At 48.2% G+C, this 47,776-nt stretch carries 41 protein-coding genes and 1 pseudogene; 16 read left to right on the top strand and 26 right to left on the bottom strand.

Annotation, left to right across the window (positions count from 1 at the left end; all coding sequences use genetic code 11):
• Positions 1-278: IS66 family insertion sequence element accessory protein TnpA (gene tnpA / locus AAKU64_RS16645; RefSeq protein ID WP_354362484.1), on the bottom strand; the 278-nt coding region annotated here is incomplete at its 3' end.
• A gap of 714 nt (positions 279-992) precedes the next feature.
• Between tnpA and AAKU64_RS16650 the strand changes: the two genes are divergently transcribed.
• A complete protein-coding gene (locus AAKU64_RS16650) occupies positions 993-1,274 on the top strand; it encodes a hypothetical protein (RefSeq protein ID WP_354362485.1) in 282 nt (93 codons plus the stop codon).
• A gap of 386 nt (positions 1,275-1,660) precedes the next feature.
• Here AAKU64_RS16650 and AAKU64_RS22630 read toward each other — a convergent pair.
• The 9 genes and pseudogenes from AAKU64_RS22630 to rpmH form a co-directional block, all read right to left on the bottom strand.
• Positions 1,661-1,771 (bottom strand): annotated as a pseudogene (locus AAKU64_RS22630) (transposase); the annotation flags it as partial.
• A 263-nt stretch (positions 1,772-2,034) separates the two neighbouring features.
• Positions 2,035-2,961 (bottom strand): LysR family transcriptional regulator, encoded by a 927-nt coding sequence (locus AAKU64_RS16660; protein ID WP_354362486.1) that lies wholly within the window; start codon positions 2,959-2,961, stop codon positions 2,035-2,037.
• A gap of 27 nt (positions 2,962-2,988) precedes the next feature.
• A complete protein-coding gene (locus tag AAKU64_RS16665) occupies positions 2,989-3,759 on the bottom strand; it encodes a class II glutamine amidotransferase (RefSeq protein WP_354362487.1) in 771 nt (256 codons plus the stop codon).
• 92 nt (positions 3,760-3,851) lie between these two features.
• Positions 3,852-6,257, bottom strand: a complete 2,406-nt coding sequence (locus AAKU64_RS16670; RefSeq protein ID WP_503012710.1) for a penicillin acylase family protein — start codon at positions 6,255-6,257, stop codon at positions 3,852-3,854.
• Positions 6,258-6,694: 437 nt separating this feature from the next.
• On the bottom strand, positions 6,695-8,197 hold the full coding sequence (locus AAKU64_RS16675; RefSeq protein WP_354362489.1) for a tRNA modification GTPase: 1,503 nt from the start codon (positions 8,195-8,197) through the stop codon (positions 6,695-6,697).
• Positions 8,198-8,574: 377 nt separating this feature from the next.
• Positions 8,575-10,260, bottom strand: coding sequence for a membrane protein insertase YidC (yidC, locus tag AAKU64_RS16680; protein WP_354362490.1), 1,686 nt, complete (start codon positions 10,258-10,260; stop codon positions 8,575-8,577).
• A gap of 7 nt (positions 10,261-10,267) precedes the next feature.
• Positions 10,268-10,621, bottom strand: coding sequence for a membrane protein insertion efficiency factor YidD (gene yidD / locus AAKU64_RS16685; protein WP_354362491.1), 354 nt, complete (start codon positions 10,619-10,621; stop codon positions 10,268-10,270).
• A 10-nt stretch (positions 10,622-10,631) separates the two neighbouring features.
• Positions 10,632-11,033: a ribonuclease P protein component gene (locus AAKU64_RS16690; RefSeq protein ID WP_354362492.1), complete on the bottom strand. Its 402-nt coding sequence runs from the start codon at positions 11,031-11,033 to the stop codon at positions 10,632-10,634.
• Positions 11,034-11,105: 72 nt separating this feature from the next.
• Positions 11,106-11,240, bottom strand: coding sequence for a 50S ribosomal protein L34 (gene rpmH, locus AAKU64_RS16695; RefSeq protein ID WP_061535510.1), 135 nt, complete (start codon positions 11,238-11,240; stop codon positions 11,106-11,108).
• A gap of 624 nt (positions 11,241-11,864) precedes the next feature.
• Here rpmH and dnaA point away from each other — a divergent pair.
• The 6 genes from dnaA to AAKU64_RS16725 all read left to right on the top strand — a co-directional run bounded on the left by dnaA (position 11,865) and on the right by AAKU64_RS16725 (position 19,883).
• The gene (dnaA, locus tag AAKU64_RS16700) at positions 11,865-13,259 is read left to right on the top strand and encodes a chromosomal replication initiator protein DnaA (protein ID WP_354362493.1); all 1,395 of its coding nucleotides are present in this window, start codon (positions 11,865-11,867) and stop codon (positions 13,257-13,259) included.
• Between the two features lie 317 nt (positions 13,260-13,576).
• Positions 13,577-14,683, top strand: a complete 1,107-nt coding sequence (dnaN, locus tag AAKU64_RS16705; protein ID WP_354333741.1) for a DNA polymerase III subunit beta — start codon at positions 13,577-13,579, stop codon at positions 14,681-14,683.
• 318 nt (positions 14,684-15,001) lie between these two features.
• Entirely contained in the window at positions 15,002-17,497 is a 2,496-nt protein-coding gene (gene gyrB / locus AAKU64_RS16710) for a DNA topoisomerase (ATP-hydrolyzing) subunit B (RefSeq protein WP_354333742.1), read from the top strand.
• A gap of 381 nt (positions 17,498-17,878) precedes the next feature.
• Complete coding sequence (locus tag AAKU64_RS16715; RefSeq protein ID WP_354334569.1) at positions 17,879-18,580, top strand: DUF3334 family protein; 702 nt, start codon at positions 17,879-17,881, stop codon at positions 18,578-18,580.
• Positions 18,581-18,790: 210 nt separating this feature from the next.
• A complete protein-coding gene (locus AAKU64_RS16720; RefSeq protein WP_354362494.1) occupies positions 18,791-19,720 on the top strand; it encodes an AlbA family DNA-binding domain-containing protein in 930 nt (309 codons plus the stop codon).
• 4 nt (positions 19,721-19,724) lie between these two features.
• Positions 19,725-19,883: a hypothetical protein gene (locus AAKU64_RS16725; protein ID WP_354334573.1), complete on the top strand. Its 159-nt coding sequence runs from the start codon at positions 19,725-19,727 to the stop codon at positions 19,881-19,883.
• Positions 19,884-20,327: 444 nt separating this feature from the next.
• Here AAKU64_RS16725 and AAKU64_RS16730 read toward each other — a convergent pair whose 3' ends face one another.
• Positions 20,328-20,816, bottom strand: a complete 489-nt coding sequence (locus tag AAKU64_RS16730) for an HNH endonuclease (protein ID WP_354362495.1) — start codon at positions 20,814-20,816, stop codon at positions 20,328-20,330.
• Between the two features lie 51 nt (positions 20,817-20,867).
• Positions 20,868-21,119, bottom strand: coding sequence for a hypothetical protein (locus AAKU64_RS16735; protein WP_354362496.1), 252 nt, complete (start codon positions 21,117-21,119; stop codon positions 20,868-20,870).
• A 551-nt stretch (positions 21,120-21,670) separates the two neighbouring features.
• Between AAKU64_RS16735 and AAKU64_RS16740 the strand changes: the two genes are divergently transcribed.
• Both AAKU64_RS16740 and AAKU64_RS16745 read left to right on the top strand, forming a co-directional pair.
• Positions 21,671-22,795 (top strand): HAF repeat-containing protein, encoded by a 1,125-nt coding sequence (locus tag AAKU64_RS16740; protein ID WP_354334577.1) that lies wholly within the window; start codon positions 21,671-21,673, stop codon positions 22,793-22,795.
• Positions 22,796-22,945: 150 nt separating this feature from the next.
• The gene (locus AAKU64_RS16745) at positions 22,946-23,746 is read left to right on the top strand and encodes a tRNA-uridine aminocarboxypropyltransferase (RefSeq protein ID WP_354334579.1); all 801 of its coding nucleotides are present in this window, start codon (positions 22,946-22,948) and stop codon (positions 23,744-23,746) included.
• 222 nt (positions 23,747-23,968) lie between these two features.
• On the opposite strand, the gene AAKU64_RS16750 is transcribed toward AAKU64_RS16745, so the two are convergent.
• The 6 genes from AAKU64_RS16750 to AAKU64_RS16775 form a co-directional block, all read right to left on the bottom strand.
• On the bottom strand, positions 23,969-24,217 hold the full coding sequence (locus AAKU64_RS16750; protein ID WP_322120587.1) for a DUF3297 family protein: 249 nt from the start codon (positions 24,215-24,217) through the stop codon (positions 23,969-23,971).
• Between the two features lie 107 nt (positions 24,218-24,324).
• Positions 24,325-28,098, bottom strand: a complete 3,774-nt coding sequence (locus AAKU64_RS16755; RefSeq protein ID WP_354362497.1) for a hypothetical protein — start codon at positions 28,096-28,098, stop codon at positions 24,325-24,327.
• A 325-nt stretch (positions 28,099-28,423) separates the two neighbouring features.
• Positions 28,424-29,497, bottom strand: coding sequence for a bifunctional nicotinamide-nucleotide adenylyltransferase/Nudix hydroxylase (locus AAKU64_RS16760; RefSeq protein WP_354362498.1), 1,074 nt, complete (start codon positions 29,495-29,497; stop codon positions 28,424-28,426).
• 14 nt (positions 29,498-29,511) lie between these two features.
• Positions 29,512-31,215 (bottom strand): NAD+ synthase, encoded by a 1,704-nt coding sequence (locus AAKU64_RS16765; protein WP_354334584.1) that lies wholly within the window; start codon positions 31,213-31,215, stop codon positions 29,512-29,514.
• A gap of 18 nt (positions 31,216-31,233) precedes the next feature.
• Positions 31,234-32,424 (bottom strand): nicotinate phosphoribosyltransferase, encoded by a 1,191-nt coding sequence (gene pncB, locus AAKU64_RS16770; protein WP_354362499.1) that lies wholly within the window; start codon positions 32,422-32,424, stop codon positions 31,234-31,236.
• A gap of 41 nt (positions 32,425-32,465) precedes the next feature.
• Complete coding sequence (locus tag AAKU64_RS16775) at positions 32,466-33,335, bottom strand: cysteine hydrolase family protein (protein ID WP_354334588.1); 870 nt, start codon at positions 33,333-33,335, stop codon at positions 32,466-32,468.
• A gap of 200 nt (positions 33,336-33,535) precedes the next feature.
• Between AAKU64_RS16775 and AAKU64_RS16780 the strand changes: the two genes are divergently transcribed.
• Positions 33,536-34,201: an NUDIX hydrolase gene (locus AAKU64_RS16780; RefSeq protein ID WP_354334590.1), complete on the top strand. Its 666-nt coding sequence runs from the start codon at positions 33,536-33,538 to the stop codon at positions 34,199-34,201.
• Positions 34,202-34,605: 404 nt separating this feature from the next.
• Here the strand turns inward: AAKU64_RS16780 and AAKU64_RS16785 are convergent, their stop codons facing one another.
• From AAKU64_RS16785 to AAKU64_RS16800, 4 genes are all read right to left on the bottom strand, one after another.
• Positions 34,606-34,956 (bottom strand): BON domain-containing protein, encoded by a 351-nt coding sequence (locus tag AAKU64_RS16785; RefSeq protein ID WP_354334592.1) that lies wholly within the window; start codon positions 34,954-34,956, stop codon positions 34,606-34,608.
• Between the two features lie 229 nt (positions 34,957-35,185).
• Entirely contained in the window at positions 35,186-36,577 is a 1,392-nt protein-coding gene (locus AAKU64_RS16790; RefSeq protein WP_354334593.1) for a sigma 54-interacting transcriptional regulator, read from the bottom strand.
• Between the two features lie 64 nt (positions 36,578-36,641).
• A complete protein-coding gene (locus tag AAKU64_RS16795) occupies positions 36,642-37,280 on the bottom strand; it encodes a hypothetical protein (protein WP_354334595.1) in 639 nt (212 codons plus the stop codon).
• On the bottom strand, positions 37,270-38,757 hold the full coding sequence (locus AAKU64_RS16800) for a sensor histidine kinase (RefSeq protein ID WP_354362500.1): 1,488 nt from the start codon (positions 38,755-38,757) through the stop codon (positions 37,270-37,272). The genes AAKU64_RS16795 and AAKU64_RS16800 overlap by 11 nt, the downstream gene beginning before the upstream one ends.
• Before the next feature lie 184 nt (positions 38,758-38,941).
• On the opposite strand from AAKU64_RS16800, the gene AAKU64_RS16805 reads away from it, so the two are divergent.
• Positions 38,942-39,652: a hypothetical protein gene (locus tag AAKU64_RS16805; RefSeq protein WP_354334599.1), complete on the top strand. Its 711-nt coding sequence runs from the start codon at positions 38,942-38,944 to the stop codon at positions 39,650-39,652.
• 38 nt (positions 39,653-39,690) lie between these two features.
• Here AAKU64_RS16805 and AAKU64_RS16810 read toward each other — a convergent pair whose 3' ends face one another.
• From AAKU64_RS16810 to AAKU64_RS16820, 3 genes are all read right to left on the bottom strand, one after another.
• The gene (locus AAKU64_RS16810; protein WP_354334601.1) at positions 39,691-40,572 is read right to left on the bottom strand and encodes a transporter substrate-binding domain-containing protein; all 882 of its coding nucleotides are present in this window, start codon (positions 40,570-40,572) and stop codon (positions 39,691-39,693) included.
• A 337-nt stretch (positions 40,573-40,909) separates the two neighbouring features.
• Entirely contained in the window at positions 40,910-42,070 is a 1,161-nt protein-coding gene (locus AAKU64_RS16815) for a porin (RefSeq protein ID WP_354362501.1), read from the bottom strand.
• Between the two features lie 287 nt (positions 42,071-42,357).
• Positions 42,358-42,609, bottom strand: coding sequence for a hypothetical protein (locus tag AAKU64_RS16820; protein WP_322120603.1), 252 nt, complete (start codon positions 42,607-42,609; stop codon positions 42,358-42,360).
• Positions 42,610-42,957: 348 nt separating this feature from the next.
• On the opposite strand from AAKU64_RS16820, the gene AAKU64_RS16825 reads away from it, so the two are divergent.
• From AAKU64_RS16825 to AAKU64_RS16845, 5 genes are all read left to right on the top strand, one after another.
• Positions 42,958-43,350: an MAPEG family protein gene (locus AAKU64_RS16825; RefSeq protein WP_354334605.1), complete on the top strand. Its 393-nt coding sequence runs from the start codon at positions 42,958-42,960 to the stop codon at positions 43,348-43,350.
• An 82-nt stretch (positions 43,351-43,432) separates the two neighbouring features.
• Positions 43,433-43,921: a low molecular weight protein-tyrosine-phosphatase gene (locus AAKU64_RS16830; protein ID WP_354334613.1), complete on the top strand. Its 489-nt coding sequence runs from the start codon at positions 43,433-43,435 to the stop codon at positions 43,919-43,921.
• A 186-nt stretch (positions 43,922-44,107) separates the two neighbouring features.
• Entirely contained in the window at positions 44,108-44,902 is a 795-nt protein-coding gene (locus tag AAKU64_RS16835; RefSeq protein WP_354334607.1) for a UCP032817 domain-containing protein, read from the top strand.
• Positions 44,903-45,359: 457 nt separating this feature from the next.
• Positions 45,360-45,782, top strand: coding sequence for a hypothetical protein (locus tag AAKU64_RS16840; protein ID WP_354334608.1), 423 nt, complete (start codon positions 45,360-45,362; stop codon positions 45,780-45,782).
• A complete protein-coding gene (locus AAKU64_RS16845) occupies positions 45,775-46,905 on the top strand; it encodes a radical SAM protein (protein ID WP_354362502.1) in 1,131 nt (376 codons plus the stop codon). The genes AAKU64_RS16840 and AAKU64_RS16845 overlap by 8 nt, the downstream gene beginning before the upstream one ends.
• Positions 46,906-46,980: 75 nt before the next feature.
• On the opposite strand, the gene AAKU64_RS16850 is transcribed toward AAKU64_RS16845, so the two are convergent.
• The gene (locus AAKU64_RS16850; RefSeq protein ID WP_354334612.1) at positions 46,981-47,577 is read right to left on the bottom strand and encodes a GNAT family N-acetyltransferase; all 597 of its coding nucleotides are present in this window, start codon (positions 47,575-47,577) and stop codon (positions 46,981-46,983) included.
• Positions 47,578-47,776: the final 199 nt, after the last annotated feature.

Raw genomic sequence — 47,776 nt, forward strand, 5'->3', positions numbered from 1 at the left:
TTAGCAGGTAGCGAGAGTTGCCACCCAGAGTCATGGCGTAACACGATGGGCGGCAAATTTGAAGCGGCTGGTGGGCTAGGTTGAACAACAATCGGTAAAGTCGTCAGCGGTGCGCACGCCGAAGCGGGTACCTGGCCACGTGAAATCCAACCATGAAATGTGGAGTGATTTAATTGATGCTCACGGCAATACGCCGCTTGCGATAGCACTGAGCCTCGCCAGGCGGTGACATGTTGCAACCATTGCGCACGACTGAGGGTGGATTTGATTCTTGACATGCTTGCTCTCCAAAGTGATCAGGTTTGAAGAGTGCATGAAATTAAGGGGTATTCATAGATGGAGGCGTTGGACGGTTACGCTTAACTGCCAAAAATTCGTTTCTCAAAATTCAATTGACCTGTTCGGTTGAGGTATTCTGCTAGCGTTCATGGACCTAGGCCATTAAGCATAATAATAACTATGACGGTAATCTCATTGTTGATACGTTGAGGGGGACTATGTTGTAAACCACGACCGGAATGATTGATCAGTTGACGATCAGTTATGTAATATTTTAAAGTCATCTTCAACGCCTGTGCGGCGCTATCGGTACAATTCGGATGCAGATGATCCCATAGCATTGTACGAACAGGCGTCAGTGACCAGACTCAAGCATTCCGCTGCGTAATTCGTTCAATATAAGTGATGTCGACCAATTACAACTGTTCGGCTCTTCTCGGTTTTGATGCGTTTTTAATCAGCTTCGGGGCTTTGAACATCCAGAGTAGCGACCGGGTCGTCTTGCGCTGACTCTTCTTCGGTTGCGTCAACTTACGCGCCATTCGCAGACCCTCAAACAGGTGATTTCACCCGGTAATCCCCCCGGTCCTTGAGGAAGTAGAGAAGCTGAAGCTTGTGTGTGCCGATTTTCGGTTGCTTAATACGTACTTACGTCGCCATGCTTCGAAGAATCGCATGACACTCAGCTAGCTCATCTGAGTATGAATACGTTTATGGCACGCCTGATTACTGATCCCGAAAAACTGATAGGCCTATGTGCTCATGCATTGTTTTTTCTGGAGGATTTCAGTAGCTCGGGCGATAGCTTTTTTGCCGTCGTCACCCCGAATTCCTTGACCATCGCATCAGTGATTGTCCCAAAACATTCCAGTGTTGCTGGCCGTACTCGTCAACCAAATCAACACAGTACCATGACCGTGGATGCCATACTCCTTTTGCGCTTACTTGTAGATCAGTGTGTCTTTTTCTCCGGCTCCGACAACTTCCAGTTTTAAGGCTCGTCTACAATCACGCTGGCTAAGCTTAATTACCTCTGGCATATCATTCTCTCTAAATAAGGCTCTTTAGTGACAGCCTATTTTATGGAGAAGCAGGCCAAATAAAAAGCCTCTAAGTATTCGGTTTTTTTGCATTCCAAAAACTAATTTGTGTAAATTAAATTGCCTCCAATAGAGCTGGAGGTTTATTGCTGCAGCGCCTCAAAGGTACTGGACGTAACCCATGATCCTCTAAAGCGGCTACAGTCTTAATTTCGTTTAATCTTAGCGATCATCCACTTACTCTTGATTGCGGATGTAAGTTAGAACTATTTCTTCATACAACTCGGCAGTAGAAGAAGAGTAACCTCGCCGATGAAGTTTCGCTTTCTGCCACCGAGTTGTTATGCCATCGATATCGCATTATTACCTTTTATATAGCTAACCACATTTGATACCGCATATTTTGGTGGAAGATTCAGACAAATATGAACATGCTCTATCATCGAATGCTCTTCTACGACTTTATATTAGGCTTATGGAATATCTCCAAGATGCTTGCGTAACACCCCTTAATTCAATTTCTTGCGGCGCTCCGGTATGAAAATTTAAAATCCCACCTCGGGTCACTCAAACTTCGGACATTTTTCTTTTTCAAGCTTCTTCTTCCGATAGCGATCGACGTATAGATCAAACTTTCATGAGTCCCACGGGTAAAATCTAGGGGTTAACTTATAAATTACAATTGAGAAAAGATACGGTTTGCTATGTGTAATGTTTATGTCATAACTTCCCGCGAAGCATCCGACACCATCTTACGCAACCATTGCACCTCTGCTGCCGCATGTGAGCGCTCATGCCACAGCATGAAGAAACGCATTTTTGGCATCTCTACCGGCATAGGCAAAATCGTAATCGGCCATTGCCCGACAAAGTGCATGGCGAAGCTACGGCTGGTGGTAAAAATCAGATCCGTACGCGATAGTACATCCGGCACCATGCCAAAGTAAGGGATCGTCATTTGTATATGTCGCTTTAAACCTTGCTCAGCAAGAGCGCTATCAATGATGCTGCGATGTCCCATCATATAAGGAGTGGGCGCGAGGTGCGGCATCTCTAAATAATATTTAAGCGATAGACCTTTTTTGACTATCGGATGCTGGTTATTAACCATGCAGACTAAGTCATCTTCAAATAAATGCGCTAAATGTAAGTGCGGTGGTTGGTCCGGCCAATTACCAATGACGCAATCCAGCTCACCGTTTTCTAGCGCCGACGCATAATCAAATCCTACATTTAATGAATGAACGACCAGACCCGCATTGGGTGCTTGTTCGCGTATTTTCTCCATGATCATCGGGATCAGCAAAACGCTTAAATAATCCGGTGCACCGAGGTGGAATACTCGCTGGCTTTGTGCAGCAACAAAACTAGGCGCGGGATGCGTGATGCTATCCAGCACGCTGAGCCCCTGCTTTGCCAGCAGCAATAATTCTTCGCCGCGTTCGGTCGCTGTCATTCCGTTTTTGCCGCGTACTAATATTGCGTCGCCGGTAATGTCACGCAAGCGCTTTAGCATATTGCTAATTGCTGGTTGCGATTGTCCCAACTTCATGGCGGTGCGGGTAACGCTGCGCTCGGTCAGCAATGTATGCAAGACGCGCAATAAGTTGGTATCGAGGTGGTCGCTAGGCCGATTGCTCATGGTCGTAAAAATAAAAAAGACAAATCATCATGGGGCATGCACATCGCCATCCACAAATACCATCAGCTCACCCGCCGCAAACTGGGTCCAGTTCTCATTCTTGGTCAATGGTTCTGTGACGATGACGGCAACGCGATCTTGAGGCGTGGTCACTTCAGAAAAATCGACAGCCACTTCTTCATCCGACAAACTGGCGGTGGCAAAAGGATATTTTCTGACGATGTAATGTAATTTAGTAGAGCAATGTGCGAATAGTGCCTCGCCATTCGACAGCATCATATTGAAGGTACCGTATTGCGCAATCTCATTGGTAATCTGGCGCATGAACCGGGTGATCTCGGTCATCGATGGCAAAGCCTCGCCAAAACGACGGCGCATTTCTTGTAGTAGATAACAAAATGCCCGTTCGCTGTCTGTTGTACCGACAGGATGGTATGCCCCATCTAAGACCGGATAAAAATTTTTTAGATCGCCATTGTGCGCAAACACCCAATAGCGGCCCCAACATTCACGCACAAAGGGATGACAATTTTCTAGCGTGACTTGTCCTTGGGTCGCTTTACGGATGTGGGCGATGACGTTTTTAGATTTGATCGGATAACGCTTGATCAGCTCGGCAATCGGGGAAGCAACGGCGGCTTGGTGATCGACAAAATGGCGTACACCATTGCCTTCAAAAAATGCGATGCCCCAGCCATCTTTATGTTCGTCCGTACGGCCGCCGCGTGTAGCAAACCCCGTAAAGCTAAATACGATATCGGTCGGGGTATTGCAATTCATTCCTAGTAATTGACACATAGTCAGACGCAATGCTGCTTTACATAAAATCCAAGCTTAGCATCATTGCGCGACAGTGACCAAGTGACTTCGGGGATTTGTCCTAAGCCAGACTACCATTCACTGATATAACTACTACGATAGCCGCTATCGTTATGGATCTCACTCTCTGTGAATGGTAATTTCAGCCAGTTCTTTGATGCATAACGTTCTGTGTAATTTCTGGAGCGTATCGATGCCGGGTCATCAGATAACGAAAAGGTCAAAAAGCTATGCGCCTCGACGTTACCATTTGGGAAGCTGACAACCTGCATATAGCTATTCCCGTTAGGGTTTCCGTCCATGCTATAGCCTCCTTGATCCAGACGATTGTCCGAACAAGCAACTGTGAAATAACCAACGTTATCGCAGCCTCCAAATAAGCCTATCTTGTGTTGATTGCGTGTAACAAATAAAGTCTCGCCCCGAGTCGCGCTCATCGCAAATCCACTGGCCTGTATGCGTAAAATAGCAGCGCCAAAAGCTTGCTGTAAGTTGGATGCGGCAACAGGACTGATATCACGTGGAGTGTGAATAGGATCAGCGGGATTAAACTGCACTTTGTACAGTTGTGCTTCCGACAGCAATGAAACACGTCGCCAAAATTCGTCCCAGATATGCGGGCCGCGTACTCCGGGGTTACCAGTGTTGTCCCAACTACTTAAAGCAGTACAAGCAGCGCTGACATTGACTAGTTTTGCCGGAAAACTCTCGCCGGTCTCAGGATCACTGCTGATGGTAAGAGTCGTTGATCCACAAATCATCGGTAATACTTGTGCCTTAAACAGTTCAGCTGTCAGTACCCGGCTATTAAGTACCATTTGTTCAACGACTTCTGTACCAGCTTTATTTCCCACATAACCGTCAGTTCCATCCAAGCGACCTTGTGCCATGGTGTGCCCCAAGCGTGTACGCATGCTCAATGACTCTGTTCCGGTTGTGCCAAGAATAGCCGGAAATCCCGTCAATAGCGCCTTGGGATTGGTACTCCAATAACTGTCGTTCATGTTTGCGACATAATCATTACGTAACAGACTGGGCAATTTGGAGGGGCCGAGTGCGCCGCGCTGTACTGAGTCGACGTCAGTTTTCCAGTCGCAAGCACTTTTAGCGCCGTCAAAAAACGGGACTCGCGGCAAATAAGCTGCCATCATCTGACCTATAGCCGTCGTGCAACTGGCCGTTTGTGCCGCCGTTACATTGGGAACAGCACCCATGTCGGCATACCAGGCCTTACTCGAATTACGCGCAATTGCCGTCGTGTTGACCCAAGGTGTTGCAACTTCCTCTTTTTGAATACGGATAAATTCTTCCATCGATTTGGCTTGATTCCAACGCAGCCAGTTTCGGAAGCTACGGAAATTACTCGCATTGATATCACGGATGGCAAACGCTGTTGTAGTGTTCCAGGCTAATGCAGGATTGAGCAAGCCTAGGTTCATCATCGGACCGTACTCAGAACGGTATAAAGTCCGTTTCACTACGGCTAAACGACCATCTGCTGATTTAACGGTCACGGCTATCGCGGATGGTGTCATGCGCACTTTTTTACCATCACGCATATAACTCGTGCTGTCGTTATTTGCCAAGCTTAGTTCATAGATTCCAAAACGACGTGCGGTCGATACCGTATGTGACCACGCGACATTGTCGTTAAATCCAATCAGGATCACAGGCACGCCCAGAGATGAAGCGCCGCTGACATTAATTTGTCCAGGTATCGTCAATTGAGCTTGATAGAACCGATCAACACCGCGCCAGTACCAATGAGGATTTCCAAATAGTAATGGACTACCTGAGTTGGTTGATGCACTGCCGTAGGCGATCATATTACTGCCGACACCTTTTTTACCACCAACCTGAAGTTCTGGCGCGCGCGTTTGTGCAGACTGATAAGTCAAGGTGCTCAGAGTTTTGCTGGTGGCGTCAGGCGGTAGCGCGCTGGCGATACTGTTCACGAAATTACTATATCCACCTGCCAAATTGGCGGCATACATCCGGCGATACACATCGCTACTGCGAATAGGCAGTACCCAATCAGCATTGCGGCATGCGCTATGAGCAGTGTTACTACTGAGCTTCAAATGACGTAAATAACGGTTGTACCCTGCAGCAAACCCTTGAATCATGTCACGTAAATCTTGGGGTTGTGCCGCAACCATCGCGTTGAGCACATCATTGGTAATCAGATGCTTATGGAAAAAATCGCTATCGATATTGCGCGCCGTTTCTAACGTGGTTCCCGCAACCGGTAAGGCATTCGGCCCAAGATATTGAGATCGCTCACCGCGATACGTCAGAAAACCATCCGCCATCGTGCATAAATTGTCTTCGGCTTGCGCGTAACCGTAGCCGTAGCCAAGATCAGCCCAATTAGCCGCTTTGATATGAGGTACACCCATGCTGGTACGACGGATTTCCGCATGATAATTTTTGGTAAAAAGCGTATCGTCAGTATCACTGATCAGGGTTTGTGCCATCAGTGGCGTGGCAAGTGCCAGCAAACTGAGCGTTGTAAGAAGTTGATAAGGCTTTGTAGTCAGCTTCATCCGGCGTGTCGTCATCTTAACTCCTTGGTGATATTGCAAAGAAATGGACACGATGGCCAGCAGTAAGCCAATGTCCCAATTTGTTAGAATTATTGAAACATATTATTGCTAACTAATGTACTTTTTGCAATTACTATCGCCTTGAAATTAAACAAACAAAGTCTAAAAAAGATTGTCCATTGTTTATCAGCCTTCCCAAAGCATTTTGCTCTGAAAGGCTTATAAACAATGGACGGTTAAATTCAGAGACTTCAGATATGAAGTTATGAAGAAAATTTCCGTGCGAAGGAACTAAGACGATTTCAGTGATCGAACCCGCTGCGAGGAGATTTGGATCAGATCATAGCTGACGTCACAGCTAACTTCACTCACTTGCCGATGCAAAAACGGGAAAATATCACGCCCAACAAATCATCAGAAGTAAATTCGCCAGTAATACTATTCAGCCGGTCTTGGGTTAAGCGCAGCTCTTCCGCAAATAAGTCCAGCGACTGGTCATTTTGTGCAGCGTAGGCGGCAGCAAATTCTAAATGCTCGTTAGCTTGCTTTAGCGCGATCAGGTGACGTTCGCGCGCGAGATACAAGGACTCGCCAGTTTGTTGCCAACCAGCGATGCGGAGTAATTCTTTGCGCAGTAAATCAATGCCGATATGATCTTGCGCAGACAAATATACGTGAGTAGCATCCGCCATCTGATCGACGCTAGGATGATGGCCGGACAGATCAATTTTATTCCAGATGCGGATCACAGGCACTTGATCCGGGAAACGCGCCACGATCGCGTCGTCAGCGCGGGTCGGGCCACGGCCAGCATCGAGTAAATGCAAAATGACATCGGCTTTGCTGACTTCAGCCCAGGTACGTTCGATGCCGATACGCTCCACCGCATCAATGCTGCTGCGCGGCGCGTCCTTATTGTGCTCATTATGCTCGTACTTGTGTTCATCATCGTATTGATCATCCTCATGACGAATACCGGCGGTATCGATGATATTAAGCGGGATACCTTCGATATGGATAGTCTCCGTCACTTTGTCGCGGGTAGTGCCAGCGATGGGCGTGACGATAGCGACATCGTCTCCCGCCAGCGCATTGAGCAGGGACGATTTACCGACATTCGGTTGTCCGGCTAATACAATATTCAAACCCTCACGCAATAAAGCGCCTTGTGCCGCCTGTTGAAATACCGCCTGCAAGGCCGTTTGGATGGCGCTGAGCTGACCACGGGCATCCGATTTTTCTAAAAAATCGATTTCCTCTTCAGGAAAATCCAGCGTCGCTTCTACCAGCATGCGCAGGTGCACGACTTTTTCTACCAGCACATGAATCACTTTAGAAAAAACACCGGACAACGATTGTGATGCTGATTTGGCAGCGGCTTCGGTCGATGCCTCAATCAAATCCGACACGGCCTCGGCCTGTGCCAAATCCAGTTTATCGTTGAGGAAAGCACGCTGAGTAAATTCACCCGGTTGCGCTAAGCGCAAGCCGGCATCTTTGCCCGCCTCCAGACAACGCGTCAGTAGCATTTGCATCACCACTGGCCCGCCGTGGCCTTGTAGCTCCAAGACATCTTCACCGGTATAAGAATGCGGACCTTTAAAGTAGAGCACGATGCCCTGATCAATCACGCTACCATCCGCTTGCGTAAATGGCAGGTACGTCGCGTGGCGTGGCTTGAGTTGTGTCGCTTTTACACCTTCCGCTTTTAAGCCGTCAGCCCATACGCCGCCAAATAAGGCGTCGATCACTGGCTTTAAGTCTTTACCAGAAATACGAACTACACCAATACCACCGCGCCCCGGTGCCGTGGCAATCGCAGTAATGGGCGTGTTGTCGTAACTACTTTGATGATGGCGATGTTGGTTCATGGTGTAATTCTAACTCTGCAAAAAAATACAGGAAAATGGCTTGTGGTTTGGTCTAAATACTACAGGAGTCCATAGAAAAAAAGCCCATGATTAAGATGGGCTTTTTTAACATAGACTTTTGGCTTAAACCCAGATTTTCCATTGGACCGCTACCACTTCGCAAAAAACGCAGACGGCGTGCGGTCTTCAGAGGGATAGCACCACCGAGATTTGAGTGGGAACGCTACAGCGACAATTGCACCTTTGGCGAACTGCCTGGCGTTGTTGCTCCTCCTAGCAAGATGCAGCTTGCGTCGTCGTCGCGTCTAGCCAGTCAGTTCGCCAAAGGCACACTTGTCGCTGTTCCAATGGAAAATCTGGGTTAAACCTTCAAAACCTTAAGACTTGTGCTCTGGAGGGATCAACTTATTATTAATCACCCATTGCTGCGCGATCGACAAGACGTTATTCACAACCCAGTACAAGACCAGACCCGCCGGGAAGAAGAAGAACATCACTGAGAAAGCCAGTGGCATAAACATCATCATCTTGGCTTGCATAGGATCAGCCGGTTTTGGATTGAGCTTAGCCGTTACAAACATGGAGATCGCATACAACACGGGCAAAATGTACCAAGGATCTGGTGCGGTCAAATCGGTAATCCAGCCCACCCACGGAGCGCCGCGCATTTCTACGCTGGCTTGCAACACCCAGTACAGCGACAAGAAGACTGGCATCTGGATCAGAATTGGCAAGCAGCCGCCGAGAGGATTGATTTTCTCGGTTTTATACAACTCCATCATGGCTTGATTCATTTTTTGCGGCTCGTCTTTATGACGCTCACGCACGGCTTGCATTTTTGGTGTGAGTACTTTCATCTTCGCCATACTGCGATAACCAGCAGCCGACAACGGGAACAATACCAGCTTGATGGAGATCGTGAAAACTACAATTGTCCAGCCCCAATTGCCCAGCAACTTATGGATTAATTCCATAAGCCAAAACATCGGTTTTGCAATAATCGCAAAGTACCAATAATCTTTTACCAGATCCAGCCCCGGTGAAATTTTTTCTAACTTGTCAGACTCTTGCGGACCAGAGTACAGACGCGCATCCATGCTGACCGTCGCGCCTGGTGCAATGCTGCCCATTGGCAAAATAGTCGCTACCGCATACAGATTGTCTTTGACTTTTTCGGTCACGATAGTGCGTGGTGCTTTGTCTTGCGGGATAAAAGCTGACACGAAAAAATGTTGGAGCACGGCGACCCAACCATTGTCTGCTTTGGTCGCGTGATTTGGCTTAGCGTCTGGATTGGCGCTATCTTTTTCAATTTTCTGGAAATCCAGTTTCTGAAAATGATCCGACTCAGTGTAGACAGCAGGAGCATAAAACTCTCTGGAGGCGCTGAACATGCCGCCGTTTTCTGGCTTGGTACCATCATGCAATAACTGCAAATACAAAGATGGTGTGATCGCTACCGGAGAATTATTCGTCACGTCATGTTTGACGTCGATGACGTAGTCACCTTTTTTGAAGGTATAAGTCTTAGTCAACTTAACGCCGTTCAATTCAGATTCCAGTACCAGCTGCACTTTGTCGCCCGCATCCATCGTGCGCACGCCTGGCTTAGCAGTAAAGCTGGATTTATGGTTTGGGAAAGCACCACCCATCAGACCAGTTTGAGCCAGATAAGTACGTTTAGCACTTTCATTAAACAGCACAACGTTCTTGGTGTGGTCGTCTACATCTTTGTACTTGAGTAATTCCAAGCGACTGATCTCGCCACCCAAGGTGTCGATATCGGCTTTGATTACATCAGTAGTAATCGTGATGTGCTCATTTTTCACGACAGCAGGATCAGTGCCAGTGGCAACACCATTAGCGCTGACGTTGCTATTGGCAGTGGTACTGGCAGCAGATGAACCTGATGCAGAAGCGCTGGCGTTTTTGCTCTGCTGCGCCTGACTGGATGGCGTAAAGGAGAACATTGATGGTTTGCCGTTATGACGCATCCAGTTGTCCCAAAGGATCAACAGCGACATCGAGAAAACAACCCACAGGACGGTACGTTTGATATCCATTTGTGTTTTAGCAGGTAGATTTAGAAGAAGAATCAGGACGTTTTTTTAAAGCCATCATATTGTGATGCTTAGTTGCATGAGTAGCATACGCAGCTTGACGCTTTTTAGAACGTCCGTCGGATGTGGGGACGAAACTGTTTTTTTCAGATTTTTGTGGAACTGGATCCACGCCACCCGGATGCCATGGGTGACACTTACATACGCGTTTGCCCGCAAGCAAACAACCTTTTGCAGCGCCATGCTCGCGGATTGCCTCTGCCGCGTAATCTGAGCAGGACGGATAAAAACGGCAATTTTGTCCCAGCATAGGGCTGATAGCGAGTTTGTAAAAACGCAGCAGCAGGAGCAATAAAGGTTTCATGGCAGAGATTTCACAGCGCTTCTGCACCGTCGGTAACCAGCAAACGCACTGGCGCAAACAGACGCAAGATCTCCAGCCGCAACTCACGCTTCAGTTGCGCGGTGGTAGCTGGACCTGCTTTGGTATTTACGGGCTTGGACAAGCGCACGATACAATCCACATTGGTCAGGGACGAACAACGAAAAATTTCCCGCGTAACACGCTTGATCGTATTGCGTGTCGCCGCACGCGGCGCAAAACGCTTGGCTGCAACCACGCCCAAGCGCGCGTTTGGCAGCTCGGTCGGTCTTGCATACAAAACAAAATGTGCTGTTCTTTGTACCGGCCGCAAACGAAAAACGGATGAAAATTCATCCGTTTTAACGATGCGCCGAACGCGTGCAAAATCACCACTTGCGGTTGCTGATGTCATTGCATTAACCATATTAGTAGTTGTGCAACTCATGCCACCAGCCAATACAAGCACTGATCATAGCTGGACAGATCAAGCTGCCAAGCGCTTGCGACCTTTAGCGCGACGTGCGTTCAATACAGCGCGGCCGCCACGGGTTGCCATGCGTGCGCGGAAGCCGTGAGTGCGCTTGCGGCGAACGACGGAAGGTTGGTAAGTACGTTTCATGTTGGTCTCGCTATTTGAGCAAATAAAAAATCGGAATCACGGGTAATGTACGAGTAATGCTTTTATGCGAATTAAAACCAGAATTAAAATTGCTTACTCGCCATTACTTCCCCAAAACCGCTGCTCATGGTGTGTTGCATTTATAACAAACTATCAATGCAATCAACAAAAAGAGGGTAGGGAACCCTGAATTAGACACTACTTTCTGCTTACGTGTCAATCACTTAGCACATTTTTTCATCTTGTCATAGCGCAGTCGAAGTAAACAAATCGGGCTTACGCAAAATTGTCTCAGCAAGGCTTAGCGACGCAGATAGTACTTTAGTACAGCTAGGAGCTACAACGCAGCTTGGGCGGTTTTGCGTAAGTCCTAACAAATTTCCGCATTAGCCTGTGGATAACTCGGGATAGCAAGAGTAAAATAGCGGATTAGTGTGGCATGACCGATTTGCCTTAATGGCAAGATGTTTAATTTGTTTTGCGTAAGTAGTATTCATGCAGAATCATTTGCAGGGTTTAGCAAGCAGCAACCAAACTCATTGCTAAGTTAATGACTAAGCAGCGACTCCGCAGCAATTTGACATTCGACAACACGCCGCACATCAGCATCATTAAAGTGACTACATGGAAAATTTCTGGCAAGCCTGCTCGTCCCAATTAGAGCAGGAACTTACGCCGCAGCAGTATAGCGCCTGGATCAAACCGCTGACCCCGATCGATTATGAAGACGGCCGGTTGCGGATTGGTGCGCCCAATCGTTTTAAACTGGATTGGGTTAAAACCCAATTCGCCAGCCGGATTACTGAACTGGCAGTGCAATTTTGGGATGAAAATATTGATGTCCAATTTATTCTGGACCCACGGATCAATAAAAAACCGGCTCCCGCTGCAAACACCAATACAAATCAAAGTAGCGATCCGCGCGAGTCGTCCACTAGCAACAACGACATGCCACCGCAAATGCATGATCCGGTGCCAGAATCCACGCCGCGCCGCGACCAAAGCCGCATCAATGTTGATCTGACCTTTGATAGTTTTGTGACGGGTAAAGCCAATCAGTTAGCCCGCGCAGCAGCTATCCAGGTAGCAAATAATCCTGGCGTATCGTACAACCCGCTGTTCTTATATGGCGGCGTAGGTTTAGGTAAAACCCATCTGATCCACGCGATTGGTAATCAGATTCTAGTGGACAACCCTAAAGCACGCATCCGCTACATCCACGCTGAGCAATATGTACGCGATGTCGTTACTGCTTACCAGCGCAAAGGGTTTGACGAATTTAAGCATTACTATCATTCGCTGGATTTATTGCTGATCGATGATATTCAATTCTTTGGTGGCAAAAGCCGCACGCAAGAAGAATTCTTCTACGCGTTTGAAGCGCTGATCGCCGCCAAGAAGCAAATCATCATCACCAGCGATACCTACCCAAAAGAAATCACGGGTATGGACGATCGTCTGATTTCACGTTTTGATTCTGGTCTGACGGTAGCAATTGAGCCGCCAGAGCTAGAAATGCGCGTAGCGATTTTGCTCAAAAAAGCGCATTCCGAAGGCGTACATTTCTCGGACGACGTCGCCTTCTTCGTCGCCAAGCATCTGCGTTCTAACGTACGCGAACTAGAAGGCGCTTTGCGAAAAATTCTGGCGTACTCGCGCTTCCACGGCAAAGAGATCACGATTGATGTCGTCAAAGAAGCATTAAAAGATTTGCTATCGGTACAGAACCGCCAGATTTCGGTAGAAAACATCCAGAAGACAGTTGCAGACTTTTTCAACATGAAAGTCGCCGACATGTACTCTAAAAAGCGTCCAGCTAATATCGCCAGACCACGTCAGATCGCGATGTATCTGGCGAAAGAATTAACGCAAAAAAGTTTGCCAGAAATTGGTGAACTGTTCGGCGGCCGCGACCACACCACAGTCTTGCACGCAGTACGCAAAATCACGGCAGATCGCAGCAAGAATCCAGAATGTAATCATGAACTACATGTGTTGGAGCAGACTCTGAAGGGTTAAGCATTACAAATTGTAGGGTGCGCCGTGCGCACCAAAGCAAGCGGCAACGAAGCAAGTAAAGTTGATGGTACGCATGGCGCACCCTAGGGTTTTAGAAGTACCATTTTTAGACGTCCAATCATTCTGCGGCATCCAGGCCATTTTTGCCCTAGAAGCCGCAGAATGATTGGACGATGTATTTAAGTTTTTTAAGTCATTGCGTTACGGCATTGAAGTTATAAAACTAAGTTACAGAACAAAGTTACAGAACCAAGCCATAGAAGTAAGCTACAGAAGTGAATCATCCTTTATTAACAAAATTACGCGAGGATATAAACATGCAATTGGTCAAAACCCACCGGGACACAATCCTCCGGCCTCTGCAAATCGTGAGCGGTATTGTCGAGCGTCGGCACACATTGCCGATTCTGGCCAATATCCTCATACGCAAGGACGGCGAAAAAGTGTCTTTCTTGTCGACTGACATCGAAGTACAGATCACCACCCATGCCGATATCGGTTCGGGTGGCGAGAGCATTGCCACTACCGTCGCTGCGCGTAAGCTGCTCGATATTTTGCGCGCACTGCCGGACGACAATGACATTGTCCTCAAGCTCGACAATAAAAAGATGACTGTGCAGTCAGGCAAATCGCGCTTCTCTTTGCAAACCTTGGCGGCAGAAGAATTCCCTACCGTCGCGCAAGCAGAACACTTCAACGCCAGCGTTAGCCTGCCGCAAAAAACGCTCAAGCATCTGTTTAACATGGTGCACTTCTCCATGGCGCAGCAAGACATTCGTTATTACCTGAATGGTCTGTTGCTCGTGGTCGATGGCAAAAACGTGATTGCCGTGGCAACCGACGGTCATCGTCTGGCGTATTGCCAGGTGGAAGTTGAACAAGAATTCCCACGTCAAGAAGTCATCATCCCGCGCAAAACGATTATCGAATTGCAGCGTTTGTTAGAAGACAAAGACGATCTGGTGCAACTCGACATCGCCAACAATCAGGTCAAGCTGACGTTCGCCGATATTGAGCTGATTTCCAAATTGGTTGAAGGTAAATTCCCCGATTTCAACCGCGTAATCCCTAAGGGTTACAAAAACAATTTCACCTTGGGTCGCGAGCAATTGCTGCGCTCTTTGCAACGTGCCGCCATTATGACCAGCGACAAGTTCAAAGGTGTGCGTTGTGTAGTCACACCGGGCAGTATGCAAATCCTGTCTACCAACGCCGATCAGGAAGAAGCCGTAGAAGAAATTGAAATCGATTACGGCGGCGACAGTGTCGATATCGGCTTCAATGTCACCTATTTGTTGGATGTGTTGAATAACCTTAAAGTCGATCAGATCAATCTCGCCTTTGGTGACTCCAACTCATCCGCATTAATCACCATCCCAGACAACGCCGATTTTAAATACGTCGTTATGCCAATGCGGATTTAGTGCGAAAGAGTGCTAAAGCTCCCCAGCCGCATGCAGCGTAATTACTGAATGCGGCTGGGAAGTGAGGGCGATTAGTTAATCCGGATTTACACAAATTCTGCTATGGATTTCAAAGTGGTTTGTGCCGGATTTATTCAAGCGATATGACGAATTAAGTTGGTAACTAAGTTGACGAATTAATTTGACTCACTAAGTTGACTAACTAAGCGCCCTCATCCCAGCCCCGCATTCAGCAATTACGCTGCTTGCGAGTGGGAACTAAAACTCCAGATCAGTTAGAACGTTAGAACAAGTAAGACCATAATAAAGAAGGTAACCATGTCCGAGAACACCCAAGACAACACTCCAGCGCAGCCAAATGCTTATGGCGCATCCTCAATCCAGATTCTGGAGGGTTTGGAAGCCGTGCGTAAGCGCCCCGGCATGTACATTGGCGATACATCGGACGGTACCGGTCTGCATCACCTGGTATTTGAAGTGCTGGATAACTCGATCGATGAATCGCTAGCCGGTCACTGTACCGAGATCAACGTCACCATCCATGCCGACAACTCCATCTCCATTACCGATAACGGTCGCGGTATTCCGACCGGTATCAAATGGGACGACAAGCACGACCCAAAACGCAGCGCGGCAGAGATCGTTATGACCGAGCTGCATGCTGGTGGTAAGTTCGATCAAAACTCTTACAAAGTCTCCGGCGGTTTGCATGGCGTTGGTGTCTCCTGCGTTAATGGACTGTCCAAATTACTCAAGCTCACCATCCGCCGCGACGGCAAACAATATGCGATGGAATTTGTCCGTGGCGTGCCGCAAAACCGTGAAATAGAAACCATCGACGGCATCGTCGTGTCCCCGATTAAAGTCATCGGCGACACCGACAAGCGCGGTACCGAAGTCCACTTCTGGGCCGATGAAGAAATCTTCACCCATGTCGAATTCCATTACGAGATTCTGGCAAAACGTATTCGCGAATTATCGTTCCTCAATAACGGCGTGCGCATCAAACTGACCGACCAACGTACAGGCAAAGAAGAAATGTTTGCCTTTGAGGGCGGCACCCGTGGCTTTGTGGAATACATCAACAAATCTAAAAGCGTCTTGCACCCAACGATTTTCCAAGCCACTGGCGAGCGTCTGTCTGACCAAGGCACCAACATCACCGTTGATGTTTCCATGCAATGGAACGACGCCTACAACGAACAAGTTTTATGCTTCACCAATAACATCCCGCAACGCGACGGCGGCACCCATCTGACTGGCTTGCGCGCAGCGATGACCCGTGTGATTAATAAATACATTGAAGAACACGACTACGCCAAAAAAGCCAAAGTCGAAGTCACCGGCGACGATATGCGAGAAGGTTTAACCTGCGTCTTGTCCGTCAAAGTACCTGAGCCAAAGTTCAGCTCACAAACCAAAGACAAACTGGTTTCCAGCGAAGTCCGTGGCCCGGTCGAAGAGATCGTCGCCAAAACTTTATCCGACTACCTGCAAGAACGCCCTAACGACGCCAAAATCATTTGCGGCAAAATCGTAGAAGCCTCACGCGCGCGCGAAGCAGCCCGTAAAGCCCGCGAACTCACACGCCGTAAAGGCGTCATGGACGGCTTAGGCTTATCCGCCAAACTCGCCGATTGCCAGGAAAAAGACCCCGCGCTGTGCGAACTGTATATCGTCGAAGGTGACTCCGCAGGTGGCTCCGCCAAGCAAGGCCGGGATCGTAAGTTCCAGGCGATCTTGCCACTGCGCGGTAAAGTTCTTAACGTAGAAAAAGCCCGCTTTGAAAAAATGCTCTCTAGCGAACAGATCACCACTCTGATCGCCACGCTAGGCACCAGCATCGGCCCAGACGAATTCAATGTAGAAAAACTGCGCTACCACCGCATCATCATCATGACCGATGCCGACGTCGACGGTGCCCACATCCGTACCTTGCTGCTGACCTTGTTCTATCGCCAGATGCCACAACTGGTAGAGCGCGGCCACATCTACATCGCCCAGCCACCTTTGTACAAAGTAAAAGCTGGCCGCGATGAACGCTACCTCAAAGATGACTCTGAAGAAGCCAGCTACATGATGACCGTTGCCTTGACTGGCGCATCGCTCATCCCAAGCACAGGCGCAGACCCGATTACGGGCGAACCACTGGCAGAACTGGTACGCCAATACAATCTCGCCAACGCCATCATGACGCGCCTGACCCGCATGATCGATCGTGCCGCCCTCACTGCCATCATGACCGGCGTCACGCTCAAAATGGACACCGCAGAAAACGCACAAATCTCCGCCACCGCCCTCACCACCACTATCAACGACCCGGCGGTCAAAGCCATCGTACGCACGGATGATTTGTCTGGCTCCTTCGGCCTGCGCATAGAACGCATGTACCACGGTAACGTCAAAGTCAGCAGCATCGACGCCGACTTCGTCGATAGTAACGATTACAAAGTTTTAGAAAACGCCGCCAACACCTTCCGCGGCCTGCTAGGCGAAGGCTCCTTCATCCGCCGTGGCGAAGGCGAGCGTATGAAAGAAAGCGCCGTAGCCGACTTCCATCACGCCATGCTATGGCTGCGCGACGAAGCCGAACGCGGCGTCAGCAAACAGCGCTACAAAGGACTAGGCGAAATGAACCCAATGCAGTTATGGGAAACCACCATGGATCCAAAAGTACGTCGCCTGCTCAAAGTACAAATCGAAGACGCGATTGCTGCTGATCAGATATTTACTACGCTAATGGGCGATGATGTAGAACCTCGTCGTGCTTTCATCGAATCCAATGCTTTAAGGGCTGGGAATATTGACGTATAACGTAAAAATATAACAATCAAAAAAGCCATCCATTTTTTGGATGGCTTTTTTTACAGGTATGGGTTTTGACGAGCACATCATTTTTTGACCAGGCAAAAAGATCAATTCAGCAACATACCGTCGTCCATCACAGGCATAAAGCTGCAGCAAATTGCACAGAAAGCGTGAAACAACTGGACGCCGCGTGTCCCATTGAATATTCTTAACTAATTCCATGGATCACCGTGTCTGAGCGCAAAAGCTTGCGTGGCGCTCGCCGCACCATCGACGCTGCAAAATGTAGGGCCTGGATCTGGGCAAAGCGATGCACAGGCAATAGCGCACCGCGTACTGGGCGAATAAAACAAAAGTACATTCAAAAAATACCCTTAGGAGTCGCACATGATTAAAGAAGAAAAAACGGTCGTTTATGGAACCGAAGATCTTTTGACCAGTTTATGTAATTCGGTCACACGAGTATTGAACGTAGCGACGCAAAGCAAGATTCATTACTCTGCCATGGTGCAGCGGGTAACCAAGATCGGTCTGAAGCCTGATATCGGTTGCTTTGTCTTATTTGACGGCGGATTTTCTGGCTTGGTTGTGCTGAATTTTGCTGGCAACGCCGCCCTAGAAATTTATGAGAAATACATGCTAAGCATGGGTATGCCCAAGTCCGAACTAGCCTCCTCATTCAGCTCCGATGAGGTCTCGAATATCCTGGGCGAACTGATGAACCAGATCGTCGGCGATTTCACCGGTAAAGTCCGCAGAGAACTACAAACCAACATCACTCAAAACCAACCCAAAATGCTGGTGCTGAACAAACAAGTCATGCTCAGCGTCGATACTCCACTAGACCGCCCGGAAATCCGCCGCGTCTCCTTCTTCACAGAAAATAATAATATTTTCTATCTGGAACTCGCGATTGACCGCACAGAATTCATTAAATTGCATGACTTCGACTCCAGCGAAATCACCGATCCAGATGCCTTGCTGGACATGGAGCAAGCGGATAAGTCCGGCCAAACAAGCTCAACTCAACCGACAGCTAACGCCGCCGATGATGCTAGTGATGAACTCTTAAGATCTTTGGGGATGTGAGTTGATTGCAGCTCAAATTGAAGACGCAATTGCCGCTGGTCAGATTTTTATTGCTCTAATGGGCGATAATACGAAACTGTACGGGGTATGTCTTTAACCGAACACGCCGCTTGCGATGAATATTGGCGTTTAAGCATAGTTTGAATCGAAAGAAGCCCTGCAGTTTGTTGGGCTTCTTTGTTGTGGCAATTCATCAAACGTATCAGGATAATGTCACGAGATCAAGAATATCTTAGAAGTCTGGCACATGAGCTTATTGCATTACCTGCTGAAACTGGCTGGCTTGAGTTTAAGCATAACAATGCAGAACCACAGGAAATCGGTGAATACATCTCTGCACTGTCCAACTCGGCAGCTTTAGATGGCAAATCACACGCCTATCTGATCTGGGGAGTTGACGACGGCAGCTACACTTTTGTCGGAACTGATTTTTCTCCTCATAAGAAAAAAATAGGTAATGAAGAGCTGGAGAACTGGTTACTGCGCCAGCTATCTCCTAAAATTTCCTTCCATTTTTACAGCGTAACGCTTGATGAGCTCGCAATCGTCATACTGGAAATTGACCGCGCATTCCGGCATCCGGTCCAATTCTCTGGCAGTGCTTACATTCGTATTGGCTCTTATAAAAAACGACTGAAAGACTTCCCCGAAAAAGAACGCCAGCTATGGCGAGTCCTTGATGATACGCCGTTTGAAATGCTGGCCGCTTCGGAAAAAGTAAGCTCAGATGAAGTTCTGAAATTACTGGATTTTGCAGCTTATTTTGATCTGTTAAATAAGCCCCTACCCAATGGCCGCGACGGGATTCTCGACGCACTCGCTTCAGACCGCCTAATTGAAGCCATGGGTGGCGGCTATTGGCGCATATTTAATCTGGGGGCTATTTTATTTGCAAAGAAATTATCTGATTTTGGTAACTTGCAACGAAAAGCCGTCCAGGTGATTGTTTATCAGGGAACTGGTCGAGTCACCACATTACGTGAACAAGAAGGCGCACGCGGCTACGCAGCAGGTTTTGAAGGGCTGATAGGGTTTATTAATAATCTGTTGCCAATTAATGAAGTCATTGGACAAGCCTTGAGAAAATCTGTCTCAGTTTATCCAGAACTGGCCATACGGGAGCTGGTATGTACAAAGTAAATTTATGACAAATACATCGCTTCGTGAGCGATTTGGGATAGACCCCAAAAACAGCGCAACGGCGTCTCGTTTACTTAAAGAAGCTTTACTTGCAAAAGATATCCATTTGCAGGATAAAACAGCACCGCCGAAATTGCGTCGCTATGTACCAAAATGGACTTAATTTGTTTGACGGGTGTTTGACAAAGCCAGTTATTCAGTCAGATATTTGAACAAAAGTTCTTAAAAATCATATGGTTAGAAATAACAGTTTTGTTTGATGGGTATTTGATAGTGAGTGTGCTTACCGTTTCATTTCTAGAGTCTGATGATCAGGCACCTATTAAACAGCTCCAAAAGACTTTCATTCCGATTGCGCAATTAAGAGACATCTATACGGCTCGCTACTAAGCACTCGCAAGTCATCATATTGGACGGGTTGGTCTGGATTTTGTAAATTTTTCGAAACGTAGTTCAAAATTACTTTCGCAATCCCCATGCGACCTTCTATGATTCACCTCAAGAGCCACATTGGACATTGCGCATCCACTTTGAGCAAAGATAGGTATCGCGTTAAAGATATTTTTCTGGTGGAGTCGCTGCACAATATTTCCGTTTTTTTATACCATCACTGCGCCAATTCAAATGCCAAACGGTGCTGGGTGATGAGGATTTTCTCTGGCATGAACTTCTCCGGTAGGGCAATGTGTTTCCCTTCCAGCGCCAAGAATACGCTCTGCATCATGGGCTCGTCCCGCCTTCGTTTGATAGCGTCACCGACTAAAATTGTGAGGTCGTCTGTCAGACTAATCAGGTGCTGGTCAAAGGCGCGGTCATGCAGTGCCGATAGGCATAGGCCGTTGCCGGGGTTGAGGCGGTTTGCCTTGTCTTGGTTCCACGGCACGATGTGGCTGGCGATCAACAGGCGCGGCTCGGACATGCCGGACATGCAGCAGCGCCCCTTATAACTGCTCAGCACGGCGCGTCTAAAAAAGCCTTGCTTGATCCTTTGCGCTGTCATGACCTGCCTAGTCTCGCCAGTGAAATCGGTAGGCTGGTCGCCCTGTTCCGCTATTGGGTTTGCCGTGGAGCTTGGGCTAGGATTGGCATCCATCATAAGCCGCTGTTTGAGGTTTTCGCTCGCGCTGATCTGCGCCTCCCAATCCTGCTAAAATTCTGCCCACACTTCGCGGTCGAGATTGGATGCGGCGCTTAAGCCTTTGCGGCCAGTGCTGGTGATGGCGGGATCTAGGCTGGCGAAGTTAACCAGCTTCATCGCCACCGCAGACGGCGTGCGGCCAATGAGCTGCGCCAGTTCTATGATCTCTGGGTTACGGCTATGCAGGCGACCGAAAGGCAGTTGGCAGTACAAGTAGTAAGCCAATGTGAGTTGTTCTCTATTCCAGCGATTTGGCGTCATTAGTTTGGCAGATAAAATAGGGGTTTTGGTTAACAGAGGAATAATGCAAATTGCTATCAGGATATCTTCATATTATATAAATATCGACACTGCATGATCTTAAAAAGGCTCCTCCGCTTGAGCAATTTATCCCATGCGGTTTACAAAGATATGTTTAAGAAAACCTGCATGTAATATGCGTTAGCGGGGTAATGTTTGTTAGTTTTTGTAATATCGCCCAGACACAAATAATCTTATAGTGAATGACGATAGTGGAGGAAATCATCATGGTTAAAATTTTCAGTCGGACAATACATTCGAAGGTCAAGCGGACGGTCAAAGGCAAGGGTACGGACTATAAGTCAGATTAGTCAGTTCGTACTGAACACCTCTTGCTGGATTCAGCTATCCGGCAATTCAAAGACATACGATCAACGCCACAATTTCACCGTCTCTGACGATTCTCATTTTCACCACAAGCCATAACAATCTGGCATCTACAGCAAGCATTATTGATGTACATTTACCCACGACTTTTCTGTTTGTAAAACTCCACCTGAAAGGATTCTTGTATGCGTCATATTCTGCGTTATTCTTTTTTTCTGCTGGCTCTGGCGGGTGGTGAGGCGAGTGCAATTACTCAGTCGCTTGGGATTGTGCCGCCTAAGCAAGGTGGGTCTATTGCATATGACATGAATGCTGCTGGTCAGGTCGCGGCGGTGATTGAGGATGAGAAAGGTGGTCGGCATGCTGCTTTTTTTGATAAAGGACAGTTGATCAAGCTTGAATCGCCTGGTGGGACAGAGAGCGAGGCAAAGCGCATCAATGACAAAGGCCAGGTGGTTGGGTCATCCGACAAAAAAGACGGGACTTGGACTGCCTTTCTTTACAGTCGTGCCGACGGCATACAAGAATTAGGCACTCTGGGTGGCCCTAGCAGCCACGGTATGGCGTTAAACAATGCTGGTGCGGTCGTTGGCTTTGCTGATACGCCTAATGGCGACTGGCATGCTTTCTTGTACCAGCGCGGCGAGCCGCTCAAGGATCTGGGTACCTTAGGCGGTAAGGTCAGTGCTGCCAGCGCGATCAACAGCGTGGGCCAGGTAGTTGGCACAGCGATGACCGAAGATGGCTCGCGCCATGCTTTTTTGTACGATGCCGAGCGTGGCATGATCGATCTTGGCACTCTTGGTGGTCGCTTTAGTGTTGCGACTGCGATCAATGACAAGGGCGTTGTCGTCGGAACATCAGAGATGAAGGATCGCAGCTTGCATGCCTTTGTCTACGACGGCAAGCGCATGACAGACTTGGGTGCGATCATCGGTCGTGGCGATAGCTTCGCTACAGGTATCAACAATGCTGGTCACGTCGTCGGGGGTGTTGATATTATCAACGACCGTTTTGGCGACCATCGCATCTCCTTCGTTTGGCGGGACAATAAAATGCTGCTGCACCCCAGCGGTAAAGGCTTATACCTTACCAATGCTATCAACAACCAAGAGCAAGTCATCGGCGCGACCTATGATCGCGGTTTGAACGCGGCGACTATGCAATCCAACGCAGTGCCTTATGTTGATCTTGGCGGTACCAAGATTTTGAGTTTTAATTTTATCGTGTTGCTTCTCACTGGCACGATTGTGATTTTTCGGAAGCGCTTCAAAGGACTATTTTTCGGTGGTGTTTTTCGGGGTTCGTAATCAGTAATAGCGCTGGCTCAGTTGCTTGTTAAGTTATTTGCTGAGTTGTGCTCGTCAACTTGATTGCTTTAGAATGCTGGGCTTTGACCAGTCCTCTTGCTGTGCCAGATCAATTTAGCTTTTGATTCTGGCATTGCTCTTGATTCTCCCATGACCCAACCCCACTCAACTCACTTCCCTCACGCTGTATCCCGCCTGCGCTCCTCCCGACTGGAGCGTAGTACGCGCCCGTTTCTTGCTCGTGGCGGTCCGCATGGCGAGCGTTGCGCCGGATGTCGTCTGATCCTGAGCCATTGCCTGTGCGCCCTGCGTCCGGTGGTAGCTACGCGTGCCGGAGTCTGCCTGATCATGGCCGAGCACGAGACGCTGAAACCTAGCAACACAGGCTGGCTAATTGCCGATGTGGTGCCGGACACGATGGCGTTTGGCTGGGCCCGCACTACAGTAGATCCTGCGCTGCTGGCAGTGCTGGCTGATCCGCAATGGCAGCCGTATGTGGTGTTCCCCGGCGAGTTTATCGCACCGGAACGGGTGATCACGCAATTACCGGCAGAGCAACCTGACACCAAAGATGTAAGCGCGGCGAGCAAGCGTCCGCTGTTTATTCTGTTAGACGCGACCTGGCAAGAAGCTCGCAAGATTTTTAAAAAAAGCCCTTACCTGAATCATCTTCCGGTACTAAGTTTGATGCCTGAACAAGTATCGCGCTACCGCCTGCGCCGCGCCCAGCAAGAAGATCATTTGTGTACATGCGAGGTCGCAGCGTTGTGCCTGACTCTGGCTGGCGAGACCTTAGCCGCGCAGACCTTAGAAGCCTATCTGGATGTATTTACCGAACACTACCTGCGCGCCAAGCAGCAGCAAAAGCTGGACTGGGATGATGACTTGCACCAGCGCCTGCGTGACCTACATGATTTGCATGATTTGCGATTGCCAGCAAACAACACCTAGCTTGTGACTCCTGACAGGAAGCTTAGCAACAATCCAGCGCTATCTGCGATTAATCCTAAGTTCTACCATTGCCAAAAACGATTTAGCGATGTCTGCACAATTCATGCGTCAAAACTAATTGGGGCGACATCGGATCACTTCGATGTCGCCCCATTTTTAATAGTAATTTTGTATTTTTAAATCAGCTTTGCCATGCCATCAGCGCCAACCAGAACATCAGAATCAGCGATAAAACGCCTCAACTTTGCCCTTTACTTTAATCATTAACGGCTTGCCCTTGCGATCCACGGCTTTACCCGCCGCGACTTTTATCCAGCCTTCGCTGATGCAATATTCTTCAACATCGAGTCGTTCTTTGTCGTTGAGCTTGATACCGACTTCGTGCTCGAATACGGCGGCGATGTGGTAAGGGCTGCGGGGATCAACTGAGAGTCGATCGGGCAAATTTGGGGGTGTCGTAGTATCGTTCATAGGCTTGAATTATCCACTAGAACGCCGATCAGTACAATTGCTTGTTATTCGTCTTTGGCCTAGCTGTTACTTGCGCTGGATGCTACTTTTTCTAAACGTCACCGGGATTAATCAGTAAATTTAGGCTCACTCACTTTGCCCGACAGCGATATATTGGCGCGCTCTGTGTTGGTGGGCGAGCGTAAGTCAACAGAGAAGCGGCCGTAAAGTCCGGCATTAGCATCAATCGATGTAAAACCACTTGCAGAGACTATGCCAGCGTTCAGGCGGATATTTTGTAACTGGGTCTGGCTACCGTTATAGGTAAAATTACCACTTAACTCAGTAAAACTGGTACGGCCCAGAAGCTGAGTACTCTTTAACGCACTCATGATATTTATACCTGTTAATTCACCATTACCGACGTTAAAACTGCCGTCTATCCTTGGTGCAGAAAACAGCTTATTACTGGTCTTGGACTGCATCGTGTAGCGCCCTTTAGTTTTCATTTTTCCGCTACTAAATAAGCGCGGTGCAATACCGGGAAGACTGATCTCTATCGCGCTGAAATTACCAGAAAAAGTCCAGCGATCGCCCCATCGCAAGGTACCACTACCGCTTAGCACACCGTCGTATACACTGCCGCCAAATTCTTTGATCTCGGCTCGGTCTTGATCAATATTGCCCGCGCTATGGAATTTTTTCAGGTTGGCGTTGATGCCGAAAGGGAGTGTGAAATCATCGGCATTCATTTCAAATGTAGTCCTCGCACCATTTGGTGATAAGACGGCATGGAATTGTCGTTCTGAGGAATCTAAGGTGATCGAGTTCCAATGTCCGTTGGCATCAAAGTCAGCATAGCCTTCTAACAGAGCTAATGGCAAATTAGGCGAATTTAGTTTGAGGTCCTCAACATATACCGGACCAAATTGTGTATGGCTTTGTGCCCGTGAGTTAAACAAAATCCAGCCTGCAGCTTCCTCATCAAGTTGAGCGGAATTAATATCAATCCGTCCCATAGAAATTTTATCGTCGAATACGGTCGTGATATCGATAGCGACAGAAATTTCTGCAATTTGGATTTGTTGCCGGTCGCCAATCGTCACGCCTTCTGCTCGCCAGTGAGGGCGCGGTAGCAAAGCAAAATATAGCCCGTTGATTTTGGCCGGCTGCGCTATCACGCTAGTGATGGATTTTTCAAATATCGCTGCCTGCCGATCAAACGAAGTGAAATGAATAGCAGCAATCGCCACGATGGCACTGGCAAACACGATGAGACTGAGTTTTTCTAATAAGCTACCAAAAATTTTATTCACGACCAAATTAGCTGCTCGCGACAACATGACAGACCATTGGCTTGCGGTTGCTGCCTGGGATTCTGCACGTGCCTGTAATTTTAATTGCCTTGCGAGCTCACGCGCTTCTATCTGTGCGTGCATTTGTTTCAGTTCTTCTGCTTCGTGTTGTGCGGCTTCCTCAGCTTGCTGTTTTAAGAGCAGTTCTTTTTCTTGTCGGGCTATACGATCTTTTTCATCCTGATCATGATCGATTTCTTGTTGCTTCTTTAGCGCCTCGATACCGTTCAAAACGTCTTGATCTTTTTCTTTGCGTGCGCGCTCTTCTTCTTCGTACATTGAAGCAGTGCGTTGATGCACTTGCTGGCGGAGCTGCTCCCTTGCAATACCTTCTAGGCGATGACGCTCGGTTGCTTCGTTGATGGCACGCTCTTCTTCGGACTGACGGATCAGCGCCTCTTCTTCCGCTTGAGCGCGCTGCAATGCAACTGCACTTGCTTCCGCCTCTGCGTTGAGTTGGGCTTGTTTAGCTTGTTCTGCGAGACGGGATTGTTCTTCTTTTTTTAGTCGCTCTTGCTCTGCCTCCTTAGCCTTCTTAGCTTGCTTGGCTTCCTCGAGTGCTAACGCATCTTGCTGCGCCTTCACTTCCGCTTGGATTCGAGCTTGTTCTTCTGCGGCTAGTTTAGCCAGCCTTGCTTGTTCAGCAGCCTCCCGCTCTTGCTTCTCTTTGGCTTGCGCCTCAAGTTGGCGCTGCTTTTCCAGCGCAATGCGTTGCTCTTCCGCTTTAGCTAACTCTAATGCTCTTTGCTTGGCTTTAGCTTCCTCTTCAAGACGGGATTGTTCTTCTTTTTTTAGTCGCTCTTGCTCCGCTTCCTTAGCCTTCTTTACTTGCTTGGCTTCCTCAAGTGCTAACGCATCTTGCTGCGCCTTCACTTCCGCTTGGATTCGAGCTTGTTCTTCTGCGGCTAGCTTAGCCAGTCTTGCTTGTTCAGCAGCCTCTTGCTCTTGCTTCTCTCTGGCTTGCGCCTCAAGTTGGCGCTGCTTTTCCAGCGCAATACGTTGCTCTTCCGCTTTGGCTAACTCTAATGCTTCTCGCTGCGCTTTAGCTTGTTGTTCTTTGGCTTGTTGTTCTTTGGCTTGTTGTTCTTTGGCTTGTTGTTCTTTGGCTTGTTGCTCTTTGGCTTGTTGTTCTTGTTGGCGCTCTAGCGCTTCTTGCTTTGCCTTTGTTTCTGCCTTGATACGGGCTTGCTGTACTCTAAACTGTCGCTCTTCTTCCGCTTTTGTGCGCTGTAATGCCTCTTGTTTTGCTTTGGCCTCTGCCGCGATACGGCTTTGCTGTTCTTGCACTCTGGCTAGCTGTTCTGCTTTCGCAATTTCTGCCGCTTGAGCAATCTCATATTCGCGCTGCTGTTGCTCAGCTAACGCACGGGTGGCTTGGGTTGCAGCTTCCGCGGCAATATCTGCCTGGCGCTTCAAATTTGCCTGATGTTGAAGTCGCTCCTCTTTTTCTCTCGCTAAACGAGCAGCTTCCATCGCTGTTTGCTGGGCTTCTTGCGCAGCACGTTGTTCTGCTTCTTTTTCGGCTAATTCTTTTGCTTTTCTTCTGGCTTCGTCTTCTTGCGCTTTCTTTTCTAACTCCATGCGGGCGCGACCTTGTGCAACTTTGCGCTGTAATTCTTCTGCGACTTGCTTGGCATTGAGTTCGTTCTGGTGATGCTTATGTTCTTCCGCCCTAGCTAATTCTTCTGCTCTGGAAACCGCCTCTTTGCCTAGCTGTTCCTCGGCCCTGATTTTTTCTTGAAGTTGTTGGCGCGCCAGCTCTTCTGCATCATGTCTACTTTTCTCTTGTGCAACTTCTTCCGCTTGAATATACGATAACGCGTCAGTCGCCGCCTGCTTTTGCTGGTCGGTTAGCTGGATTTGTTGCGCTAGTTGAGCCTCGTGTCGAACCTGCGCTTGCGCGTCGCTTTGTTGTTTTAACTGCTGCTGTTTTTGCTGTAGTGCGTCCTGTTCCTGCGTTTCTTGCTGGGCTTTTAATTTAGCTTGCTGGGCTTCTTCTAATTTTTTTCGGGTCTTTTCTTTAGCCGCTTGTTTGACGCGGGCTTCTAGCTCCAGACGCTGTACATATTCTGCCAACGCTTGAATCTTGGGGTCAGCCTCGGTAATCGCTTTAGGGACGGTGATTGTGCTTACCGGCGGACTAGATTTAACAACAGGGTCTTCTTTTGGTGCCGTTGCGTCGGCAGCGTTTTGCGCCTCTACGGCGTTGTAAAAAGCGCTCATCGTGAGTTGAAGCAGCGACTCCTGAAAACTACCAATGGTAGAAAAATCAATATCGTCGGGTGTCGGTGTTTGTACCGTGTTGAGTTTCTTTACCTGACGAGGTGTATCAAAGATACGGATATAACTGTCTTTAAGTAATTGCTCCAGCGCTTTTTCTAGTTTTTTGTCTGCCAGATTACCCAAGTTGCTTTGAACAAGCTCGACCGGAGCGCTGCCATTAATCTCTTTAAGAACCGAACGAAGGCCTCGAGAAAGCTGCTTGGTTTTACCAATCGCCTCTGCCAGGCCTTTTGCTGTCTTGGTGTAAATGACTTGCTTGTCCATACTTCTTAGCGCAACTACTCCTTTTTTTCATATCGATGCAATCTTAAATTCTAACAAAAAGCCTTGGCTGATTATAAACACAAGCACAACGGATGCTGCTGTTTTTTATCTTAGGGCAGAGACGCGCCACATTTATGTATATTTTTATATACTCCCCCTTATTTTTTGTAAAACAACCCTATTGTCCAATGATTGTATGGACAACAAATATATACTTACTATGAGTATATTTATATTCATAGTCGAAGACGGTCGCTAAGTAGCTATGATTAATTGGTGTTTATAGACTCTGGCGCATGTTTAGCTCGCTCTTAGATCGCGCTGGCTAACAATGGTCAGGCTCACTCAGTGTCAAAAAATGATCCAGAATATGAAAGTGATCATCAAAGAAAACTTCTTCCATCGCAGCCAGTGCAGATATCGGCACCCACGCGGCAGCCGCTGCGTCGTCGGCTGCGTTGATGTCTGGCAGGTGGTCAATTTGCAGATCAAAGAAATGGGCATGCGTAATGGTTCTGCCACGTTGGCTGCGACCGGGATGGTCGAAGACTTTGACATCGACCAGCGCGTTTTCTAACGTAGAATCTAAGACGGCGAGATTGGTTTCTTCTGTCAGTTCACGGATCGCACCTTGCAGCAGGCGCTCATCCTGTTCCAGAAATCCACCTGGCAGCGCCCATAAGCCTTTACCCGGAAAACCACCACGTTGCACCAGCAAAATATGCTCCGCCGCTTTGACGATTGCGTCCACGGTTGAGAAGATCGGGGCATACGGTGCCGCATTCCAGGCGGCTTTGTATTTATTCAATTGCTGATGTTCTTTGACCAGATCAGCGAAGTGCGGGTAAATCACCCAGGCTTTGATATATTGTCGTATCGCCTTCGGTAAAAACTGATCAACGACATCGAGCGATACATTGATGTCTTCACTCTCAAATAGTACCCGGCGTATCAGCGTCGCATCCAGCGGTCCGTCCACTGCAATAGTTTGATCCGCCTCGATCAGTTGCCAGCGCGGAAAGCGATTGAGGTAATAGCTTGAAGCATCTTTAAAGTGCCCGATCAAAGCGACTTGCTTTGCCTCCGGCATCAGCGCATGCACTTTTTTCTGAACTGCATGCGCCCAGCGCACATCATCGTAATAATCACGCACCGCGACAAACCGAATACGCTCTTTATCCGCCTCCGACAAACAAGCGCAGATCATGCTAGCGCGCTCTTGCCAGGTAAAGGGATTTTTTGTGCTGCGCGCGTGGAAAGATGATCCGAGCGCAATCACAACCTGAGGTGCGGTGTCTAATGCCCGCTGTAAAAGTTGTGCGTGCCCGTGATGAAATGGCTGAAAGCGGCCAATCAGAACGGCGACATCAAAGTTGTTAGCTGGAGCTTTGTTGGTCATGCTAGTCCTATTGGTCAATTCAAATATTTAGCAGCGATTGGCATCTGGCGTCCGCTGCCAAAGGCTCGAGAACGGACGCGGATGATGGGTGGTGCCTGGCGACGTTTGTATTCATTGCGGGCGACCATGCCTAGTATCCGCTTCAAGCTACTTTCACCTTTCTCGGTACTCACTAATTGTTCGACAAAAGCGCTGGCCTTTGCAAATTCATAGTCGGGTAATCGCTTGCCTTCGATATGCCATTTCAGCATCTCATCGAGCTCGTCGTAAGGTGGCAGGCTATCTGTATCGAGTTGATCTGGTGCCAGCTCGGCAGAAGGCGGTTTAGTTAGTACATCCTCGGGAATAATCTCGCGCCCGGCATGTTGATTAATGTGGCGTGATAAGGCGTACACCTCAGTTTTATACAGATCGCCAATCAAGCCTAATCCACCGTTGGTGTCACCATACAGGGTGCAATAGCCGACCGAGATTTCGCTCTTATTGCCGGTGGTAAGTAGCAAGGCTCCGTAGGTGTTGGAGTATTCCATCAGGATAGTGCCGCGTATCCGTGCTTGTAGATTTTCTAATGGCAAACCTATTAGCGGTGCGGCAAATGCGGCGCTAAATCCCTGGCTATATTGTTTGACCAAATCCAAAATCGGATGCGTGAATAAAGTCACGTTTAAATTGTTGCACAACTTGACTGAATCAGCGATTGAGCCATCGCTGGAATATGCCGATGGCATCGTGATCGCGATCACATTCTCAGCACCTAAGGCTTCTGCGGCGAGTGCTAGTGTCAATGCAGAATCGATACCGCCTGAAGAGCCGACTACGACTTGAGTAAAGCCGCAGCGACGGGCGTAATCTTGCAGGCCGAGCACAATTTGCCTTCTGGTGAATTCGGTGGCGGACAATCCCTCGCTATCAGGTTTGGGCAATGCGCTGCCATCGACGGATAAAAACTGTCCTGCGTTAAATCCTATGAGATTAAAGTCTTCTTCAAAACGGGCTGCCTCATACGCAATACCCTGCGCAGGCGAGACCGCGAACGAGGCGCCGTCGAACACCAATTGGTCTTGTCCGCCAATCTGGTTGACATATAACAGCGGCAATTGGTGATGGTTGGATGCCTTGCTAAACATGGCATGACGTTGCCGCCGCTTACCTATGTCAGATGGGCTGGCGTTGATGCTGATAATCAAATCGGGCTGCGCTGCACTCAATGCGGTGAATGGATTGATCTGGTAATCCCGGCCTTCATCATTCCAACCGTCTTCACACACCATAAAGCCAATTTTTTGACCTGCCACTTTTAGCAAGCAGGCGCCTTCCGAGCCGGGCTCAAAGTGACGACGCTCGTCAAAAATGCCGTAAGTAGGTAACAGCTGTTTGTAATACTCAGCAACGATGACACCATCTTTGATCGCGAGTAAGGCGTTATGTAATGGCTTGCCTATGCCTGCATTGCACCTGGCCGTCCCGATCACAGTGACCATAGACGGTGATTGTTTTGAGGCAGCAAGAATGCTCGACAAAGCGACATCCAATTGCGATAAAAACCGGCTGTCTTCCAGCAAATCGCCGGGATAATAGCCGCAGATACATAACTCAGAAAATACCGCAATGTCCGCTTTAAGCGCGTTAGCTTTGGTCATCGACTGGATGATCGCGGCAGTGTTGCCAGCGAAGTCACCCACGGTGTAATTCAATTGTGCAATGGCGATGGATAACATGATTTTATATTCGCTACATCAAATGACGGGATGATTAAATACCTGACGCAAATAGGCCAAAAAGGTCTCGTCGGTACACAGAGTTTTTCCGGCGGAATCGGATAACTTCGCAACCGGTTGGCCGTTACAAGTTTTGAGCTTCATCACAATATTGAGCGCTTTGATGCCCGTATCGTTGGTGAGATTGGTGCCGATGCCAAAGCCTGTCATGGTGCGGTCGGCGAAGTGCCGATACAAGGAAAAAGCTTTGTCGAAATCTAGTCCGTCAGAAAATACCAGGCGCTTGGTATGCGCATCCACCCGCAGCTTGGCGTAATGTGCAAGTGCTTTTTCACCCCAGACAACCGGGTCGCCAGAATCGTGTCGCAAGCCATCAAACAGCTTGGCGAAGTACAGATCAAAATCCGCCAAAAACGCATCCATGCCCACAACATCGGTGAGTGCCGTACCAAGATCACCGCGATATTCTTGCACCCAATCTTCTAAGGCTGCTTTCTGGAAATCACGCAGGCGTACGCCAAAGGATTGATACGATTGTAGGTACTCATGCGCCATTGTGCCTATCGGAACTAGCTTATGTTTTTTTGCAAGATACACATTAGAGGTACCTTTAAAATAGTCAGGTAATTCACGCTTCAGCGTAGCGACGACTTCATCATGCCATTCACCAGAAAAACGGCGGCGCAATCCAAAATCAAAAAATTCAAACGGATTTTCTCGTGTCGCTTCCTGAGCAAATGTTCTGACTAAAGCGATTTTTTTAGCCAAACGATCACGGCCTTCTTGCAAGCTGGTTTCTGTTTGCAAACGGCGGAAATACAATTCATTGACGATATGCAGTACATAGATTTCAAAGCCCATCACATGCACTTGAGGACCGGTTGCGACGATCTCTAAGGTGTCACCATTGGCCGTGACTTTGATGAATTTTCTTTGAAAGTGAAATACCGTCAAAAAGTCAGTGAAATCACTTTTGATAAAGCGCAGTGAGCGCAAATAATCTAACTCGTCTTCTGCAAAATGCAGCGCGCATAGATGATCTAGTTCTCTGTCTACATCAGCCTTTAATTCAGATAAAGGATAGGCTGGAGTATTGCGGCAAACAAAAGCGTACTCCGTCTGCGCATTGGGGTGGCTATGCAACAAAGACTGCCACATCGTAAATTTATATAAATCGGTTTCTAACAAACTGGTGACGATGGGCTTCATATTCTTCTTCTCTGGTCTCATTTTTATTGTGTTGATCTGCCTTAGCGACTTTGATTAGCAATCAGCTCGGCTAACACATCGCTCGATTTTGCAATCTGTACACCGCGCGTTGCCATGTCGTGGATAAAGGCGTCATATTGTGCGGTAAAGCCTGTTACCGGACTCATGCAGTCGGTCAATAAAACTAATTTGGATAGATCTTCGGGTTTCATATTTTCTACAATATGCTCGGTAGTCGCCCTGACGCAATGGCTGCCCGCCTCGCCAGTAATATACACACGGTCGGCGCTGGCTAAGCTGCCAATAAACTCACGATTTAACTGGGTATCTGGATCAGCGGCATCCGGCACTTCTGCCATCACGGCGGAGTAATGCTCCGTCCATGGATTAGATCCTTTGTTAAGTTTGCTCACCACGCCGTTAGTAGCGTCTTCCCAAAAATTGTAGGCAGCCCGGATATCGCTGTGCACATTTTGCCCCCAAGACCCGATCTCGCAATGTACCGGCCAGATCATCAGCTGATAGCGTCCTGCCACTTCCAGTGCCTCTATGTAGGCCAGCGCTCTTGGCATTGCACTTGGATTGCGTGGTAGATATTTTCCGGCACGAACATCGGCGGATGAAATTTGCGTAAACGGTGTAACCGGCTTACCCGCAGCATCAAACCAAAAAGTCGGATGAGCGATGTCGTAGCGGTGGTGAGAATCCAGCGTAATGCTAATCGCAGTCAATCCCTTGCCAGCGAGCTGAATCAATTCACTGACACGCAACATATCCGCATGCGCGCCCGGCACTGGCAGTGCTGGCTGCACCAATTGTCCGTCTTGCGGATTGCTTGTCAGGTAGTTTTCTGGCAAATCACAAAAATCGTTTTGTGGGTCAATGATGAGGAGATGCAACTGGCTTTTCATGACGTCTTTCCTTTTTTTAATCAGGTGATTCTATTCTAGGATAGATAAAACCATTTTGCAACTAAGTAAGAATTTATTTCTAAATTCTTCTTTTCTAAATATAAAATTCTACCAAGCACATCAATTAAATTAGTTGCAAAATGTATCTAAGAAGAATAAATTAGCTGTATTTGATCTCAACACCGATAGCAAAGACTCCGATGGAACAAATTATTTGTACCGTTGATATCGTTTTATTGACACTGCAAGACGACGGATTAAAAGTCGCCTTATTAAAACGCGATGCCGATCCGTTTAAAAACGCGCTGGCGCTCCCTGGTGGCTATATTCATCAGCAAACCGATAGCGATGCACGCGATGCCGCACTACGCGTTTTAAAAACCAAGACCGGTATTGAGGCGCCGTATTTAGAGCAGTTAGCAACGTTCTCCGGCAATGCACGCGACCCCAGAGGCTGGTCTGTGTCCGTCAGCTATTACGCGCTGGTATCGTCCGACATCATCCAAAGCGCCGGACACCCCAACGTGCAATTAGTCAGCGTTGATCGCCAGACTACTCTACCGTTTGATCATAAAGCAATTGTAGACACCGCCGTCGCCCGCGTACGTAGTAAAAGCCAATACTCATCACTGCCATGCTATTTAGCGGGCGACCTGTTCACCCTGCCTCAACTGCAACGCGTATATGAGGCACTGATGGGAGAAACAATGAACAAAGTCAGCTTCCGCAGAAAAATCACAGAAATGGATATGCTAGAAGAGGTCGCAGGGAAATTTGAAGCAGCAGGCGCGCATCGGCCTGCGCAGGTCTATCGATTGAAGCGAGCTTACCGACAGCAATTGCAGTTGATTGACCGGGGGCTGTGAGGGTAATCGTAAGTCCGTCGATGTGGGACTTATTGGCTTTGATATTGGATTTAAACTCGACGATTATTAACAGAAATTTTTACAGATTGTTTCAATTAAAATACACGATAATCAATATACTCCCCATCTTTTTTTTAGAAATTGCCTTATTGTCCAAATATAACCTGGATAATTAAATTATACCCACTAGGAGTATTAATATTTAACTACTAGGGCCAACAAAAAGAAAACGGCACTATCTCTTGATAATGCCGTTTCCAATTCTCTACTACAAACTCTGCTTCTAACCCACTCTAACGATTTCTGACCTGATCAACAGAACCTATTCAGGCAAGGGGGAGCTCGCATAGGTTATCGACTTAAGATATGGTTAGAGGTCGCTCAGAATCTGTGTTAGCCCTGGCTTAGCCTTGGGATACTTGCAGCTGGTTTTGGATGTCTTTCACACCCTCAATGCTGGCGACCATCTTCAGTACGCGATCACTCGCTGCAACGCTTGGTACTGCGCCTGTCAGGATCACCACACCTTGCTTGGTGGTGACGTTGATTTTCAATGCGGATACTTCTTTATCGGCTACCAGAGCGCTTTTTACTTTAGCGGTGATCATGGAATCATCAACGGCAACGCCCGCTTTTTCTGTCATGGTTGGCTTGGCAGCTTGGGCTACTACGGTATCAGCGGCGAAAGAGGATGCTGCAGTCATAGACAATACGGAAGCAGCGATGAGGGAAGTGATAAATGAACGATTTTGCATGATAAATCCTTTTTAATGAGGTTTAAAGGCAACGTCTCACATGTTTGTGGCGCTACTGACTGGTGTATTGCACATGCTGTGCCAGCTATTAAAAACCTACATTAATTCAATCACTTAGATAATTTTTTGCCTGTAAGCCGAATGAAAATACTGGTTTTTTACCGTAAATGTGTCGGGATATAGCGACAGGCAAAAGAAGCAATTTCGTAAGTAGTTGATTTTAAAAGATTTAATCCTGTCGCTCATCAGCGACAGGATCGCCGTCTGCCCTGAACAGGCTGGGTGTCAGCTCGTGTTTTTGTAGCAATCGATAGAATTCGGTACGGTTGCGATCCGCCAGTCTGGCGGCATCGGACACGTTGCCGTCAGTCAGTTTGAGTAACTGGATCAGGTAATCGCGCTCAAATTTTTGTTTGGCATCGGTGTAGCTGAGCGCCTCTAGCGACGGTACGCGCAAAGCCCTTTGTACCAAGGTCAGGGGGATCAGCGGTGCCGTGGCTAAGGCGCACACCTGCTCGACCACGTTATGCAATTGCCGCACGTTGCCAGGCCACGGTGCGGACATCAGCGCTGCCAGCGCGTCGGGGGCGAAACCGTTGATCTTCTTGTCGTATTTGTCAGCCAGCGCCTGACGGAAGTGGTTAGCGAGCAGAGCGATATCTTCACGCCGTTCTGCCAGTGACGGCAACGCTAGCGTGACGACGTTAAGACGGTAGTACAAATCCTCACGGAACTGACCTTCTTTCATAGCGACATCAAGATCGCGATGAGTGGCGGACAAGACCCGTACATCTACCGGAATCGCCTGATCAGAACCAACCTGGCGGACGGTACGCTCTTGCAGCACGCGCAGCAGTTTGACTTGCAACAACAGCGGCATATCGCCGATCTCATCCAAAAATAAAGTACCGCCATGCGCTGCCTGGAATAAACCATTGCGATTGGCGACCGCGCCAGTGAAGGAGCCTTTGACATGGCCGAACAATTCTGACTCCAGCAATTGTTCAGGAATGGCGCCGCAATTGACTGCGATAAAAGGCGCTTTGGCGCGGTTGCTGGCGCGGTGGATAGCGCGGGCTAATAATTCTTTACCGGTACCGCTCTCGCCTTGGATTAATACGCTGGCATCGGTGCTGGCGACCAGCTTGGCTTCTGCCAGCAGTTCTGCCATGCGCTGGCTGCGGCTGATGAGTTCTTCACGCCACGCCTCGTCTTTGCTGGCGGGGTCGGCACTGGGGCCACTAAGGCTCAAGGCGTGGGCGATTTTTTCTAGCAAGACATTGCCATCAAAAGGCTTAGTCAGGTAGGCATAGGCACCACGCGCTGTGGCTTCTACTGCATCAGGAATCGTACCGTGGGCAGTCAACAAAATGACCGGTAAGGCGGCGTACTGGCTGCGGATCGCGTCGAACAACGCCATGCCGTCGCGCCCCGGCAAACGGACATCGGTGATGACCAGCGATGGCAACTCTATCGATAATCTGGCGAGTGCAGCCTCTGCGCTGCTGACCGCGGTCACGCGATAACCTGCGGCGGTTAGGCGCATGAAAATCAAGGTTAACAAATCGGGGTCATCGTCGACCAATAGTAATTGCGCTTGTTCAGTTTTTGGCTTGATCATGATGGATGTTTTTTTGACGTTGATCGTGTGCGTAAATGCGCTTCACTATTGCTACACGACCGTTCTACTGCTTATTATCACTAGTAGCAGGAGCAACTACGGCGCTCCTTGGTCGGGTCGGTAACTGGCGCTCTATGGCTTTTAAATCTTCTAGCTTTTGACTAAGCTGATCGGCGCGGCGCTGGCTTTCTTTTAGCTGTTGCGTTTGCTTATCAAGCGCCTCATCCAAGCGTCGCCATTCTGCGTAATTGGTGGATAAAAAATACGCTAGCGGCTTAATATGTTCTGCATCGGCATCAGTCGATTTCACTACGCCGTCTAACAAGGCTTGCGCGCGCATCAGATCGCCGCTGCCACGGATAAATCCCAGCAGTATCGCGCGCTGCACATCATGGCGTGCCTTTTTTTCTATGCCTTTTTCTAAACCATTCAGGTCTGCCAGCATCTTGGGTAATTCGGTCGATGGCAATAAGCGTGCTCGCTGAAAGTAGGCTAAAAGATCCTCGTTATCACTAGCAATCACCGCTTGCGGCGGCACCACGACGGCCACCGGTATCGCTGATGCCTGGTTAGGGTCGGGCTGTTGCGGTGCAATTTTGCAGGCACTGAGTAATGTGCCTAATACTGTGCTTAGTAGCGCGCAAAGAAGCACACTGTGTAAGCCGGTACCACTTAAAAAATTTAACTTAGCTCTAGCGTTCATAAGGTAATTCAATCCGAAAATGTGCACCTGAAACTGTAGGGTGCAGTTGTATTTTTCCACCGTGGGCAGCGATATATTCGCTCACGATAGAGAGGCCAATGCCGTTGCCGCTGCGGGCACCGGCGGGCTGGCGGGCGCCTTGATAAAACGGCTCGAAGATACGCGCCGCATCATCCGCCGCCACGCCAGATCCCTGATCAATACAGTCGATACTGACATAGCCATCGGCTTGGGTAAGGATGAAGTCAATCACGCTGTCAGGACTAAAGCGCACTGCATTAGACAGCAGATTGGCGAGCACGACACCGAGTTTTTCTGCATCTGCGCTGATGGTCGGCGGGCGACTTGGCGTATTACTGAGCAACTGGCGCAAGTCCGTTTGCCGTTCAGCAGCTAATTGTGTTTTCAGTTCAACAGTCAAACCGCGCGCCTGCCATTGCAAACGCTGACCGTCAATGACGGTGCTAAGCAACTGCATCAGATCTACCGGAGTTTTATGTAAATGTTGCGCATCAAAAGCGGCGGCATTATAGCGCAGCAAATCTTCGATCTGGGTTTGTAAAGAAGCCGTGTTCTGACGCAATATACGGGCGATCTCGCGCTGATTATCGCTCAGCGTACCTGCTACGCCGTCCTCCAATAAAGCGACTCCTTCGCGCAACGCCGCCAGCGGGGTTTTTAACTCATGCGAGATGTGGCGTAAGAAGCGGGCTTTGTCGGCCTCCAGATCAGCCAGACGACGACGCAGCCAATCCAGTTGCTTACCTAAGCGGCGCAAATCGGCAGGCCCGCTTACGGCGATTTCCTGATCAAATTTGTTTTCTCCCAAACGACCAATTACTAACTCGATTTGCGCCAAGGGGCGCGCAAGCCAGAGACCAAAAGTCAGCGCTAACACAATCGCCATGATCATCGCGCCCGACACTAAGGCTGTCAGCAAACGCCGTTGACGCTCCAACTCCATCAAGGATTGGTCGTTGCGGCGTTCAATCTCACGCTTGCTGGCGAGCACTATCTGATCATTGATTTCAGGCAAACGCACAAAGCTTTGATACAAGGCTTGTTGATTTTTATGGAGCGTCGCCTTGTTCGTCACTCGACCTTCTTGTAACACTTTTCTAGCAATATCGGTCTGCGTATTCCAGTCCTCTAATTGTTTTGGCGGGAGGTCAGGAATTGCTTGCGCTAACACTTGCAAGGATGCTTTTGCCTCTTGCACCGCGTCATCGTAAATATCACGAAATGCCACGTCATCCAATACCAAATATTGACGTGCGCTACGCTCCATCGCCACCGTGCGCTCGGTCAAACGTTGGGACTCTTCGGTTAAATTAACCGCCTGATGCGCAACTGCACGGCTTTGCTTGGTCAGTCGCTCCAGCGTCAACAACGCATGCACCGAGGTACCGCTAAGCAAGATTGCGATAAAAAGAAAGCCAGCAAGTAGCAGTTGGCGGAAAGAAAGTTTAGCAAGCATAGTAATCTACGAATTTCTGTACACTCTTTTTAACTAAATGGATCGTCAGTCTATAGCAGGTTCGTTAGACTGATCAAAAACTACGCGATTGTTAAAATAATTTTGCGTAGCAATTTAAGATGTACAAAGCTTTAACGATATTTTTTATAAACTTTTCTAAACAACGGATCCGTTGGTATTAAGAATGAAACGACTCTTCAGGCATCAGCTCAGGCACCAATACCCGGCCTTATTATTTTTGCTGTCATTACTGTTATTACTCGCGCTGTTATCTGGTTCGTCTTCTGCGAGGGCGGTGAGCAGATCACAAACTGTATCTCAAACTGTATCTCAAACTACTGCTCAAACCACGACTCAAACCTTTCCAGTCAAACTCAATAATCATGACCGTCTGTTGTTAGAGCAAATAGTTTGTGGACAAAAGTTTGGCGTCGCGGTGGCAGAGATTGACGCGCAAGCCTTTGACGCCAATGCCCGTCAGGCGAATTTTGCTGATGTTAAATGTCGTCCGCATGCGCAATTAAATGGCAAACCCATGTACTACGTGGCGCAATGTGCGCGGGAAAATACCCAATGGAGTTGCGGTCGTGCCGAGCTAGAAACCATAGTCACCCTCAATAATCGAAACCCGATTCGTGAGTTAATTATTCGCCCGGGCACGGTAGCACCAAAAGTCGCTTATGAGGCGATACAAAAAATTAGTACCTATGGTTATTTTCAAGCAAAGTCACTGGACGCAGCATTGCAATCTACCTGCACAATCGGGATGGGCGACACACCCGATTTGATAGAAATTTCCTGCAAACACTGGTCAATTACCGTGTCTTTTTTGTGCCCTCAAATATCGGCAACCTCATCATGCCCACGCGTGATTTATATGAGTGAACACCCTTGACGCCGGCACATAGTATTGAGGTATTTTTGATTGGGCGATTACTTAACAGGCTGCCATAAACTAGAAGAATCAAGCGGGGTATTTTTTGGTAGCAGCGGATTTTCTAAACGGATAACGCGACGATTTTTCAGATTCAGTTTTTCAATTGCTGCCTGGTGATATTTATTAAAAATCGCTTCAAAACTGCCGTCTTTTTGCATAATATGTAAACCGATTTCGACCCGTTCTCTTATCGCTTTATCGTTGTGGTTAAAATAAAAGTAATAGGGAAATGGGTAGTAAATCAAGAGGTTTTTTTCGATGGCAAGATTAGGATTGTCTTTGATGTTGTTGTCGTATTCTGAAAGAATCTCTCCGGCACCGCGTGGGAAAAACTCAAAGCGATTTGCGCTCAGCATTTTAAATAATTGACTATATTGCGCCTGTACCACCTGAATGCCGTGTGATTGATATATTGCGTTATCTGTCCAGCCTACGCCTTGACCAAAACTGATTTTTTTTAGGTCGTCCAGTGTTTTGATCTGATCGATTTTAGATTGATTATCTTTGTGAATCAGCGCAACGCGGTAGCCCATTAAACCTTTTCTGAGCGGAACATGAATCGCAGACAAACGTTGTTCTAACTCTTCAGACGCGGGATTCCAGATCACATTGATATTGTGACTGGCTTGTTCTAACTCTTGCAAAAAACGCTTTTTGGGCATGGTCGCTGCGCTGGGCTTGCATTCATAGTCACCAAACTGGGCTTTAGTTTTTTCAAGCGAAACGCAGAGCATTTCAATGACATCGTTGTAACGGGTATCGTTTTGAATTTCACCTAAAGGATAGATCACCCGGGTGACCGCAGCCGAGGCAGAGGGTGCTAGCAGGCACACGCAAAGCAGCAAACTGATTGGCAAAAATTTGTGAAGCGCGGTCATTTCAATCACTGATCCAGAGGTCTTATTTCAATGGTTATTCGTCAGAGTGTGAAAACTAAATTCTGCAGAGAATCATACTAAGCTATTGGCTAAAATCTTACTTTATTCAAACTAATTTGACTTTATTTGACCTTATTTGAACTTATACAAAACAATTTTTTAAAGCAATATAGAAAATATTTTCTCGTATTTTAGTCGTGGCTAAATAGTTCGTTTTAAATATACTCCCTTATTATTTTTATAAAAACGCCTTACTGCTCAATTAATACATGGACAAGCTATATATACCCACCACTAGTATATATATTTTAATCAAGAGAAAGTCTTTACAAACACATTAAAAATCATGCTTTATGCCAAAGGCAATCGCCTGCGGGTGTTGTCCTAATCTTGCTGATGCGCTAACTGCAGCGGCACCACCAAGCTCATATCCGGCATGTGAGCCGTTCCGCAAAATTGCGTACTGAGACCACAGTTGCGACCGCTTGGATAAGTCATAACGGTAGCCAACAATCATTAAATCAGATTGAGTGCCAGCACCGGTAAAGATGCCGGAAAAAACCGGAGTTTGATCCCCTTTTCCCTCGCCGCCGCGATACCAGGCTAGCTCAAAGGTATGACTATGTTGAAAAAATCTTCCTCGCACACCAATACCGTTTTGCTGTAACGGGTGACTACCGATATTGTCGTACTTGATGTGCTGGAGATAAGTGCTGAGATTGATTTGCGAAGTCAGATTAAAGCCCAGCGCAAACAATACAATGCTGTCGTCCAGGTTGATGTCTCTGACGTTGTGGTGCAAGTTATAGGCAAGTGCCGCGACTAACTGACCGGAATTGAATTGTAGTTTGCTCGACCATGCGGTGCTATGGCAGTTGAGATTCTGCGCCGGTTCACCAAGCGCCAGATGCGTGGCAAAGCTAAAGCCATGCATATTAGGCGAATCATAGCGAGCCGAATTGCCGTAGCGATTATCAAATGCAAAGGTGTTTGCATTACCCTGCGTTGCAGAAGTTTGTATGCAAGGCGAACTGCCATCTGCGCTGGCGCCGGTAAAACTATTGTTGTAGCCGTTTGCCCAAAATCCGTTGAGATTGTCGTTACTGGCATTGCTGAGATAACCTGGACCGACAATCCCGTGCAAATCGTCTAAGGGGGTCAACATAAAACCAAAACGGATTTTGCCGTAAGGCGAGCCAAGGCCAATACTGGCCTCGCGCGAAATAACACCTCCACTACCGGTATCGGGATTAAATCCGCCTTCCAACACAAATAGCGCGTTGAGATCGTCACCCAGTGCCTCGCTGCCTTTAAAACCGAAGCGACTGCTAAAGCTGCTCTCTTTTGTTACGGACCTACGACCATCACTGTATGCCGAATAGTTGACAACACCGACCACCAGGCGCCCATACACAAGCACGTTAGTTTGCGCCTGCACGGGCAGAGTGTGGCAAACAGCAGAGACGGCGATGCATGCGAAAACATGTTTCAGATTCATGATGACCCCGAGGTGTACAGCATGATTAATGTGAGGGACGGAATCGTCTGATCGTTATCGTATTAAATAGTCAGGAATAACGTCCACGCAGTAGCTCTTGATTATTGCTCATGGACGATGGGGTGATGAGGACAATTTACCGACAGCGATTGAAGTGTATGAACTGGGCAACATAGTTTGAGCGCTGCCTTGGGTTCTGCAAACGTAGAGCGCAAAAAAATCGGCGCTCATCACGCCGATTTTTTAACATTGTCAGCTATCTCAATGCGATAGCTGACTGTTGCGAATTACTTCGCTGGAGCTACTGGTGCAGACGCTGCTGGTGTTTCTGTTGCAGATGCTGCTTTTTTGTGGTGATGCTTCTTCATCTTTTTCTCAGCAGCTGGTGCTGATGCAGCAGGAGCTGCTGCTGGAGCTGCACTTGCTGCTGGTGCCGCAGTTGCTGGCGCTGCTGGCTTAGCTGCTGGTGCTGGTGTTTGTGCGAACGCTGTACCCATGGCGAAGGTAGTAGCAACGAGAGCGGCGATTAGCTTGTTCATGATAGATCCTGTTCTTGAGTTTGGTTGGTTTGTTTTCCGTAGTTAGTCTACGTATGTCTAGAACGCGATGGAATCGATTTGTGTTGACAAGGAATGTGTTGCTAAATGTTACAGCGGATATTTATCGCTCTTTTATCGATCTTTTATCGATCTTTTATCGATCTTGTCACGGCTCTCTTATGCTGACGATTCGCTATCTATCCGCTCAGGTCTTAGACTGCATCAGTACTTTGATCTGTCTGTGTAAATCGATCTGATTTATCTTACTATTGCGATGAAACTAGGTTTTTACCGGCAAGTGCTTTCTGTTAGATTTAATAATAATTGAAATGAATAGGAGAAAATAAAATGACAATTGCAAATTGGTGCGTACTCGTGGCCTGTGCTTTACCAGTAATTACTGTGGGTTTAGCAAAAAGTAGCTCTGCCAAATTAGCGCGTCATGCTGGCAGGTACAACAACGACAATCCACGCGAGTGGGCAAAAAATTTAACTGGCTGGCAGCAGCGTGCTAATGCCGCGCAGAGTAATAGTTTTGAAGCCTTGCCTTTATTTATTGCAGCGGTTGTAATGGCACAGCAAGCGCATGCGGATCAAGGACGTATTGATAGTCTGGCGGTCGTTTTTATTGCTTTACGTTTGTTGTATACCGGAGCCTATCTGATGAATTTTTCTACTCTACGCACCTTGATCTGGACTGGTGGAGTCGCTACTTGTGTTGGCATTTTTTTGATGGCATAACTGTCTGCTGGTGATGCTGTAGTGCGCTACTTTGTACCTATATCAGTATCTACTAATCCACTAAAACCACATCATGAACACAATAAAAAATACCGCTGTTCTCTTTGTCTGCATGGGCAATATTTGTCGCTCACCGACGGCGGAAGGCGTATTCCGCAGCAAGATAGAAGCGGCCGGTTTGGCCGACGCGTTCTTGATCGATTCTGCCGGCACGCATGCCTACCACGTGGGCGAGCCCCCGGATCTGCGGTCGCAAGAATTTGCGGCAAAACGTGGCATCAATTTATCCCAGCAGCGAGCGCGCAAAGTAGCGCTTGGAGATTTTGCCCAATTTGATTTAATTCTGGCGATGGACAAAGCTAACCTGGCCTTGTTAGAAGCTGCTTGTCCAATCGAGTATCGTCACAAGCTAGGTCTGATGATGCAATATGCAACGCAGAGTAAAGCCGACGAAGTACCTGACCCGTATTACGGTGGCGGACGTGGTTTTGATGTAGTGCTTGATTATATTGAAGATGCGTCGGATGGTTTGCTTAGTACGCTACAACAAAATTACGAAGCGTCCAGATAAGTATTTTGCTGAACGCACCGTTAAGTTTATTGTGACGGTACCGGCTCGTTTAGATATTCGATATTCAAACATACGACATTAAAGCAACTACGTAAAAGTCCTTAGTGCCACGTCACACAATCGTCACATTTGACTCCTATGATAAAGTCATAAAAAAAGGAATTTAACCAAAGGAGAACAATAATAATGTTAGAAAATATCAGAGATCAGATCAACACCTTACGGTCGCAACATATCATTCGCCGGTCGAAATATCAAAAAGCCCTCAGCGATATCCCCGATAATTTATTCGGATTTTGGCAAACCATGGCAAGCAGAGAATTCCCCGGCATCCCTCGTGATGCCGTTTTTTTTATGCGGGCGGCAGAAGGCTTGATGATGTTTTTCGATTGCGTTAAACACAGCGAGCAAGCTTGTGCGTTGCCATCGAAAGCGGCGGACTCGGTCTGGCATGCGTGGAGCGCGCTGTCGCAAGCGGGATTGGGGATGTTCTGCCGTAAGCATTTTGGCAGAGACATCCCGCACATCGAAGCTGGCGAAATGGGCGAGTCTATCGACAAAGCGCTGGCCACCACACTAGTGCAGGCGCGGCGGTCTGAGGGACTGGCGTTGGCCAGCACCAGTGTGCCAGCGTTGTTTGCGCTGGATAGAAAATTGAAAATGCCAGGTGGTTATGCTTACCAGGCAGCCGCGGGCAAGTTTGGTTATCGCCATCTAAATAGCGATGGTAGCGCTGAGGGAAAAATGATTTTCCCTGCCAGCCTGGATGTAATGGAATTGATGACGGCCGGCTTTATCAGCGCGGCGATGTATGAAGTCTATCGGCGTCAAGCAGAAGCCGCCGCCAGAGCGAGTGCCGTTAGCTCATCCTCTGACGGCGGTAATGTGTTTGATGTCGGAAGTTCTTGCGATAGCGGCAGTTCTGGGGATAGTGGTAGCAGTTGCGGTAGTAGCTGTGGCAGTAGTTGCAGTAGTAGCTAATCTTTAGGTAGATTCGCTGTCGAATATTGGATTTAGGATGTCCAATCATTCTGCGGCTTCTGGCGAGATATTGGCCTGTAAGCCTCAATATCATTGGACGTGCTAAATCGGAGCCTCTAAAAACGTTTTAATCGAGATGCAACGCTAGGCAGATTTGCAACCTTGACGCGGTGCGCCCGAGTATGGGGGTTTTAGGAGTTCCCAATTACTACGTTACTTCTTCAGCAACCTCAGCAGGCAATGCCCGCTATCAAGCTCATCTATCAGTAAGCTTTTTTATTCAAATCTGGCAATGCTTGCAAAAAAGCTATCTAAATCTTTGTTGTCATTTATTTAAATAATTTGCATTGTCATTTTTATCACCTAATGTGAAGTTCTCCAACGCGCACTTGTGCAAGTTGGTGAGTTTTTTCAAAATTTTTCAAAACTTTTTGATACTTTTCATTAGGAGATTGTAATGGCAAATGACACATCGAACCAAAAACTACGTGGTTCGGAAAAACTATTAAGTGCGTGGAAAAACCGTAGCTTGACCGAGGAATCGGTACGCGAAATTGCAAAAAATATGGATCAGTCACCCGCCCATGTGATCGGTGCAAAAGTAGTCGGCGGCAACAACGCAACTGGCGTGCAATTATCGCTGGCCTATTACGGCGATGATGTTCCAACTTGCGGTAACGATATTTTGCTCTGGCTGAAATGGCATCGCGTGCATGGCGGTGACGTACATCCACCAAAAATCATTATTGACGGTATTCCCTTCCCCGACGTATTGCGTATGCAGCTGGACTTTGGCGACGTTACTGGCAAGCTGACCGATGTGCAACATCTGGGTAATCTTGCCGGACAACTCAATCGCATGGGTAATATTGGTGGCTGATCTGTCCAACACTGATACGCTCTCTGGCATCAGCAGCCCGACCGGCGTTGCACCTGTTTTGCAGTTGCATCCGACCCGGCGCTGCAACCTGGCATGCGCGCATTGCTACACGTCGTCATCCCCCCAAGTAAGCGAGCAATTGGGGCTGGAGATGTTGACGGCGTGTATGCAAGATGCGGCATTGCTAGGGTATCAGCAGCTTGCTGTGTCCGGTGGCGAACCCTTGTTGTATCCCGAACTACCCAGCTTGTTAAGCCGGGCACGTGAGCTTGGCATGCTAACCAGCATCACCACCAACGGTATGCTCGCGACATCGCAGCGATGGGCAAAAATTTGTCACCTGCTAGACGTGGTGGCGGTATCGATTGATGGCACACCGCAAGAGCATGACCTCATGCGCGGACGGCAAGGCGCTTATGCAAAAACGCTGGCCAACCTGTCGGTGATACGGGACTCTGGCGTGGGCTTTGGATTTATTTTTACGCTGACACAACACAATGTTGATAGCCTGGAATTTGTCGTCAAACTCGCAGCGCAACAAGGCGCACGTAGCGTGCAGGTGCATCCGCTGACGCTGTATGGCCGCGCTGCAGACACCCTGCCCGATGCCCGCCCCGATACGTTGGAATTATTAGTCGCCATCGCAGAAGCGACTCGCTTGGGCGAACAGTTAGGCGTCGCTGTGCATGTCGATGCGATCAGTCTGCAACAGCTGCACCATTATCGCCATCACCTGGTACCGGCGCTGCCGGTCAGGCAAGTGACAGAGGTAGCGCCAATCCTGATTGTGCAGGCAGATGGTGCCGTCGTGCCACTGACGCATGATGTTAATCAGGCGCTGTGGTTAGGGTCTTTGTACGACGCTCCCTTAGGTACATTAGCGCAAGCATGGATGCTCAGTGGCAAAGCCAACAAACTGGTCGATGCCTGCGAACAGACATGGCATCATTTGGAAGACCGTCATCAGGTAGGCCGCATGGTTGCAATGAATTCGATGCCTGGATCAGACAAAGGCAATGAGGTCACGTCTGCCGCGGTGTATTGGTATGACGAAGTCGCAGCGATCAGCCGCCAGCATACCTTTGTGCGACCTGTCCATCAGTTACATGTAGTGAACTTCTAAACACTTACACCGATTGTGCAAGGCTATCGCTTTGCTAATCTGGCCAGTGGCAACTGAACACATTAGCTCAAAACATTAGCTTAAGATTTTCTCTAATTCTTCAAACTGCAGCGCACCAGCCAGCAAGATTTCTTGCCTGTCCTCAACCGGAAAAGGACTTAAGCGTCCCGTGCGAACATAGCCGCGCCGCTCGTAATACGCCAGCAACTCATGACGAACGTTAATCACTGTCATCCAGATTTTAGTCACGCCCCAACGTTGCTGTACGGCGCTTTCTGCCTGCTGCATAAACTGTTTGCCGATGCCCTTGCCCTGCAAATGCGGGCGCACCACAAACATCCCCAAATACGCCGCATCTTGCTGCTGCTTCAAATGCACGCAACCGACGATTGCCTGATCCTGCAAACACAACAAAATAAACGATCCGGCAGCGGCGATCTGATCGCGGATTTCATCTGCATTGGTACGCACGCCCTGCAACAAGTCCGCCTCCGTCGTCCAGCCCTGACGACTGCTATCGCCACGATAAGCGCTGTTGACCATAGCAGCAATCACGTCCGCATCCACCAGCACCGCATCACGGAAAGTAAACGCAGCCGTCGTTGAACCGACATCAGCAGCATCGGGATGGACATGAATATCGGAAGGCGTATCGGGTAAAGAAGTAGTCATCAATGGTATCGCTTTTAGTAGATGATGGAAATCGGTGAAAGAGTGTATCGCGCTAAGTCAAATCCAACAAAAATCATATACTCCACAATTTTTTACTTGAAATAGGGGCGGATTCAAGTACGAAGAGCAACATTGAATAAAAAGTCAAAGGGTCAGATGCGATAGCATTCTGCCTTTTGACCAGCCAGTCGAAAGTTGC

It is taken from the genome of Undibacterium sp. GrIS 1.8 (assembly GCF_040544445.1).
Classification (GTDB): Bacteria; Pseudomonadota; Gammaproteobacteria; order Burkholderiales; family Burkholderiaceae_D; genus Undibacterium.

What these genes read in the sequence shown, in the direction of transcription:
- AAKU64_RS16650 (WP_354362485.1), top strand. Translation starts at nt 993, where the DNA reads ATGGCACGCCTGATTACTGATCCCGAAAAACTGATAGGCCTATGTGCT.
- AAKU64_RS16660 (WP_354362486.1), bottom strand. Translation starts at nt 2,961, where the DNA reads ATGAGCAATCGGCCTAGCGACCACCTCGATACCAACTTATTGCGCGTC.
- AAKU64_RS16665 (WP_354362487.1), bottom strand. Translation starts at nt 3,759, where the DNA reads ATGTGTCAATTACTAGGAATGAATTGCAATACCCCGACCGATATCGTA.
- AAKU64_RS16670 (WP_503012710.1), bottom strand. Translation starts at nt 6,257, where the DNA reads ATGGCACAAACCCTGATCAGTGATACTGACGATACGCTTTTTACCAAA.
- AAKU64_RS16675 (WP_354362489.1), bottom strand. Translation starts at nt 8,197, where the DNA reads ATGAACCAACATCGCCATCATCAAAGTAGTTACGACAACACGCCCATT.
- yidC (WP_354362490.1), bottom strand. Translation starts at nt 10,260, where the DNA reads ATGGATATCAAACGTACCGTCCTGTGGGTTGTTTTCTCGATGTCGCTG.
- yidD (WP_354362491.1), bottom strand. Translation starts at nt 10,621, where the DNA reads ATGAAACCTTTATTGCTCCTGCTGCTGCGTTTTTACAAACTCGCTATC.
- AAKU64_RS16690 (WP_354362492.1), bottom strand. Translation starts at nt 11,033, where the DNA reads ATGACATCAGCAACCGCAAGTGGTGATTTTGCACGCGTTCGGCGCATC.
- rpmH (WP_061535510.1), bottom strand. Translation starts at nt 11,240, where the DNA reads ATGAAACGTACTTACCAACCTTCCGTCGTTCGCCGCAAGCGCACTCAC.
- dnaA (WP_354362493.1), top strand. Translation starts at nt 11,865, where the DNA reads ATGGAAAATTTCTGGCAAGCCTGCTCGTCCCAATTAGAGCAGGAACTT.
- dnaN (WP_354333741.1), top strand. Translation starts at nt 13,577, where the DNA reads ATGCAATTGGTCAAAACCCACCGGGACACAATCCTCCGGCCTCTGCAA.
- gyrB (WP_354333742.1), top strand. Translation starts at nt 15,002, where the DNA reads ATGTCCGAGAACACCCAAGACAACACTCCAGCGCAGCCAAATGCTTAT.
- AAKU64_RS16715 (WP_354334569.1), top strand. Translation starts at nt 17,879, where the DNA reads ATGATTAAAGAAGAAAAAACGGTCGTTTATGGAACCGAAGATCTTTTG.
- AAKU64_RS16720 (WP_354362494.1), top strand. Translation starts at nt 18,791, where the DNA reads ATGTCACGAGATCAAGAATATCTTAGAAGTCTGGCACATGAGCTTATT.
- AAKU64_RS16725 (WP_354334573.1), top strand. Translation starts at nt 19,725, where the DNA reads ATGACAAATACATCGCTTCGTGAGCGATTTGGGATAGACCCCAAAAAC.
- AAKU64_RS16730 (WP_354362495.1), bottom strand. Translation starts at nt 20,816, where the DNA reads ATGATGGATGCCAATCCTAGCCCAAGCTCCACGGCAAACCCAATAGCG.
- AAKU64_RS16735 (WP_354362496.1), bottom strand. Translation starts at nt 21,119, where the DNA reads ATGACGCCAAATCGCTGGAATAGAGAACAACTCACATTGGCTTACTAC.
- AAKU64_RS16740 (WP_354334577.1), top strand. Translation starts at nt 21,671, where the DNA reads ATGCGTCATATTCTGCGTTATTCTTTTTTTCTGCTGGCTCTGGCGGGT.
- AAKU64_RS16745 (WP_354334579.1), top strand. Translation starts at nt 22,946, where the DNA reads ATGACCCAACCCCACTCAACTCACTTCCCTCACGCTGTATCCCGCCTG.
- AAKU64_RS16750 (WP_322120587.1), bottom strand. Translation starts at nt 24,217, where the DNA reads ATGAACGATACTACGACACCCCCAAATTTGCCCGATCGACTCTCAGTT.
- AAKU64_RS16755 (WP_354362497.1), bottom strand. Translation starts at nt 28,098, where the DNA reads ATGGACAAGCAAGTCATTTACACCAAGACAGCAAAAGGCCTGGCAGAG.
- AAKU64_RS16760 (WP_354362498.1), bottom strand. Translation starts at nt 29,497, where the DNA reads ATGACCAACAAAGCTCCAGCTAACAACTTTGATGTCGCCGTTCTGATT.
- AAKU64_RS16765 (WP_354334584.1), bottom strand. Translation starts at nt 31,215, where the DNA reads ATGTTATCCATCGCCATTGCACAATTGAATTACACCGTGGGTGACTTC.
- pncB (WP_354362499.1), bottom strand. Translation starts at nt 32,424, where the DNA reads ATGAAGCCCATCGTCACCAGTTTGTTAGAAACCGATTTATATAAATTT.
- AAKU64_RS16775 (WP_354334588.1), bottom strand. Translation starts at nt 33,335, where the DNA reads ATGAAAAGCCAGTTGCATCTCCTCATCATTGACCCACAAAACGATTTT.
- AAKU64_RS16780 (WP_354334590.1), top strand. Translation starts at nt 33,536, where the DNA reads ATGGAACAAATTATTTGTACCGTTGATATCGTTTTATTGACACTGCAA.
- AAKU64_RS16785 (WP_354334592.1), bottom strand. Translation starts at nt 34,956, where the DNA reads ATGCAAAATCGTTCATTTATCACTTCCCTCATCGCTGCTTCCGTATTG.
- AAKU64_RS16790 (WP_354334593.1), bottom strand. Translation starts at nt 36,577, where the DNA reads ATGATCAAGCCAAAAACTGAACAAGCGCAATTACTATTGGTCGACGAT.
- AAKU64_RS16795 (WP_354334595.1), bottom strand. Translation starts at nt 37,280, where the DNA reads ATGAACGCTAGAGCTAAGTTAAATTTTTTAAGTGGTACCGGCTTACAC.
- AAKU64_RS16800 (WP_354362500.1), bottom strand. Translation starts at nt 38,757, where the DNA reads ATGCTTGCTAAACTTTCTTTCCGCCAACTGCTACTTGCTGGCTTTCTT.
- AAKU64_RS16805 (WP_354334599.1), top strand. Translation starts at nt 38,942, where the DNA reads ATGAAACGACTCTTCAGGCATCAGCTCAGGCACCAATACCCGGCCTTA.
- AAKU64_RS16810 (WP_354334601.1), bottom strand. Translation starts at nt 40,572, where the DNA reads ATGACCGCGCTTCACAAATTTTTGCCAATCAGTTTGCTGCTTTGCGTG.
- AAKU64_RS16815 (WP_354362501.1), bottom strand. Translation starts at nt 42,070, where the DNA reads ATGAATCTGAAACATGTTTTCGCATGCATCGCCGTCTCTGCTGTTTGC.
- AAKU64_RS16820 (WP_322120603.1), bottom strand. Translation starts at nt 42,609, where the DNA reads ATGAACAAGCTAATCGCCGCTCTCGTTGCTACTACCTTCGCCATGGGT.
- AAKU64_RS16825 (WP_354334605.1), top strand. Translation starts at nt 42,958, where the DNA reads ATGACAATTGCAAATTGGTGCGTACTCGTGGCCTGTGCTTTACCAGTA.
- AAKU64_RS16835 (WP_354334607.1), top strand. Translation starts at nt 44,108, where the DNA reads ATGTTAGAAAATATCAGAGATCAGATCAACACCTTACGGTCGCAACAT.
- AAKU64_RS16840 (WP_354334608.1), top strand. Translation starts at nt 45,360, where the DNA reads ATGGCAAATGACACATCGAACCAAAAACTACGTGGTTCGGAAAAACTA.
- AAKU64_RS16850 (WP_354334612.1), bottom strand. Translation starts at nt 47,577, where the DNA reads ATGACTACTTCTTTACCCGATACGCCTTCCGATATTCATGTCCATCCC.